Source organism: Bacillus sp. S14(2024) (assembly GCF_050473785.1).
Classification (GTDB): domain Bacteria; phylum Bacillota; class Bacilli; order Bacillales; family Bacillaceae_G; genus Bacillus_A; species Bacillus_A yunxiaonensis.
This window is the reverse complement of the sequence record NZ_JBFLUP010000006.1, coordinates 4,540,001-4,597,671: the sequence shown is the minus strand read 5'-3', so window position 1 is coordinate 4,597,671 and position 57,671 is coordinate 4,540,001. Positions and strand designations below refer to the sequence as shown.

Here is a 57,671-nt window from a genome sequence, read left to right as displayed (position 1 = left end):
TCGACCACCGCCAGCTGATTTATACGATGCCAGGTAAAACTGTAGGTATGAGTGCCTGTGATAATACTGAAGCAAAGGGTATGTTCGTGTTCAAATCAGAGGCACTGAAGTACGATCGCTATGATGTGGAAGCCCAAAAGAAACTTGTAGACAAAGCTTTCCAAGATGATACGGGTTGGGAAACTCCGCATCTACTCAAAGCTATGAAAGAGGCGACAGATTTTTACTTTGATGAGATTTGCCAGATTCATATGCCGACATGGTCAAAGGGGCGGATTACATTGGTAGGTGATGCGGCGTATGGCCCATCACCACTTTCGGGTCAAGGCTCTAGTCTCGCACTTGTCGGAGCTTATGTACTAGCTGGCGAACTGAAAGCTGCGCATGGCAATTATGACTGCGCCTTTGTTGCCTATGAAAAAGAGATGAGAAATTTTGTTGAGAAAAATCAAAAAATAGGGCTAACAGCTGCTGGAGGCATGATCGAAAGCTCAAAATCCAAAATCTTGCTTCGTAATTTAATGTTACGTATACCCATCCTTATGAGTGCAATGTTTAAGCTGATTACGAAAATGATAGTGAAAGCTTCCAATGAGATTGAACTGAAAGATTATTAATATAGATATTTAAGAGGGAAGTTTCAGAGCACCTTTAATAATATTGTTGCTTTCCACAATCGAGCGTTTTAATGGGGGGAAGGATTACAAAAATAATCAAACTTTTTTATAAAAGAACGTATTTTGAACAAACTTTATTTTAAGGTAACATTTACATAAAGTCGCGATGTTTATAAAAAAGTGGTATCGTTTGCCCCTTTGGATATGGTTTATCTAAAGGGGGCTTTTTACATTGAAAAGAACATCTGAATTAAAAGATGAGTTAAGGAATTGTTGATTGATGATAGAATTGTTCCGTTAAAGGGCTAGTCTCTGGAATAAGAGATTGTGCAGCGCATTAAAACTTGAAATACTTTGAAAGTAATTCTAATTGAAATTGCATTAGAACATACGTTCTTGTATAATTATTTTGTAAAACAAAAGGAGGTATGAAAATGAGTAAAGTTTTAAGGTTTGAATTTCAAGTTCCCAACCCTGAAGAAGCAATAGAATTTTATACAAATAGTTTTGGTTGGAAGTTTGAAAAGATGCCTGGACCACAAGACTATTGGTTTATTATTACGGGTGAGAGCGGTAAACCTGGTATCGATGGTGGATTGATGAAGTCCCCTGACGGTGTTCCCAGAACTACTAATTCTATTGAAGTACCTTCAGTTGATGAATACATAAAAAAAGTTACTGAAAATGGTGGACAAGTAGTTGTACCTAAAACAGCTATTCCTAATATGGGTTACTTTGCTTATTGTTTAGATAATCAAGGACTTCTTTTTGGAGTGTCTGAAGCTAATACTGAAGCATAAAAAGTTAGGTATTTTTGATTAAACATTATTTTAAATTTACTCTAACAGGGCGGATTTCTAAAACAAACAATTGTAGTGACTTAACTTTATTCGTTCATTTTCAAGTAATGTTATAAATGGAACCATGAAAAATTGTTTAGGCTTTATATTTGATATCATCATTAGGCGATTATATGATATGAATACCAAAGTATAATGGAATGCTTAAACGAAAAAAGTTAATATTAACTAAACGAGAAGAAAGGGAGGGAAGTAAATGATTAATAAAGTCGGTCAAATTATGTTATATGTAAGTAACCAAGATGAGGCAGTGCAATTTTGGACAGAAAAAGTAGGGTTTAGTGTCGTTTCTGAAGAAGATAACGGCCAAGGATTTAGATGGATTGAAGTTTCTCCAACAAAGGAAGCGGGGACGAGTATCGTTCTTCATGATAAAGAATTAATTGCTAAAATGCAGCCTGAATTAAATCTTGGTACACCTTCGATGATGTTTTTTACGGAAGATCTTGATAAGTTATATAAAGACTTTTCGGATAAAAAAATTACAGTCGGAGAAATGGTAAGTATGCCTTCTGGTAGAGTATTTAATTTTGCTGATAATGAAAACAATTATTTTGCAGTCATGGAAAAGAAGTAAATCACAAAATTATAGGAGAAACAAATATGAAAACGAATTTTAGTCGTTTTCATGTTGAGTGACAATAAAGTTATTTAATATAAAATGAAGTCATTTAAAACACACCCAAAGAGATCTCATAATGATATCTCTTTGGGTGTGTTTTTTTGTAAAGGGTAATAAGAAAAATTTCAGCTCCAATTAGACTGAACTGCAATTTAATTTATTAAACTGACGGACAGATTATGAAGAGGGGAATGAGGGGAATTGATGGAATCAAGGAAAGTATTTTTGAACTTTGGGAGAGTCAATAGTGTTGATGAAAGTAAGTTAACAATTAAGGATGGAAATTCAAAAAGTGAAGATGTAACATCCCATGCCGAGGTAGGATCATTTGTGAATGATACCATCTGTACAGCCATCGTTACTAAACTGCGCGCCGCTGGTTGTGTTTTCGCAGAAGATGAAGCCCGGTTGCTCATTTCTGCAGCCAGGACGCCGGAGGATCTCGCTGCCATGGTAGACCGGCGAGTAGCTGGTTTTCCCCTCGAACACGTCATCGGCTGGACGGAGTTTTGCGGTCTGCGGATAGCGGTGGACCCGGGCGTTTTCGTACCTCGCCGCCGCACAGAGTTTCTTGTCCGGCAGGCTGCCGCCCTCACACGGCCAGGAGCTGTCGTGGTTGACTTGTGCTGCGGCTCGGGCGCGTTGGGCGCCGCGCTGGCGGCAGCGCAGGAACGGATTGAGTTATATGCCTCAGACATCGACCCAGCCGCGGTGCGATGCGCCTTACGAAACGTCGCTGCCACCGGAGGTCAGGTGTATGAAGGTGACCTCTATGAGCCGTTGCCTGCCACACTGCGGGGCCGCGTCGATGTTCTGGTCGCCAACGTACCTTACGTACCTACTGAGGTGATTAGGATGCTCCCCTCAGAGGCTCGCATACATGAGGCGCGTGTGGCACTGGACGGAGGTGTGGACGGGCTTGATGTCCAGCGACGGGTGGCGGCTGCGGCGCCAGATTGGCTGGCACCTGGCGGCCATTTGCTGGTCGAGACTAGTGAACGGCAGACAAAGCAAACTGTCGAGATCTTCGCTCGTAATGGGCTGATACCGCAGGTGGCCTGTTCTAATGAACTAGATGCCACCGTTGTCATCGGAACTAGGCCTGCCTGTTTATCCCGCTATTTGTGAGCAGTAAGACCCCCACCTCAAGATTTAGAGAAAAACAAAGAAGATAGGTGGGGGTAGTTCAATGCAAAAAAAACGACGCTACTAAATACCTACCGATGTCTTACTTGCATACTAATTGAGCCAGCTGCTTATAGATCTTCACAATTTCTTCAAGCCTCATTCTTACTAATCCACTTGAGGAGGGGGCAACAAAATCGATTGTTCCAGGTATGACTGGCTCAGGCTGTTGTCCCCATGGTGCTACCTTTCGACCGCTATATTCTTGATAAACGCCTTTCCCAACAAAACAGACTACTTCAGGCTTTAACTGTGTAATTTTCTGTTTTAAAATTTCTTTTCCTTCTTTATACTCTTCCTTGGTAATCTCATCTGCTGCCTTAGTTGGTCTTGCTACTATGTTTGTAATACCCATATCCAAATCCAATAATTTATAGTCTTCCGAAGCATCATATTTTCTCGGTGTTAGTCCCGCTTCATGGAGAATTCTCCAAAAACGATTATTAGGATTGGCGAAGTGATACCCTGTTTCACTTGAACGAATACTTGGATTAAAGCCGACAAACAAAATTTTTAAACCTTTTTTAATATGATCATTAACTGGGTTCAAGATTAAATTGCCTCCTTATTTGGAATACAAACTGATAAAGTTTTTTTATTTTACCACAACCTTTTTAGTTTCTTCTTAATGTGTTGGATTAAATTTCCTATAGGAAGATGTAAGGGGGAAGTTTAAGTGAATTAAAAATGGACAGAGTTCATGATACTTCTGGCTGTTAAAAAAGTTATAGGCTGAAAAAGTGTTTTTATCATTCTTGTTCTTAGAGATAGATTCAAGCTAGACATATCAGACGTGAATTCTTAAATTTAAACAAAGACATTGAAATATTTTTAAAAAGGCTGAGCATAAACCAGATTTTTCTTTGATTTATGTCCCAGCCTCTTTTTGCATCTACCCTTGAATGTGTATGTGTTTTGCTATTATGGAACTTGTGTGTCGTATTTCCGTTGTAATTCTTTCAATTCTTTCACCAAATTCTCTCCAATCGCAGGAGCAAGTTTGTCGTATATAGGTGATAGTGTCTTTTCCCACTCTTTTCGTTGTTCGTCGTTTAATTCATGAATTTGAATTGATGAGTTTTGTTTAATGAGTTCAAGCTGTTCTTTGTTCATTTGAATGGATTGTTGATTATTCCAAGCAGTTGTTTCTTCCATTGCTTCCATTAATATTTGCTTTGTTTTTTTCGTTTGTTTGTCCCAGGTTTTTTGATCCATCATGACAACATATCCTAAATACCCATGGTTAGTAATTGTCAAATAGTTTTGAACGTTATAGAATTTTTTAGAGTAGATATTTGAAATAGTATTTTCTTCACCGTCAACTTTTCCTGATTCAATTAATTGATATGTAGAGTTAAATGAATCAGGATATGTGTGGACTTTTAATAAATCAAATTGGGATTTGATTACATCACTTTGCATAATGCGAAAAGATTGTCCTTTTATATCTTCGGGTGTATAAATGGGTCCTTTATTTGAAGTGATTTGTTTAAAGCCGTTGGACCAGTGGGCAAGCCCTTTTATTCCATCTTTTTGTAAGGATTGAAGTAATTGATCCCCAATTTTTCCGTTTAAGCCTTCCTGTAAGGCTTCATAACTTGAAAAAGCAAATGGCAAATCAAGTACGCCCCATTCAGGGGAGAATGCTCCAAGTTTTGATGTAGAGGGGGCAATAATTTGTACTTGCCCAGATTGTAAAGCATGAAATTCTTCTATATCAGAATATAAGCTTCCGTTAGGGAAGACCTCTATTTTTATTTTACCATTTGATTTTTCATCAACGAGTTCAGCAAATTTGTTGGCAGCACGTCCTTTTGGTGTGTTTTCTGCTACAACATGGCTAAATTTAAAGACGATTTGGTCTTTTAGTCCTTCTTGGTCATCATCATATGAGAGTTTATTTTGAAAAAAATAACCTTGATATTTAATAAATAAAGCGCTTGCAATTAAAGTGATGAAAAGGAGTATAAAAGTAGCTGCTTTTTTCATCTTAATCCTCCTCTTGAGGTCGTTATTGTAAGCATACCGAGAAGATTTCTATTCGTAAAGATGCTTTTAGAGGGAAGGAGGACCAAAAGTGAGAAAATTACCGATCCGTTGGAAAATTACGATTCTTTCTTATGCAGTAGTTATATTTTCGCTTATGATTAGCGGAGGAATTATAATCGCAAATATTCAACAAAAAGAAGAAAAAGAATTAAGAATTAGATCTATGAATACAGCGCGAACGGTAGCAGAAATGTCAGATGTAAAGAGAGCTCTTCAAGAAGCAAATGGATGGATTACATTAAATGCTGTTATTGAAAAGATCAGGATAATTAATGAAACAGATTATATTGTAGTTATGAATATGGATCGAATTCGATATTCGCATCCCGTGAAAGAAATGATCGGGAAACCTTCAAGAGGAGCGGATGAAGAACCAGCATTTGCAGAGCATATTTATTTTTCAAAAGCAAAGGGAGATATAGGTACTGTAATTCGTGCATTTATGCCTATTAAAGATCAAAACTTAAACCAAATTGGTGTTGTTGTTGTGGGAAATAAAATACCAAGCTTTTGGGGGATTATGGTTGAATTACGAGGAGAAATTCTTTTTATAGTCATACTAACTTTAATATTTGGATTGATAGGTTCGTTAATGCTTGCCAACCATATAAAAAAGCAAATGTTTCAGTTAGAGCCATATGAAATTAAACGGATACTTGAAGAAAGGACAGCAACCTTCCATTCAATGAATGAGGGTGTGATTGCAATTGATAATCAAGAAATTATTACGGTTTTCAACGAGAAAGCAAAGCAGGTTTTTCATGTAGATGGAGATGTTGTAGGAAAGCCTATTCGTAAAGTGTTACAGGATACAAGGCTTCCAGAAATCGTGGAGAAAAATCAGGCAGTGTACAATGAAGAGATAAAAGTCAGCGGACAGGTTATTTTAAGCAATCGTATCCCTATTAAGAAGGGTAATGAATTAATTGGAGCTGTAGCAATTTTCCAAGATCGTACTGAAGTAACAAAGCTTGCGGAGGAATTAACTGGTGTGAAGAACTTTGTAGAGGCATTGCGTGTGCAAAGCCATGAGCATATGAATAAACTTCATACAATAGCAGGGTTAATTCAGCTTGGTAAATCGGATAAGGCATTACAACTTGCATATAACACTTCAGAAGAACAGGAAAGTGTAACAAATTTTTTAAATGAGACAATTAAAAATGATGCCGTTGCAGGTCTTCTTTTAAGTAAAATTAGTAGAGGAAAAGAGCTCGGAATTCAGGTCCTTATTGATCAAAATAGTTATTTGGAAGCTTTTCCGTACCAATTAGATCAACACGATTTTGTTGTGTTATTAGGTAACTTAATAGAAAATGCATTTGGATCATTTGAACAAATTGAGATTGAGAATAAAAGAATTGATATTAGTATTGAGCAGTCAGAGGACGTATGTGCAATATTAGTTGAAGATAATGGCTGCGGAATAAAAGAAGAGTATTTACCAAGAGTATATGAAAAAGGGTTTACGGTGAATAAGCGTAGCGGGACAGGTTATGGTCTTTTTCTAGTAAAACAAATTGTTGAAAAGGGAAGAGGAGAAATTAGGATTTCATCTTTTCAAGATGAAGGAACTTCTTTTATCATTACTTTTCCAATGGAGATGGAGGCGGAATTGTATGGCATGTAAAGAGGAATTTAAAGTAGTGTTGATAGAAGATGATCCAATGGTTCAGGAAGTGAATAAAGAGTTTATAAGAAGCGTAGAAGGGTTTCAAGTAATAGCTGTTGCAAACGATGGTGAGGAGGGGATTCGTTTTGTCAAAAAAATGAATCCAGATCTTGTTATTTTGGATATCTTTATGCCTAAAAAGGATGGTATTAAAGTACTGCAGGAATTTCGAAAGCAAGAATTAGAAACGGATGTAATTGTTGTGTCTGCTGCTAAAGATAGGGAAACAATTAAACTCATGCTTCAAAATGGAGCATTAGACTATATTATTAAGCCTTTTAAGTTGTATCGGATTCAGCAAGCGTTAGAGAAATACCGTCAATATAGAACAAGTTTAAGAGATTCTGGAGTTATTTCGCAGGAGCAACTAGATTTATTACTATATTCTGGGCGTTCTGAGAAAACAGTGAGCAGTTTGCCAAAAGGTTTGAACGAATTTACATTAAATGAAATTGTAACGTATGTAAAAAAGCAAGAAGAACCTCGTTCTGCTGAAGAAGTGGCTCGTGCGATTGGTATAGCTAGAGTGACGGCTCGACGCTACTTAGATTACTTAGAAAAAAGGGGCGTAATTCATTTGGCAGTTCAATATGGTGGAGTTGGAAGACCAATTAACCGTTATGTGTTTCACGAAACGAAAAACTAAGACCAAAATGAACAAAATATTCGTTATGACCATAAGCTTCTCTCTTTCTCATGTAAACGCTATCATTATGTTAGAAACAAAGGGGTAGAAAAGTTTATAAAATTAGAGGAGGGGGAAGAAAGGTGAAACGACTCTTTAAAAATTTAACTTTTCAAGTATTAACGGCTATTGTGCTTGGTGTGTTAGTTGGATTACTTTGGCCGAGTGTCGGTAAACAAATGAAGCCATTAGGTGATACATTTATCAACGCTGTAAAAATGGTAATTGCACCGATTATTTTCTTAACAATTGTACTCGGTATCGCCAAAATGGGAGATATGAAAAAGGTTGGTAAGGTCGGTGGAAAAGCTCTTATTTATTTTGAGGTTGTGACTACATTTGCACTTATTGTTGGTTTAATTGTTGTAAATATTATGAAGCCAGGGGAAGGCCTTAATTTCAATGAGCTTGCAAAAGGAGACGTATCAAAATATACACAAGGCGGGGGACATGGCATTAACTGGATTGATTTTGTAACCCATATCGTTCCTTCTAATATGGTTGATGCGTTTGCAAAAGGTGATATTTTACAAGTATTATTCTTTTCGATTTTATTTGGTATAGGGCTAGCGGCTCTTGGAGAAAAAGGAAACTCAGTGATTGATTTCTTAGACAAACTTTCACACGTATTCTTTAAAATTATTGGCTATGTAATGAAAGCTGCACCGATCGGAGCATTTGGTGCTATGGCATATACAATCGGTTACTTTGGACTTGCTTCGCTTATGCCACTTGGGAAACTAATGATGTCGGTATACATAACGATGTTCCTATTCGTTTTTGTTGTTTTAAATATTATTTGTAAGATATATGGGTTTAGTTTATGGAATTATTTAAAGTTTATTCGGGATGAAATATTAATCGTATTAGGAACAAGTTCTTCTGAATCTGTACTGCCAAGAATGATGAATAAGATGGAGCAATATGGATGTTCAAAATCTGTTGTTGGTCTTGTTATTCCAACAGGTTATTCTTTCAATCTTGATGGTACGTCTATTTATTTATCCATGGCAGTTGTCTTTTTAGCACAAGTATTTGGTGTCGATTTAACAATTGGACAGCAAGTTACAATTATTTTAGTGCTTATGTTAACGTCTAAAGGGGCTGCAGGTGTGACAGGAAGTGGATTTATTGTATTAGCATCTACGTTAGCAGCATTAAAGGTTATTCCTTTAGAAGGATTAGCATTACTTCTTGGAGTCGATCGCTTCATGAGTGAAGGAAGGGCCATTGTAAATTTAATTGGAAATGGGATTGCTACAATAATTGTCGCAAAGAGTGAAAACGAATTTGACGAAGCGAAATATGCAGAAGCAGTTTCTGGGATGAAAGTATTGAAAGAGACGAAGGAAATTAGTGCATAAGAGTTGGAGGCGTTTGGTTTAAAGGTAATGAAGCAAATGGTAACAAGTAAATAACCAAAGGCCATGAAGGAACTACCCACTATAATTGGTGGGTAGTTTTTTGTAAAGTTTCCCAAGCCTTCTCTCTAGAATTACATATACTGATTAATAAAATGAAAGGAGAAATGCAGATGGAAGAAAATACGACGAACAGTCCTTATATAAATACTGACGAAGGTGTATATACTTCTGCAAAATTACAACAAGCGATGGATCAAGCTTTTCGAATTCCTGTATTTTTAAGTACAGTAAATACTCTGAATCAATTGCAACAGCAATTTTTAGATCGACTTGTTTTAGAAGTTGATTCAAAAAAAGAATGTTTTATCCTGTTGTATGGTAGTAGTCGTATAGGTTTTTAGTATAAGTAGTGTAGATAAAGTGACAATATTGTGAAATAGAAACTGTCATAGATACAAAAGATACTGGAAACATGTAATTTTTTACTTATTGTCATATAATATATAGAAGAAATACAGCGGATAAAAGGAGTAGTTTGAAATGAAACAAAAAGCTTGGGGTGCGATTCTGCTTAGTAGTGCATTACTATTAACAGGATGTACTAGTAATAAAGAAGCAAAAAAAGAAACGAAAGAAAAAGTAGAACAAATAGATCATAAAGAAGACAATCCAGAAGATGTGAAAGTGTATAATTCTGTACATAGTCAATATGAGAAAAAAATTAATGACGAAGTAAATCAGGCTATGGATATTTGGAAAGAAGCTAAAGATGGATCTCAAGGGACATTAAAATCTCCGAAGTTTAAAGAAGACGTACAAAAGGTAACAGAAAGTACGTTAGCAGATATTGAGAGTGTGCGTAAAGAAATTCGGGTTCCAAAATCAAAAGAAAGAGAAAACGACGAGTATGTAGGTTTTTTAAATGAAACAGAACAGGCGATGAAAAAATTAGCACAATTAGCGAAAGAAGAAAATTCTTCGTTAATTCGTGATGTTGAAGTACATTTTTCTACAGCAGTTAATTATTATGATCGTTATAAAAAAGAAGAGCAGGGAGCGAAATAACTTTGTTTACAAGCCAAGTTATTTTGCCTTGCATGTAACGGAAGTAAAACCCTTACCTTGAGATTTGAAGAAATCAAGGTAAGGGTTTTTGCGTTCTTTTGTAAAAAAATTGATATGGGATAATAGAATGTTTGACATTCTCTGCATATATTATTATCATTATTGATAATAATGATATTTTTTGAAGGAGTTGAACGAAATGATTGTTGTAACAACGGAAAGTGTGCCAGGTTATGAAGTAAAAAAGACGTTAGGAACTGTGTTCGGGTTAACAGTACGGGCAAGAGGTTTAGGAAAAGATATTATGGCTGCATTCAAAGGTTTATTTGGCGGAGAGATTTCACAGTATACAGAAATGCTTGAGGATGCAAGAAAATATGCGTTAGATCGTATGATTGAAAATGCTGCAGCAATGGGGGCAAATGCAATTATTATGGTTCGTTTTGATTCAGGCAGTCTTAGTCATAATATGAGTGAAATTGTAGCATATGGTACAGCTGTTATTGTAGAAATGGCTGAATAGTATGTGGAAAGGCATTTTCATATATTTTTCTGTACAGATAATTATTTTTTTAGTTATTTTAATGATTGCTAAAAGAAAAGATAAAAGATTACAAGATAATCATGGCACAGAAGTACCAAGTGGGTATTTGTTTACAGGTGAAATATATTTTGATCCAATTACGAGAGAGAAATATGAAGTATACTATAATGAAATGAATGGAAAAAGGTTTCATAAAAAATGTTAGTTTATTGTTATAAGAAATTAATAGAAATAACTGTGACTGCATAAAAACAGCTCTTTTAGACGAAAGCTAAAAGAGCTGTTTTTGTTTACATATTTAATCCAGTTTTTAATGCCCAATATTTCTCTCCCGTCATTGTAAGAGAGAATTCAATCCATCCGTTTGGATCTTCACGATAAACAAATACAGGTGTGCCCGCTGCTAATGTACCTTGATAGTTTTCTGTCACAGGTTGACTTTTGATTACCCCATCAAATGGATATGGTACAACGTAATAGAAAGCAGGTAGTTTGGCAGTTGCTGTTGTTCCTTGTGGATATGTTTTGTATGGAATATCACTAGATAATGCGTCCACGTTTAAGGTACTTGGGTTCTTTGGTAATTTTTTTGCATATAAATAATCTTGCTTTTTGAAAGGTTTAATACGTTCCATAATTTTTGCGATTTTAGGAGACCATTCTGGGTCTGTTGCATACATTACATTCATACCTTGTAATGTTGGACCGTTGAAGTACGGTCCGCTTGCTTCTAAATATTTTTCTCTTACATAATTGGCATTATAAGAAATACTATCACCGAAAGTTGGTAAATATTTCGCATATTTAAATGGATCAGAATCGTAAGCTCGTAACCCAAATAGGTTATGCTTGCGATATGAAATTTCAGATTGACCATATCCCGACTCTAAGATAGCGTGTGCAGCTAAATAAAGAGCATTAACACCATGCTTAGCTTGAGCTGCAACAAAGTCATTTCCATGCCCAATTAATGGACTATCTGGATGATATTTTTTAATATCTGCATCAATTTCTGCTCCAGTAACATTTGAAGCGTATGTTAAATCAAGATTTATGTATGATGTAGCAGAAATGTCATTTTCAGGAATCCAAACACCGCTGTTGTCAAAGTAGTACGTCGTTCCGTTGATCGAAGCAAATCCAGTTTGCATCACACCATTTGACTGTAAATAGTACCATGTATTTCCTTCTTGTAGCCATCCTGTCTTCATTGCACCGTTGCTTTGCAGGTAATACCAGCTTCCATTTATGGATGACCATCCAGTTTGCAGCGCTCCACTAGAATTTAAATAATACCAAGCGCTACCATCTGAAAACCATCCAGTTTGCATAACACCGTCATTTTGTAAATAGTACCATGTATTTTCTATTTGCAGCCAACCAGTTTGCATTATTCCTTTAGAATTGAGGTAATACCAATTGTTATTATCAAGAAGCCAACCTGTTTTCATTGCCCCGTCATTTTGGAAGTAATATCGGTTATTTCCTTGTTGTAACCAACCCGTTTTCATTACGCCGTTATTATCGAAATAATAAGTTTTTCCGTCCACTGTTACAAATCCAGTTTGAAGGACACCTGAATTGTCAAAATGATACCATTTATTATCTATTTGTAGCCAACCGTTCTTTAGAACACCGCTTTGGTCAAGATAATATTTCTTATCTCCGTCTAATAACCAACCCGTTTTCATTGTTCCATTTAAATTTAGATAGTACCAATTATTATTATCAAGAAGCCAACCTGTTTTCATTGCTCCATTAGAATTTAGAAAATACCAATTTTGCCCGTCGAGAAGCCAACCGGTTTGCATAGCACCATTAGAATTGAAAAAATACCAAGCGCTACCATCAAATGACCAGCCAGTTTGCATTACTCCGCTTGAATTGAAGTAATACCAGTTATTATTATTTTGTAACCAACCTTTTTTTACAGTGCCATCTGGATTGAAGTAATACCATTTTCCATCTTGTTGAACCCATCCAGTCTGTGTTTTAGAAGTCGCATTTTCATTTGTTGTAGTTGCCTTATTGTAAGTTGTTGCGGTTTCAGCTAAACCTGTTATAGGAATAGAAATTATACTAGATGCTAGAATAATTGCTGTAGCTTTTTTAAACATATTTTACTAATACTCCTTTTAGTAGTTTTTTAGTTTCATATTAACCTAACTACTATTGTAACAAGGAAGGAGGAAAAAACAAATGCAATATTGTGGATATTTAATAGAATAATATTAAAATAATTTTATATTATGATAATGTCAAAATAAATATCTAGGAAAATGTAGATATAAAAGTGAGGTAGTTAAGTGAGGAATATGAAAAATAAAAAGCTGACTTGGAACGTCAACTTTTTATCCCGTAAAAGCTTGATTGGTTCAACTAACCTTCTGGGAAAAAACGATCCCAGAAGGAAGTTTCACTTTATTTTGGCATTTTATATTCTTTTTTCGTTCCATCTGTAAAGACAACTTTTAAGTCGAATTTTTGATAATCTTTATCGAGTTGGAATACATCTACTATTTGATTAACGACATCTTGGTCTTTTGTGTCCTTATCAAATTTAAGCTGTTGTAAGAGCGGAGCCAATTTATTCATTGCTTCATCTCCAGCCAACCTTTCATTTGTTTTACTATCGTCTACTTTTGCTTCTGGTTTGTCAGTTGCTTTTTTCTGTTTAAAGTCTGCTTCGTAGTCTTTCTTTGTATCTTGATAATTTGCCTTTAAATCGAATTCATTAAAACTTAATTTTAAATCTTGATTTACTGCATCTTTTGTTCCTTCTGTCGTTTTCTTATTAGTAGTTGTATCCTGCTTTTTTGGTGTACATCCTGTCATTGCAGGTACTAGCATGAATGCTAAAAGAATTGAAAATAAGATTTTCATTTTGTATGCCTCCTTAGTAGTTTTCAATAAAAGGTTTTCCAATTTTTATCTTTTTATGTAAGAAAAAGTAATGTTTTTTGCAATACGGAAATGAAGTGTAAAGAAAGGTATCCGTTTTTGTTAAAGCATCATAGATACAATGAGTAAACAAGTAAGTTGTATTCAGTTTTTTAAAGAGAAGAAAGCCACTGTGCATATACAGTGGCTTTCTTTCTAAAAGTTAAAATTATCTGGATCCGGACCAACACGGTGATTCTCATTTAGAGATTGAATTGCTTTCATATCTTCAGTAGTTAATTCAAAATCAAAGATGTCTGCATTTTCAATAATGCGATTCTCTTTTACGGATTTTGGAATTGTCACAACTTCATTTTGCAGATCCCAGCGTAAAATGATTTGTGCAGTTGATTTGTTATACTTTGCCGCGATTTCCTGTAATGTCGGATGGTCAAGTAATTGACCTTGCATTAATGGTGACCATGCTTCTAATTGAATATCATGTTCTTTACAAAACGTATGCAATTCTTCTTGTGTTAAGCGCGGGTGATATTCTACTTGGTTAATCATCGGTTTAATCTCTGCATCTTCTAATATGTCTTGTAAATGATGAACTTGGAAGTTACTCACTCCAATAGCACGAACACGACCATCTTTATAAAGTTTTTCTAACGCTTTCCACGTTTCTTTATATTTACCTTTTACAGGCCAATGCACTAAGTATAAATCTAAGTACTCTAAGCCAAGCTTTTGTAGACTTGTTTCGAAAGCTTGTAGTGTAGATTCATAACCTTGATCACTATTCCATACTTTTGAAGTAATAAATAGGTCTTCGCGAGGTACGTTGCTTTCACGAATGGCTTGCCCGACACCTTCTTCATTTTTGTATACAGCAGCTGTATCGATGCTGCGGTAGCCATTTTTAATCGCTGTTTTTACAGAATGAATAACTTCTGAGCCGTCTTCTACTTTAAAGACACCTAAACCAAACCATGGCATTTTCACACCATTATGTAAAGTTGTGTAATCTTGTAAGCTCGTTAATTTCACTTTAATTCCCCCTAGCTTTTTTATTTGTTGCTTCAATTGCTTGGTGAATGATCTTTGAGAAATTATGCTCATATAAAACTTTTAAACCTTCTGCAGTTGAGCCACCTGGCGTTGTCACTTGTTCACGCAGCATAGCTGGATCTTGTTCTTGTTCGAGCATAGCGGCAGAACCAGCAATCATTTGAATGACAAGATGTTTTGCTGTTGCTTCATTAATTCCATAACTTTTTGTTGCTTCAATTAGACCTTCAGCAAAGTGGTAAAGGAAGGCTGGTGCACTGCCAGTAACCGCAGTTAGTTGATGAATTTCTTCTTCTGTGCAAAGTTGTGATGTACCAATGCCTTTTAAAAGCAGTTGCAGTGTTTCTTGCTGTTCTTCATTTACGGAATGTCCCATCGTATATAAGGAGATAGACTGTCCAATCGTCGCAGCTGTATTTGGCATAATCCAGGCAACTGGTGTACCTTGAGGAAGTTTTTCTTCTAAGTAAGATGGGCCAATTCCAGCAGCAACAGTCACTACAAACTGATGAGTTAGAAGAGGAGATAATTCCGCTAATAACTGTTCATGTGCAGCTGGTGGCATTGCTAAAACGATGGTATCCACAACCTTGATGTACTGTTTCCAATCATTTGTAGTTGATACGCCATATTGTTGTTCTAATTGCTTGAGTTTTTCTGTATCGCTTCGATTGGATACAATAATTTCTTCGATATATTCTTTACTCGTCTTAAGTAGACCAGTAAATATTGCTTCTGCCATACGGCCTGCACCAATAAATAAAATTCGTTGTTTCTTTTGCATATCCTTTAATCCTTCCTATAGGAAATGTAGTAACAAAACGATAACATTGATGAAAGATAATTGTAAAAAGAAAAGACTTACGCATAAAAAAATCCTAGTCTCAGAAAGTATCATTTCCGAAACTAGGATATATAATTAAGATTTTGTCATACCAAGAAGAACTGCACCGCCAATAATTAATGCACTACCAAGTGCGATAAATACCATTTGGCGTTTTGTTTTCTTTTCACCTAAGAAGAGGATTGCACCAAATGTTGAGATAATGATTCCAGTTTGGGATAACGAGAAACTTGTTGCAACACCAACTTTTGGTTGAGAAAGGAATAAGAATAAGTTACCTGTACCCCATAATAAACCAGATAAAATATTACGAACTGCATATTTGTTAAATGGTTTATGTTTAGCTGTTAGTATAACAGCTCCAACGAACATACCAACCGCTTGAGGTAAAATAGCAGACCAACCATCAACGTTGTACCAGCGAATAATGACTACATATACAAGGTAACCAAAAGTAGAAGTAATTAGAGTAACGATTCCTTTTTTTAGTTGTCCAGGTGGCTGTGCATTTTCTTTATCATCTAAAGAAGTAAAAACAACACCAATCACAATTAACAGGATTGCAATCGTTCCCAGAATGATTGTAGTAGTTGTTGTCCATTCATGAAATGCGATAACCCCAAAGATAGTAGTAGCTACAAGCTGCATACCTGTTGAAATTGTAACAGTCGTTGAAACGCCTATTGTTTGAACTGTTTTTAATTGATTGACTTGCCCCAAAGCCCAAAATAAACCTGAAATAAAGCCAACAATTAATATAGTTAAGGATAATGCAGGTGTTGTAAATGCATACATGATTGTTGCGAAGACTAGAGCGCCAATTGTCATACCTACTGTTTGGCTATATGCACCGCCGCCCATTTTTACACTTATTAATAAAATATTTCCCCATGCCAATGCAGGAAGAAGTGCTAATAAAATGTCCATTACAAGGCTCCCTTCTTGTTATATCAATAAAATGTATTCCGTTCTAACAATCGGTAATTTCCTACTTGAGAAGTAGAGGATTACCGATTGTTAAAACATGACTCCACATCTATGAAGTAGTGCTGTGAATAGAAAGAGCACCATCATTATATAAATGCGTTTTCATTTATTCCCTTTTTCGCACCCTCATATAATAACAGGAAAGTATCTCGTTTAGAAAGTAAATTCAAATAGAATGTATATTTCTATGAATGTGAAAAATTTTAATATTTTATAAAGGTATGAAAAGGTAGAGGGATTCATAGGGGACTAGAGTTTTGGAAAGTGATGGAATATTCTGTATAATTAATTTAGAGACTTAATTTAAAAGGGGTGGAAGATTTGGAATTTCATGCAATGCAAGAGAAGGAAACAAGTAAAATTCAAGTTGTAAGAGCAAACGAAAGTCATGTTGAAGGGATTGCGAAGGTTTGTACAGATGGATGGTTAGCGGTAAAAAGGTACAATCCGTCGAAATTTGTACGGTCATTTGTCCATGATAATGTTCCTTTATAGGTGACTTCTTTCTCCGTTAAATGTAGTCCTGTCTCTTCCTCAATTTCACGTAGAATGCATGCCATTGGCGTTTCTGTTTCTATCATTTTACCACCAACACCATTCCACAATCCTTGCAGCGGTGCTTTTTCCCGATTTAGCATTAATACTTCATCATCTTTTCTTATAAAGCAAAGTGTTTGATTAAACATGAAATCCCTCCTTTTCTTCTATAATTCTACAAGGAAATCGTCTTTTCATCTCATTTCGCGGGAAATAATCAAAAAAGAGCAGCTTTGTCGAAAGCTGCTGTTAGGAAGATGCTATTCTTTTATTTATAAGCTGAATGAGCAACAAAAAGATGAGTGACATACCAACAGTTGTGAGAACGAGTGCCCACGCAAGTGACATGTTACTCGCATCAATTGCCATGTAGATTGCAGTTGGAATTGTTTGTGTTTTACCGGGAATGTTTCCGGCGAACATAAGCGTTGCACCAAATTCTCCTAGGGCACGTACGAAACTTAAAATCATTCCGCCAAGTAGAGAAGGGAAAGCAAGTGGTAATGTTACATATAAGAACACTTGTATTTCAGTTGCTCCGAGGTCTCTAGCACCATCTTCAATTTGTTCATTAGCTATGATAAACCCTGTTTTTGCTGATTGGTACATAAGTGGAAATGCAACCACAGTTGAAGCGATAACAGCGGCCCAAGATGTGAACATAATAGATTGTTGAAACAAGGTTTCTATCCACTGGCCAATGGGACTGTTTTTTCCAAAGATAATAATAAGAAAAAATCCAATTACAGTAGGCGGGAGTACCATTGGCAATAAGAAAAATGTTTCTAATAAAACTTTATAGCGTTTTGACGAACGAGCTAGAACACGTCCAATAATTGTTCCACACACCATCACGATTATAGTAGCAAGTGCAGCAATTTTTAGTGAAAGAATGATAGGCGACCAAAATGCATCAAATATCATAATGATTACTACAGTACTGTAAAACCATATTTTTTAAAGATAGTTATAGCGTCTTTAGACTGTAAATATTCGTAAAAAGCGGTTGCCTCTTTTTTATGTTTCGTTGCTTTTATAATACCTAGTGGATAGTGGATTGGTTCGTGCGAATTTGTTGGTGCTGTGTTAGCCATTTTTACTTTCTTAGAAATAAGTGCATCTGTTTTATAAACAATCCCTGCATTAACGCTTCCTGTTTCCACATACGTTAATACTTGGCGTACGTCTTTTGTGTATACCATTTTATTTTGGAGATCATTCCAAAGGTTTAAATGAGTAAGAGCCTCTTTTGCGTATTTACCTGCCGGAACAGATTCAGGTGTACCTAATGCAATTTTTGTCACTTGATCTTCTTTTAATGCTTGAAAATCTTTTATGTTACTATCTTTTGGAACAATTAATACTAACTCATTGCCGAGCAGATTTTTTCCTTCTTTTTGATCAATGATTCCTTTATTTACAAGTGTTTCGAATTTGTCCTCTGCGGCCGAGAAAAATAGATCGACAGGAGCTCCTTGTTCAATTTGTTGTTGAAGAGCACCGGAACTTCCAAAGTTAAATGAAAGCTTTACATTTGGTTCTTTCTTTTCATATTGTGTTTGAATGTCTTTTAGAGCGTCTTGTAAACTAGCTGCAGCAGAAATGGTAAGTTCAATGTTTTCTTTTTTAGCAGTTGTTTTTTCTTGTTTACTTGTGTTTGTACATCCTGTACTTATTACGAGAAATAGCGCGAATAAAATACTGCAAATAAAACGAAATATGTACTTGTTCATCTTCATTTCTCCTTTCTTTCATCCCTTTTTAATTATAACTAATTATATCTAATTATAAATAGTTATAATTAGATATGTTGTGATTTTTCTCACAATAGTAAAAATAAATAGAAGAAAAACTGTTGTTTTTGTTACAATGAAGGCAGAAAGCGAGGAATCGGCTTATGGATCATCATTCCTACACAACAGAAGAAGTAGCGAAACGATTAAAAGTATCGAAATTAACAGTGTATGATTTGATTAAAAAAGGTGATTTGCCCTCTTATCGAGTTGGTAGGCAAATGCGTATTGATGCAAGTGATTTAGAGCGATATATTACAAAGATGAAAACAGGGAAGATACAAGCTGATTCATCATCTATACAGGTAATAAATCAAACAAATAAATCCCATTCTTGTATTATTAGCGGACAAGATTTGTCTCTAGATATGTTAACCAAACATTTAGAAAATCATTTGAAAGCTCCTAATATACTAAGGGCATATCAAGGGAGCTTAGCAAGTTTGATTCAAATGTATCAAGGAAAAGGAGATATTGTTAGTCTCCATTTGTTCGATGGAGATACAGGAGAATACAACATTCCGTATGTGAAACGAATTTTAGTTGGACAACCTTGTATTGTTATTAACTTATTATCAAGAACATCCGGTTTTTATGTGCAAAAAGGAAATCCGAAACGCATAAAGACATTACATGATTTATGTGATGCATCCATTCAATTTGTAAATAGGGAAAGAGGATCTGGTATTCGTGTCCTTGTTGATGAACAATTGCGCATAAATGGAATATCTAAAAAGAGTATTGTCGGGTATGACTGGGAAGAGTCAAACCATATTGGCGTTGCTTCTCAAGTAGCAAATGGAAAAGCGGATGTAGGGGTAGGGACAGAAAAGGTAGCGCAAATTGTAAATATAGATTTTGTTCCAGTTATAAAAGAACGTTATGATTTAGTGATTTTAAAAACAGAAGAAAATACTGCGTTGATTGAGACAGTAAAAGAAGTATTACAGTCTTCTGAATTTCAAAATGAACTGCGTGCTATCGGTGGTTATGATATAAGTAAAACAGGTGAAATTATGTATGAAACAAATTAAAAAGAGCTGCTTGTCATCCTACAAGCAGCACTTTTTATATGTATATTAAGGAATACTTTTTTGTTCTAGCATAAGAATCGGGGGATAAGATTTCATTGTTCGTAAGGAATTATGGATAACATTTTAAAATTTGTCACTTATTTTTATTACTAACTATTAATACTTAGTGTTATAATTAAAAGTAAATACAGTTATAAAAAATTGAATTGTAGAAAGGAACAGATCGAATGTATACATTCATTACAAGGTCGTTGAAATATATATTTAAAACTTTCGGAAAAGTAGAAGTGTATGGAAAAGAAAAATTACCGCAAGACGGAGCGTATGTTGTAGCTTGTACGCATACAAGCTGGATGGATGTTGTAATGTTAGCAACGGGAATATTACCAACGAAAATTCATTACATGGCGAAAAAAGAATTGTTTCAAAGTAAATTTGGGAATTGGTTTTTTAAGAATGTAAATGCCTTCCCGGTTGATCGTGAAAATCCAGGACCAAGTACACTGAAAATTCCATCTAGATTATTAAAAGAAGGAAAAGTTGTTGGGATTTTTCCGAGCGGAACGAGATCTGCAGAAGCAACTTCACTGAAAGCTGGCGCTGTTACGATTGCCCTTCGCTCTAATGTTCCGTTAGTTCCAGCTGCATACATTGGGCCTAATAATTTAAAAGACTTGTTTCGTGGAAAAAGGGCGCAGTTAATTTTTGGTGATCCGATTAAAGTGGAGCAAGCAGCACAGATGGATCGTAAAGAAGTGATGCAACTAATGACAGAAAAATTAAATGAGACGTTTACACAGTTAAAAGAAGCGTTGCAAGAGGGTAAAATAGCATAAGGGAAATGGGAAAAGACGACCTGGCATAGAAGGTCGTCTTTTCGGTTTTATCTATATAAGGGGAAAGGGGAACACAAAATTATATAAGACTCATTGCGGTAGTATAAATTCATGCTGTAAGAAGAGCCGCACTGTTAGCGAGTCCATTAGAATCTCTCCTTACTTGTTTAATATAGTAAAAACAGTTTTTTAGATGCCCTGTTTCTGACTTAATTGTACGAAATAGGAGGAGTTATAGCTATCGAATTAGCTTACAGTAGCATTACATTTTTGTAAGGTACGTGTAATGTAATTCGATGGTTGTACTTGGTAGTATTATTTACAATAAAGGCAGAAAGAATGAAATATGTCTTTCTGTCTGAAGCAATGATGTGATGAAAAGGATTAACAACCAACTAACTGTAAGCCTCATCTCAAGAGAGATGAGGCTATTTTTTTAAAACCTTACAAAAATGTAAGGTTAACGTAAGTAAATTCGATGGCTCTTTTGTCATATTTCGCTCATAATGAAAACAAAAATAGAAGTTAGGGAGATTATAGAAGGGAGACGAGAGGGATGCAAAAAGAAGAAGTAGTTAAGTTTTCATTTGTAGAGTGTTTTAGCTACTTTGGCGTTGCGATTGCATGTATTGGGATTTTTGATGTGATTACCAATTTCATTGTTTAATAGATAGATGAACAAGAAGGATGGCCTTCTTGTTTTTTTATTATACATACCTTTTAGAACTATAGAAAATTATATTAAAATAAAAGAAAGAGGTGATGGAAATGAGATGGATTGATAGCCATATACACTTGGATCAATATAAAAAAGAAGAGCAATTACAGTTAATTAAAGATATACAAAAGGCGAAGGAAATCACAGGAATGATTGCTGTTTCCATGAATTATCATTCTTGTCAACAAACGTTGGAGTTAGCAAGGAACTATTCGTTTATATATCCAGCTCTTGGATATCATCCCGAGCAAGACATTGATTTCAAACAATGTGAAAAGATTTATCAACTGATTGAAAAGGAAGCACATAACATTGTAGCGATTGGAGAAGTTGGTTTACCCTACTATTTACGACAAGAAAATCCAAATTTGTTATTGAAACCATATATTGAAATACTAGAAAGGTTCATATACTTGGCCCAAAAATATGATTTGCCAATTGTATTACACGCTGTGTATTCCGACGCAGAGGTTGTTTGTGATTTACTTGAATCTTATCAAATACGCCGAGCTCACTTTCATTGGTTTAAGGGGAGTCAACAAACGATGGAGAGAATGATAGAGAATGGATATTATATCTCTATTACCCCTGACATTGTATATAAAGAAAAAATTAAGGATATTGTTGCTTTTTATCCATTATCGCATCTTATGGTAGAAACGGATGGGCCGTGGAAATTTAATGATGAAATGACGCATCCGCATATGATTTTGCAAGTGTTAAAGAGTGTGAGTGAAGTAAAAGGATTAGCACTTGAAGATGCAGCGGAAACTATTTATAAAAATACAGTTCAATTTTATAAAATATAATAGGAATATTACTTTTTTATGTATGTTTCGTATCTTCTGCATCACAAAATCAGACCTCAGAAGGATGGCGGTATTGAATATTCTTGGTATGATAGATAATGAAGCAATTGTATATATGTAAGGCTGAAAGGGGACAAATTTCAGCGAAAGAAGAGGTAAGATACGTGAAGAAGTTCTTTATAGGGTTCTTAGCAGTTGTGGGAGTATATATGTTTTTTCGGGGCGAATCAAAAGGAATAGAAAGAGCTATAAATCAACCAAGCTATGCTGATTCAGAAGAAGCAAAACAGATGAAACAAATTATTAGCGAAGAGGCTAAGAAATATAATCTCCCAGAATGGATACCTCTTACAATTGCCGAGCATGAGAGCCGTCTAAATCCAAGAGCCGTTGGCGATCATGGAACATCATTTGGGCTATTTCAATTGCATCGTGGTGGTGGAATTGCTCCTGAGAATGTAACGGATGAGCAATTAAAAGATCCGCGAACAAATGCTCAAATTGCCATGCCCCATTTGGCAAAGGGGTATAAAAGAGGTGTACAGAAGGGTTTAACAGAATTTGAGTTACTAAAATATATAGCGAACACATCCGGCTGGCCTGGTAATCTTGGAACGGAGTGGACGGATAAAAATATGAATTACAACATCGGGTTAGAGGATGTGTATTATAAAAATAAAGGTGTTATGAAAGAGTAGGTTGTATGATGACCTACTCTATTTTTCTATAAAATATGTTCTTAACTGTTCTTTTACTCCCTGTAATTGTGTAGAGACTTGAGGAATGTTGTAGCCAACGTATAATGGTGAAACAACGAAACGAGGAACAATTTTGCATATAATTTGTCTATCTAGTTTGTAAAAAAACATGTTATAGCTATTACACCTCTTATGAAAATCGTGTAATACGTAGCGTACAGTTTTTTGAATGTAGTCAGCTATCAGATCAATTTGATTCATATTTTCTATTATAATGTTAAACTCTGTAAAACCGATAATTGGATGAGTAGAAATATTTAGTTCAATTCCGTATTCTTTGCTTACAAGGATTCCTTGGAAATGTTCTGCTCTTACATTTTGTCGATAGTCGACTTGCTCCATACCAATAATTTGCATATGTGCATGGTGGATTGTTCCTCCTGATAGCGGTCCATGGTTTTTATATAAAATGGCAGATTGGAATTTTCCGCTTTCTTCTAATGATAACCAGTGCTTAACTGAAAATCGTATAAGCTTTCGCATATGCTTTTGTGTATAGGTTGCAATATGATCGTGACAATTATTAGTTTCGATAATGACTGTTTGTAATGTATTTTGTAATGTCGGATATTTATTTTTTAGCCAAATAATTGTTTCATCCGTTTCTAAAATATTGCTTAGTTGTGTTTGATCGCAAAATGGGCAAGCTGTTTCTTTATTTTGCATGCTGTTTGGCTTTTGTTGTCCAATCTGATTTAAAAAGAATAGCTGTTGTTGTGTCTCCATTATTCTCCCCCTGTAACCGTATGTATATGAATTATCCTATATTTGGCGTATCATTAATGAATATTCGAAAAGGGTCTGCGTATTTTGTTGGTGTAAATTCAATAATTTCATAACGAGCAATGTTATGAATATAAAAAGGATCTTCCGTAATAATTGTTTCTACCTCTTGTTCAGATGCAGCATTCATTAAAATGATTCCACCAACGCGAGGGTTACGGCGCCCTGAAAATATAAACTTGTTTAGATCATAGTATTTATCTAAAAATTGAATATGCTCCTCCAGATAATGCTCCACAACCTCAAGTGGTTGGATATAATTTACCATTGTTAAAAACATATTTCTCCCCCTATTTGCCATATTCCAACTAGTACATATTCGTGAAAAGTCATTTTAAATCCTTTATAGTGGGATTAGGGAAAAATTAGAAAATGGAATTATCATATGAAAGAAGAAAGAAATGTGTCGTTTCCAATAAAGTGATGTTTGTCATCGCATATCGCTTATCGACAATACTACAAGCGGATCAAATTCTTGTAGTAGAGGATGGGCATATTACAGGTGAAGGTACGTATGAGGAACTGATGGAGAAGCACGCATATTATAAAAAAATTGTATAACAGCAATTTGTGGTAGAAAAAAACAAAGACGAGATACCCTGCCTAATTTAGGATATCTCGTCTTTACTTTTTTCGTCGTCTTTTCATGAATTGTTAATTTCATCAACAATTGGTTTTGCATCAACTAAAATTTGAATAACAGTTTTTACAATATCTATCATGTGCTATGCCTCCTTTTATTTTTGAACCACAGCTGTCTTTTATGTATGAATGTGTCTATTTACATTATTTTCAGAAAAATGACTATCCAAACGTATTTTAGGAGAGTATAATAAAATGGTAAGTATAAAATTCCGTACGAAAGAGGTGAAAGAGATGAATCGTTCTATAGTTGTACGCACGCAATTTTTAGATTTTATCTACATTTGTCGTGCAATTTTTCATCGTGTAGTTGCTAACGGGATACGTATGCCCTTTTTTAGCAATTTCATAACAACTATTGAACGATAGAGGTCTCTTCACCCATTTTATAGAAACGTGTGAAAAGGGAACTATGGTGGTTCCCTTTTCTATTTTGAAATAAAAGCCGTGGGTAAGGTTCTTTACCCATGGCTTTTTTACGTTGAAAGGAGTACGGAAAAGATGATGATTTGTAGTGTAAACAATATAGCGAAGACGTTTGGTGGAAATATCATATTTGAAAATATATCGTTTGAGATAAGGGAAGGCGACCGCATTGGTTTAGTTGGTCGTAACGGCAGTGGTAAAACAACAATTTTTCAACTGTTAACGGGAATGGAACAAGTGGATGGCGGTGTGATCCATATGAAGAAAGGTACGCGTATTGGTCATGTTGCTCAAATTCCAAAGTTTACTGAAGGAATGAATGTATATGATGTATTACGTTCTGCATTTGAGAAAGAGCAAGTATTAGAAAGGAGAATGCGGGAGCTCGAGCAGAAAATGGCAGAAGAACATGAAGCGAGTGTTACGGAAAAAATGATGACGGAGTACGGAGAAATACAGGAGCAGTTTTCCTTTTTAGGTGGTTATGAAATCGAAGCGAATATCATGAAAGTCGCTAATGGATTGCAAATAACAGAATTATTTCCGCGAAGTTTTATAGAACTAAGCGGTGGTGAACAGACGAAAGTGAGCTTGGCTTATATGCTCCTTAAGAAGCCAGACTTACTATTTCTCGATGAACCGACAAATCATTTAGATTTATTCGCGGTGGAATGGCTTGAGCAATTTTTAAAGGAATACGGTGGGACAGTCGTTGTGATTTCACATGATCGTTATTTCTTGGATGAAGTCGGAACGAAGATTTTTGATTTAGAAGATGGGGAATTGCATGTATATCATACGAACTATTCACAGTTTGTAAAGGAGAAAGAAGAAAGATTACTGCAAGAGTTCCAAGCGTATCAAGAGCAGCAAAAGAAAATAAAGAAAATGAAAGAGGCAATCAAAAGACTTAGGGAGTGGGCTAACCAGGCGAATCCGCCTAATGAAGGATTGCATAAACGCGCCCGTAATATGGAACGTGCTTTAGAGCGTATGGAAAAATTGAAGAAGCCTGTCTTAGAGCATAAGCAAATGGGGCTTCAGTTTGAAGGACAAGAACGCAGCGGGAAAGATGTTGTGATCATGAAAGAAGTCGGAAAGAATTTTGGTGAACGTGTTTTATTCCAAAATGTAGAATTACATGTTCGTTTTCAAGAGCGCGTTGCGATTGTTGGACGTAATGGTACAGGAAAGACAACATTATTGAATTTATTACTACAAGAAATGAATCCAGATGTGGGTGAAATTCGTATTGGGAGTGGAGTAAAGCTAGGCTATTTGTCTCAACATATGACCGTTAACAGTAAACAAACGGTGTTAGAAATGTTCCGAGAACAGGTAGCAGTAACAGAAGGAGAAGCCCGCCATATACTTGCTCGCTTTTTATTCTACGGACCAGCTGTATTTAAAAAGGTGAATCAATTAAGCGGGGGCGAGCGAATGCGTTTACGATTGGCACAGCTCATGCATCAAGATATTAATTTTCTTGTACTCGATGAACCGACAAACCACCTTGATATTGAATCGAGAGAAGTATTAGAAGAAGCGCTTGAACAGTATAATGGAACGATTCTGGCTGTATCCCATGACCGTTATTTCTTAAATAAATTGTTTGCGAAAACGTATTGGATTGATAATCAAACAGTGTATGGATTTGCTGGGAATTATGCTTGGGCACGCGAGAAGTGGCAAGAGAGCAGAGAAAAAGAACAACAAACTGTTACTGTTGTACAAAAGGAAAAAATAGTAGCTGTGTCAAAACAAATACCTATAGATAAAGGCATTATAAATTTGGAAGAGCAGCTTATAAGTGTGGAGCAAAGTATATACGAGTTAGAATGCAAAATGTCTGAAACGACAAATGTTGTAGAGTTGGAGAGCCTATATAATGAAAAAGAGCAAAAAGAATTATTAAGAACAAAATTATATGAGGATTTAGAGAATAGTATGGATATGAAGAATTAAAAAGCTGGTGTATGCCAGCTTTTTTAGCTCGTGTGTATTCATGGTAAGACCCCTACTAATGAAAGCTTCACTGTATTTTACATTCATTGTTAAAAATTACCTTTTAGTATATTATTAAGATGTTTTGATAATTGGGTTTTTATATTTCTAAAAAGGAGGTTCATAAAGAGGAGAAGAATATGAAGTTTGTATATTTTGTTTGAATACGAGGTGAAACTATATGCTAGGATATGCTCGGCTACTTACGATTGTTCTTATTTGTGTTGTGTATGCTCTGCAGGTTCCACATGGAGTACTAGGACTACAAATATTTGTTGGTACTGCCTGTTTGATTTATGTTATGAATCATTTTTTACTCATGATGTCACATAACAGGGAGCGACGGATATTTTTTATATTATTGTCTAATGGAATTGTAACAGTTATATTTGGATTTTTATTTCCAAAGGTAGATCTGTATTTAATCTTATTTGGTGTAGATGCGGTAACTTTATTTATTAATATTCATTCGAAAGTGACAGCACGGTTTTTTATAGGCTTTTTCTTTATAGGTTGGTTTGCTATTTTAATATATTCATATCAATATTTTGGGGAGCTTGAAATTTGGGGAAATATGATTTCGTTTATGTTCGTTGTATTTAGTGCTCTTGCTGGAGGATTAATTAAAAAATTAATGTTAGCTCGGCAAACGGTAGATGAACAGTACGAAAAGTTAAATTCATCACACGAAGCACTTCAAGAAGCACATGAGCAATTGCGGCTATATGCAAAAGAAGTAGAAGAATTAACGGCAGTTAAAGAACGAAATGATATTGCGCGTGAAATTCATGATACAGTTGGTCATAATATGACGGCATTACTTGTTCAATTACAGCTTGCTGAGGAGTTATTGAAACAGAAATCAGATCAGACTGGAGTGGTTTTGCAAACGTGTCATGAGTTAGCAAGGAAATCTTTACAAGAAGTAAGAGCATCGGTTCGAACTTTGAAAGAAGAAGAGAATGCAGGGGATTTAGTTGGTAATATTAGGCGGATGTTAGGCGAATTTTCGAAGGTAACAAATGTAAGGACGACATTTAAATTGCAAGGTGATCCAGCCATCATTCCATTGTCACTGCATCCAACAATATTGCGTATTATGCAGGAGTCATTAACAAACGCAAAGCGTCATGGTAAGGCGGCCACATGCGAAATCATGCTTTCTTGTTTGGATGGAAAGGTGCATTTATCTATTTCTGATGATGGAACGGGTGTAAATGAAGTGAATCCAGGTTTTGGACTTATTAATATGAAAGAGCGTGTAGAAGAACGCGGGGGCATGATTCGGTTTGAAAGTGAAAAAGAGAAAGGGTTTCAATTAAAAGTGGAGTTCCCACTTCGAGAAAAGACGTGGGTAATAGGGGGAACGGTATGATTCGAATTATGATTGTTGACGATCAGTCGTTAGTTCGTGATGGATTAGCGATGTTATTAAATTTACGCCCAGAGCTTGAAGTGGTTGGAACTGCAAATAACGGGATGGAAGCTGTGCAAAAAGCTGAAGAATTTCAGCCTGAAATTATCTTAATGGATATTCGTATGCCTCATACAAATGGTGTAGAGGGAACACGTTTAATAAAGGAACAGTTTCCTAACATAAAAGTACTGATGTTGACCACCTTTAATGATAGTGAACTTATTTTTGAAGCACTTGAACAAGGAGCAAGCGGCTATTTATTAAAAGATATGGCGACAGATACAATTGTGCAGGCAATATTGACTGCACATGCAGGCGGAGTTGTACTTCCGCAAGATATAACCGCTCAAATTGTGAAAGAATTGAAGAGAACGAAAGTGGATAGTATTGCTGAGCAGCGTGTTCCAGAACAAATAGGACAGTTAACAGAGAGAGAAATAGAAGTGTTGCGGGAACTAGGCTATGGATTAAATAATAAAGAAATCGCGGAGAAATTATTTATTACAGAAGGAACAGTAAAAAATCATGTTTCCAATATTATTAGTAAATTGGAGCTTCGTGACCGAACGCAAGCAGCTATTTTTGCTGTGCGATACGGTGTGACAGCTTACATATGACTTTTGGCATAGATAAGTATGAAAAAGCAGCAGATAATGCTGCTTTTTTATTATGTATTTTCTATCTAAAGAGAGATGGAAAGATGATGGAATTCTTTTACAATCAGAATGAGATTACATTAAAGGGGTTGAATCGACATGTTAGTCGTAGATCATATTACAAAATCCTTTGGGAAAAAAGAGGTTGTGAAAGGTGTATCATTTTCGATTGAGAAAGGGGAAACTTTTGGATTACTTGGTCCAAATGGTGCAGGAAAATCAACAACAATCTCCATGATTTGCGGGCTCTTTCCATATGATAGCGGGGATATACGCGTTGGAGGGAAATCTGTGAAGGAGTATCCGATGGAAGCGAAACAAAAAATTGGTGTTGTTCCACAAGATATTGCTTTATATCCTACACTTTCAGCTAAAGAGAATTTAATTTTCTGGGGGAAAATGTATGGACTGAGCGGTGCAGAGGCAAAGAAACGTGCAGATGAGGTACTAACATATGTTGGTCTAGAAGACCGGGCTAAAGATAAAATCGAAACATTTTCAGGCGGTATGAAACGCCGCATAAATATTGGTGCAGCACTTATGCATGAACCTGAACTATTAATTATGGATGAACCGACAGTTGGGATTGATCCGCAATCACGGAATCATATTTTAGAAACAGTGAAAAAGTTAAATGAAAAGGGAATGACAGTTATTTATACGAGTCATTACATGGAGGAAGTTGAATATTTATGTGAACGCATTGCAATTGTAAATCATGGCAAGGTAATTGCGATTGGAACGAAAAGTGAACTATGTAATCGCCTTACAGATGGTTTCATGGTGAAGCTACAGGTCAATCGTTACGATCAAGAATTATTGCAGAAATTACAAGCACTTCCTGTTGTAGAGCGTATTGTAGCTGATGAGGATTCTAATACCATTGATATTGCTCTCGTTAATGGTGATGCAGTTGGTATGGTCGTTTCAGAGGTTGTTGGCAATCGTGTGCAAATTGTGAAGCTTGAAGTACAAGAACCGAATCTAGAAGCACTCTTTTTACAACTAACAGGTCGTTCACTTCGTGATTAGGGGGGAGAAAGTATGAAAAGTTTTATTATCGCATGGAAAGATTTTAAGATACGGTTTACTGATCGGCGCGGCTTTATGATGATGCTGCTTATGCCGCTTTTATTAACAGCTATTTTAGGATCAGCCTTAAGTGGTTTCATGGATGAGGGTGGATTACCAAAAACGGTAATTGGATATTATCAAGAGGATGAGGATACGTTTGCTAATATGTTTCGAACAGATGTATTAGAGGCAAAAGGAATAAAAGATGATGTGAAGGTTAAGAAAGTTTCCTCGCGAACCGATTTAGAAGATATGTTGAAGAAGAAAACAATTGATGTTGGGATTATTATCCCGAAGCAGTGGAGTGAGCATATACAAGATGGAAAACTAAAAGAAGTTACACTGCTTACTGATCCTGCAAAAGACATACAAGCAAAAATTGCAGATTCATTAATTCTTTCTTTTTCTGAGCGTGCGCAAACAATAGCTTTTGCTACAAAGAGTGTGGCAACTGACTTAGCGCAATCTCAGCAAGGCAATGTGCAAGAAGTAGTAAAGAGTGTCGGAACTGATTTACAAGCTATTGCAACTTCAAATAAAAGTGGAATTGAAACAGGTACAATTGGCAAGAAGACAGTTGTTGCTATGCAATATTATGCTGCAGCGATGTTAGTTATGTTTCTACTATATAACGTAACAGTTGGCGCAAAATCAATTGTAGGGGAACAAAGAACAGAAACGTTAGCGAGGTTATTAGTTACACCGACGAGTTCCTATTCTGTTTTGTTAGGTAAATTTTTTGGAACATTGTTATTTGCGTGTATTCAATTTGGAGTTTTTGTTATTGCAACTCATTATGCATTTAGTGTGAATTGGGGAGATGACATTGTCCAGCTTACTGCAGTAGGAATTTCCTATGCAATTTGTGTATCGGGCTTATCAATGCTGATTGCTGCATTTATTCGAGATGAAAAAACAGCAGATGTTATGGGGGGCATTGGTATTCAACTGTTAGCAATATTAGGAGGCTCTATGTTACCGATTTATGTATTTCCAGATACATTACAAAAGGTTGCTAATATTGCGCCGAATAAATGGGCACTTACGAGTTTCCTAGATATTATGTCAGGAACGTCTTGGAATACGTTACTACCAATTATTTTAAGTTTATCTAGTGCTGGCATACTTTCCGTTATCATTGGAACATTACGGTTACGTACTAGATAGGAGGAGAGAGCAGTGAAAAAAATTTGGGCGATTTGTTCACTAGAGTTAAAACAAATATTGATGAAGCCGCAAAATTATTTTCTTATGTTAGGTATGCCAATTATTTTTACGCTAATTTTTGGCGGACTTCTAGGTGGAAGCGGTAATGATAAGGTGAAAATCATTTTAGTTGATGAGGATCAATCCAAATTATCGGCTTCCTATTACGAATCCTTAACGCATAGCGATCTTGTAAGTGTGGAAAAAGGATCATATGAAGAGGCAACGAAGAAAATTGAAAATAAAAAAGCCTCTGGTATTGTAACGATTGCGAGGGGCTTTCAAAAGCATATACTAGATGGAGAAAATGAAAAAGTTCGGTTTGAATCTAGCGCTGATTTTACAGGAGGTGCTTCTGTAGAACAAGCGTTGCAAAACACATTGAAAAAAATGGAGGTGGAGGTAAAAGGGGCAAATGAATGGAGCCAAAATAGCGGAAAGCCTTGGGAGATAATGTATGACAACATTCATACAAAAGCGGAACCTGTTCATATTCAAAAAGAATCTATTGTAACGGGACAGAAAGCGATCAGCGGTGTATCAGCTAGAGCAGCAGGATTTTCAATTTTATTTGTAATGATTGTTATGCTGAGTAGCACAGGAACGATTTTAAAAGCAAAACAAATGGGTGTGTGGCATCGATTGTTAGAAACACCTGTTACAAGAGCTCAAGTACTAGCTGGATATATTCTTTCATTCTTCCTAATTGGTTGGTTTCAATTTGGAGCACTTATGATATTAACGAATCTGTTATTTGATGTGCAGTGGGGAGATACGTTAGGGCTTATCGTTCTTGTCTCGGTGCTGCTGCTTGCAGTAATCGGTTTAGCTTTATTGTTAGCAAGTGTTGTAAAAACGACAGAGCAACAATCGGCATTAGGAAATATCGTCATTGTTTCAACTTGTATGATTAGTGGGTTGTATTGGCCAATTGAGATAGAGCCGGAGTTTATGCAAAAGATTGCTAACTTTGTTCCACAAACATGGGCAATGCGTGGTTTTACAGAATTAATTGCTAGAGGAGGAGCGCTGGCAGATATAACAGGATATGTTGGAGTGTTACTTCTTTTTGCTGGTATATTCTTTGTTGTCGGTTTAACAAGAATACGTTATGATTGAAAAAAGAAAGCAGAATTTACAGCTTTGCACGCTGAATTCTGCTTTCTTTTTGTTGTTCTTCCGATGACCCAAGTGAAATGATAATAGCAATCCCGAACATGAAGAGAAACACTAAAAAGAGGACGAACGTCGGGAAGAACGGGAATAAGAGTAATGCTCCTAAAATAACGAGCATTAAACAAATATAGTTCAAAACATATAGGAATAACTTGTCCATGTTTTCTCCCCTTTATTAAGAATCTGTTATTATCGTATGCTCGCTCTATCAATAATAGAATAATTTTTTAAGTGGGATTTTTTATATGTTGTTAAAAAACATACATTTTGGAAGACATGTACTAGGGCCATTGTTTATCAGTAAAGTGGGAGTTTATTATTTTTAAAGGTAATATTTTAAGCTAGCAAATCTACCTGTAGGTTGTTGTTTTCATAAAAATATAGTCTATCTGTGAAATGAAAAGATAAAATGTTTTTTGAATTTTTATATAAATCCGATGAATGTTGTATTTTTTTGTCACCTTGTTACAATAAATATTGTAACTATTAGATTACATTTCTATGAAAAGGGAGTAAGGTGAAAAGTATATGTTAAAAAAAGCCATGGCTGTGGCTTTGACGTTAAGTTATGTTATAAGTCCAATACATAGTTTAGCAGAAACACAGCAAGCACAACCGTCAGCTGGACAACAAGTGGTAGAGAATAAGACAGCATCAGGAAATGTGACTACAAATGAGACGTCAATAAGTCAAACGCAGAGTAGTGTACTGCAAACACCACAGCAAAATATTGGCTGGGTAAAAAAAGACGGTAACTGGTACTATGTCAACAAAGATGGTAAGTTTTACACTGGCTGGTTACAAGATGGTGGTGCATGGTACTACCTGCAAAGTAATGGCGTAATGAAAACAGGCTGGTTGCAATTAGGAAGTACATGGTACTACCTACAGGATAGCGGTGCGATGCAAACAGGCTGGTTGCAACTAGGAACTGCATGGTACTACCTACAGGATAGCGGTGCGATGAAAACAGGTTGGTTGCAATTAGGAGATACATGGTACTACCTACAAGATAGCGGAGCAATGAAAACAGGCTGGCTGCAACTAGGAGATACATGGTACTACCTACAAGGTAGCGGTGCGATGCAAACAGGCTGGTTTGTAGATGGTGATAAAAAGTACTATCTACAAAATAATGGTGCCATGAAAACAGGTTGGCTAACTGAAGGAGACAAAAGATATTACTTTCAACCAGATGGAACAATGAAAACAGGTTTGATTACAGATGGTGATAAGAAATATTATCTTAATCCAGATGGAACGTTAAAAACAGGTTGGGTAGTAGACGGTGATAAAAACTATTACTTACTAGAAAATGGTCAAGTGAAAACAGGTTGGTTCCAACAAGATAATAAATGGTATTACTTTGATTCAAATGGTGTGATGCAAACAGGCTTTGTAAAGGTTAACGGTGTAACATACTATTTGGACAATACAGGTGTTAGGCAGACAGGTTGGATTGTAGATGGTAATAAGAAGTATTATTTCCAAGCAGACGGCACAATGCAAACAGGTTGGTTGCAGCTAGGAGATACATGGTATTATCTACAAGCAGACGGAGCAATGAAAACAGGTTGGCTGCAACTAGGGAATATATGGTACTATCTGCAAGCAGATGGAGCAATGAAAACAGGTTGGTTACAACTAGGGGATACATGGTACTATTTACAAGGTAACGGTGCGATGCAAACAGGTTGGCTTCAATCCGGGAATACATGGTACTATCTGCAAAGTAACGGAGCAATGAAAACAGGTTGGTTGCAGTACGGAAGTACATGGTATTATTTCCAAAATGATGGAACAATGAAAACAGGTTGGATTGAAGTAGATGGAAAATGGTATTACTTTGATACGAATGGTGAATGGATTGAAAATCCAATTTTATTTGGAAAAACAATTGTTGTAGACGCTGGCCATGGTGGATATGACTCTGGAACATTATATGGAAGTACATATGAAAAGAATATTGCATTGTCAGTAAGTTTAAAGTTACAAAAAGTATTGGCGCATAGCGGTGTAAATGTGGTTATGACACGTGCGACAGATGTCTTCATTCCATTGGCAGATCGCGTTCGTATTTCAAACGATAATAAAGCGGATATTTTCGTAAGTATTCATGTGAATTCTGCAGACGCTACAACTGCAAAAGGGATTGAAACATTATATAATCCTAACCATCCAAAAAGTACCCAAGCATATGCATTAGCAAATGCTGTGCAGAAGTCTTTAATTGCAAATACAAATGCTACTGATAGAAAAGTGGTAGAGCGTCCAGAACTTCGCGTATTACAATCGGATAATCAAGCACCACCTATTTTAGTAGAAACAGGATTCCTATCTAATACAGAAGAGAGATTAAAATTAACTTCTGATAGTTATCAAAATACACTTTCACAATCTATTTTTGAAGGAATTCAAAATTATTTTTCTAAATAAATCATATATATTATGAGAAAGGGAGAAACCAGTTTAATGGTTTCTCCTTTTCTATTATCTTTGTTTTGTTTTTTGTAAAATGTGGTGCTTAATTGCATAAGCTACGCCATTTTCATCATTTGTCGCTGTTACAATGTCACATAGCTGTTTGACATCGTGTTCTGCATTCCCCATCGCTATTGATAAACCTGCCACCTCTAACATTGGGACATCATTAAAGTTATCTCCAATAGCAACAGTATCTTGTAAAGGAATATGAAAATGTTTTGCCATTTCTTGCAATCCATTGCCTTTATGGCCATGTTTGTCCATAATCTCTAAGTTTGTTGGAGCGGAAGCTGTCACCATAATTGCCGCATCTTTCTCTAAAGATTGTAGCAATTGTGTACGCTCCTCTTTATGGAATGTAAGGATGAAAAATTTTGAAATTTCAATGGTTGAGTCAAGTACTACATCTTCAATACTTTGAAAAGTTGTAATTAAATTAGCTTTTAGTTGCTTCTCGCTAATTCGTTCAATTTCTTCAATTGTAACATCAAGGGAATCTTTGTTTAGTTGAAAAGATTTTGTTACTTGTTCTTTCCAATTATACGGCGCGTATACACCTTTATTTGTATAGAGTTTATACGGAAATCCCTCAACTTCGAGCTTTTTCGCAATCTCATATACTTTTTCTTTTTGTAAAGTGCGCGAATGAATTACTTTTCCATCAGCATATACCACTGCTCCATTACTAGCTCCTAGAGGAAGAGATAAGCGGTATTGCTCGAGCAGTTTTAAAATATCCTCTTTTGCTCTACCAGAACAAATCATAACGATATGTCCTGCTTCTTCAGCATTGCGTATTGCCTCTAAATTTTCCTGGGAGATTTCTAGATTGGATGATAAGAGCGTACCATCCATATCAAGTGCGATTAATTTCAAGCTGATCACCTCTTTGTTTCAATCATACTAAATTAAATGTTATATCGAAACTGTTACATTGTTGTTACATAAATATACTCATTTATTTTGACCATTTAATATGTTTGAGATGGTCAAAATATGAGAGGTATCGTCTACCTGCACCCTATATTTGTTGAAAAAACATAAATAATTTTATACGAACTATTGCTTAAACAAAAAAGTTATGTTACATTAATGTTACAAACGTTACATTATATGATTCAATATGACATTAAGTTAAAAACTATAAATAAATTATTTCTTGGGAATTTAATATAAAGATCTATAAAAAAGGAGAATGAGGGTAATGGAAAATAAAGAAGTATTACAATTAACAAAAATGGATTTACTAGGATCAGCAGGAATGGCAACAGCATTAACGGCGCTTATCGTATTTTTTGCAAGCGTGTTAGTATAATTCATAGTAATTTTTGTACATAGTAGAACGGAAAACTATTACAAAGTGCAAGTTATATATAAGTCTATTAAAAGGAGAATGAGAATGATGGAAAATAAAGAAGTGTTAGGATTAACAAAAATGGATTTATTAGGATCAGCAGGAGTAGCAACAGCATTAACAGCACTTATCATGTTTCTTTCAAATGCTTTAGTATAATGTAAACTCTATGTGAATTTGAACGTGAATAGAAAGAGGGACTTCGAAAAAAACGAAGTCCCTCTTTGTGTTTTCGTTGAGTTATCAGTAAAGAGGAACTGATGGACGTTTCAATTTATATAATATAGAGAGAAAAAATAGAAAAAAGTCGAATTTTCTATGTAAGAAAAAGGGAGGTATTTGGCGGAAAAAATAGAAAATTTAAAATTGACAAAAAATAATTGCGGGTGCAATTTATTTTTTTACTTATGTTTGGAAGCGTTTTCGATTTTGGGAGAAAGAATTGGAAAATTATATTACAGGGAGATGAGGAATTTATGGAACAAAAATCTATGGATACTTTAGCGGCACAAATGGAGGATTTTTTCCCAGTACGTGATGTTGATCATTTAGAATTCTATGTTGGTAATGCAAAACAAACAAGCTATTATCTTGCAAGAGCATTTGGTTTCCGTATAGCCGCATATTCCGGTTTAGAAACAGGAAACCGAGATAAAGTATCTTATGTGCTTGTACAAAAAAATATGCGTTTTGTTGTGTCAGGTGCTTTAAACACGAATAGCCGCATTGCTGAGTTCGTGAAACTGCACGGCGATGGTGTAAAAGATGTGGCACTTCTTGTAGAAGATGTAGAGAAAGCATATGCAGAAGCTGTAAAACGCGGTGCAGTTGCGATTGCTCCGCCGGAAGTGCTATCTGATGAACACGGAACAATTAAAAAGGCAGTTATTGGCACATATGGTGATGCAATTCACACGCTTGTAGAACGTAAAAATTATAAAGGTACGTTTATGCCAGGATATGAACCACTAGAATCTACTATTCCTTTTGAAGAAACAGGACTAATTGCTGTTGACCATGTTGTGGGTAATGTTGAAAAAATGGAAGAATGGGTAAGTTATTATGAAAATGTAATGGGCTTTAAACAAATGATTCATTTTGATGATGATGATATTAGTACGGAATATTCTGCTTTAATGTCGAAAGTAATGACAAACGGAAGTCGTATTAAGTTTCCAATCAATGAACCAGCAGAAGGAAAAAGAAAGTCACAAATCCAAGAGTATTTAGAGTTCTATAACGGGGCGGGTGTACAGCATCTTGCATTATTAACAAATGATATTGTAAAAACTGTTTCTGCACTTCGTGCAAACGGTGTGGAATTTTTAGATACGCCAGATACGTATTATGAAGAATTAACAGCACGTGTTGGTCAAATTGATGAGGAAATTGAAAAATTAAAAGAGCTGAAAGTCCTTGTGGATCGTGATGAGGAAGGTTACTTATTACAAATTTTCACAAAACCAATTGTGGATCGTCCAACCTTATTTATTGAGATTATTCAACGTAAAGGATCAAGGGGATTTGGTGAAGGAAACTTTAAAGCATTATTTGAATCAATTGAAAGAGAACAGGCGCGTCGAGGAAATCTATAAAGTGAAACTTAGTGATTTCAAGTTGATGGCTAGTTGAATCAAACGGACTCGTACTGAGATCTATCTTCTTTGACTTGTCAGGAAATAGATAGGTATTATGCTGTCCGTTAGAGCGGGATAAAGTGAAACTTCCTTCTGGGAGCATTTTTTCCCAGAAGGTTAGTTGAACCAATCGGGCTCTTACAGGCGGTTTTTCTTCATGACATATCTCCCACATACTGCCTGTTAGAGCGGGATAACGGTTAGGAGAGATACTCCTTCCGCCCGCGGTTTTACTTTCAAAGCGAGGAGAGAAAACGATGAAGTTTATTACATTTCGTCTTCCTTCACAAGAAATGAGAGCCGGTTGGCTTGAAGGTGACAAGGTTATTGATATGCATATAGCAAGTGGAGGGATACTTCCCTCTACAATGATTTCTTTTTTAGAGAAATCAGATGAATATATGGAAATAATTCGTAAGATGGGCACACCAACGAGTGGTGTTTATCATATTACGGATGTACAGCTTTGTGCGCCTTTACCAAATCCAGGGAGTATTCGTGATTTTTATGCTTTTGAGCAACATGTAAAAACAGCGCGTGGCCGCCGCGGTTTAGATGTTGTTCCAGAATGGTATGATATTCCGGTTTTTTATTTTACAAATCATCGTGCTGTTATTGGGCCGGAAGAAGCTATTTTGTGCCCGAGCGCAACAAAGAAACTTGACTATGAGTTAGAGATTGCATGTGTCATTGGTAAAGAGGGTAAAAATATCTCGCGTGAACAAGCTCATGAATATATTTTTGGCTACTGTATTATGAATGATTGGAGCGCTAGAGATTTACAAGCGCATGAAATGAAGGTTGGACTTGGACCAGCAAAAGGAAAAGACTTTGCTACTTCACTTGGGCCGTATATTGTGACGAAAGATGAATTAGACGTATATCAAAGCGATGATCGTTACAATTTAGAAATGACAGCTCATGTTAATGGAGAACAATGGTCAAAAGGTAATTTTCAAGATATCTATTATACGTTTGCTGAAATGATTGAAAGAGCATCTCAAGATGTTACGTTGTACCCAGGGGATATACTTGGTTCTGGTACGGTTGGAAGCGGCTGTATTTTAGAGCTGGGAACAGAGAAATGGCTTAAAGCTGGTGATGTGGTAGAGTTAAAGATTACTAGCTTAGGAACATTGCGTAATACGGTAAAAGCAGAAAAGAAAGCGGGGGATGAGCATGTATTATCGTCGCATGGGGGAACTTCCTCGTAAACGACATGTACAATTTCGTAAACAAGACGGGTCGCTTTATCGTGAGCAAGTAATGGGGACGAAAGGTTTTTCTGGTACGCAATCTATTTTGTATCATCATTACATGCCAACTGAAGTCGGTCATGCTTCTTTAGCTGAATCTTGTCATTTGCAGTATGAAGAAGACGTGGCGTTAGCGCATCGTCATTTTCGTACGAAAGAATATAGAAAAACAGGAGATGCCGTGAACGGAAGGAATTTTCTATTAGGAAATGAAGATCTACTAATCGGGGTTGTCAATCCGACGGAGAAAATGGACTATTTTTATCGCAATGGCGATGGAGATGAAATGCTATTTGTTCATTATGGATCTGGGAAAATTGAGACGATGTTCGGTACGATTCATTATCGAAAAGGAGATTATATTATCATTCCAATCGGTACGATTTACCGTGTAATTCCTGAAGCTGGAGAATCGAAATTCCTCGTTGTTGAAGCAAATAGCCAAATTACTACACCGCGTAATTATCGTAATGAGTATGGACAATTATTAGAACATAGTCCATTTTGTGAGCGTGATATTCGTGGACCAGAAATGTTAGAAACGCATGATGAAAAAGGTGACTTTGTTGTGATGACAAAGTCTAGAGGCTATATGCATAAGCATGTTTTGCAGCATCATCCGTTAGATGTTGTTGGCTGGGATGGTCATTTATATCCATGGGTATTTAATATTGAGGATTTTGAACCTATTACAGGGCGTATTCATCAGCCACCGCCAGTACACCAAACATTTGAGGGACATAACTTTGTCGTTTGTTCATTCGTTCCGCGTCTATATGATTATCATCCAGAAGCAATTCCGGCACCGTATTATCATAGTAATGTAAATAGTGATGAGGTCCTTTATTATGTAGAAGGCAATTTTATGAGCAGAAAAGGTGTGGAGGAAGGTTCTATTACGCTTCATCCAAGCGGTATTCCACATGGACCGCATCCTGGGAAAACAGAAGCTAGTCTTGGTAAAAAAGAAACAATTGAACTAGCGGTTATGATTGACACATTCCGTCCGCTGCGTGTGATAAAACATGCACATGAGATGGAAGATGGACAGTATATGTATAGTTGGCTAGAACGAGGCTCATATACTGTATAAACAAAACAAGCACGCCCATTTATGAGCGTGCTTGTTCTAATAAAAGAATCGACATTATATAAAATACCAAAAATATTTATAAAATGATATAAAAATATAACTATAGGATCCTCTTACTTCTATTTTACTATAACGATTAGTATGGTAACTTACCGCAATCTGTTTCGTGCAAAATTTTTATTTTATGTAAAAATATGATTTTTCCATTAAATTCGACAGAAGTTATTGACGAAAAAAGATGTAATAAGTACAATAAAAATAAATATTAAAATTTTCAGAAAATTATAAAATGTTGAGGTGCAGAGAATGAAGCAAATCTTTCAAAAAAAGCCACTGACACAACTGTTAAAAGAAGGAAGTGAGAAAAAGTTAAATAGAACATTAGGGGCATTAGACTTAACTCTGTTAGGAGTAGGGGCAATTGTCGGAACAGGGATCTTCGTGCTGACAGGGGTAGTTGCTGCGAAACATTCTGGGCCTGCCGTTATTTTATCATTTGCATTAGCTGCACTAGCTTGTGCCTTTGCTGCCTTTTGTTATGCTGAATTTGCTTCCAGTGTACCGGTATCTGGTAGTGTGTATACGTATACATATGCAACGATGGGAGAAGTATTTGCCTTTTTAATTGGATGGGATTTAATGCTTGAATACTTATTAGCGACATCAGCTGTTGCTAATGGATGGTCAGCTTATTTTCAATCTTTATTAAATGGATTTGGAATTCATATTCCAACGATTTTAGCTTCTGCTCCGGGGGCAGGAAAAGGTGGGATTATTGATTTACCAGCTGTTCTTATTATTTTAATTATGACTATTCTTTTATCACGAGGTGTTCGTGAAAGTGCCCGCGTAAATAACATTATGGTATTCATTAAATTAGCCGTTGTACTATTATTCATCTTCGCTGGGTTTAAATACGTAAAACCAGAAAACTGGACACCGTTTATGCCGTTTGGTTTTAATGGTGTAATGGTAGGCGCAGCGACAGTATTCTTTGCTTTTATTGGTTTTGATGCTGTTTCAACAGCAGCGGAGGAAGTGAAACGCCCGCAGCGTGATTTACCGATCGGTATTATCGCATCGCTATTAATTTGTACGGTTTTATATATTGCTGTTTCTCTTGTTTTGACAGGTATTGTACCGTTTGGGCAATTGGATAGATCAGATCCAGTAGCATTTGCGCTTCAATTTATTGGACAAGATGGTTTGGCTGGTGTTATTTCGGTAGGTGCTATTACAGGGATTACAACCGTTATGTTAGTTATGATGTATGGTCAAGTGCGTGTATCGTATGCAATGAGCCGTGATGGTCTATTACCGAAACGTTTTTCGAAAGTACATCCGACGTTTAAAACGCCATTTTTAAATACGTGGATAACAGGTATTGTAGCAGCTCTTATTTCAGGACTTGTTGATCTAAGCGTGTTGGCTCATCTTGTAAATATCGGAACTCTATCTGCATTCGTACTTGTTGCAATAGCAGTTATTGTAATGCGAAAAACGCATCCGGATTTACCGCGTGCATTTAAAGCACCGCTTGTACCGTTTTTGCCAGCGTTAGCAGTGATTTTTTGTCTATACTTAATGCTTCAATTACCAGCGATTACATGGGAATGTTTTGGTATTTGGTTGGTGATTGGATTTATAGTCTATTTCTTATATAGCAAAAAGCATAGTGCATTAAATAAAGAAAAGGATGATACAAAAACTGTGAATTTATAAGTTAAAAAGCCGTTCTTACAAAAAGAACGGCTTTTTAATTTTGAAAATTTACATTTTTCTAAAATTGACATAAAATGAAAGGTGGGCGATAAAAGGGGTGGAAATGTGAAGAAGACATGGCAAGAGTTAAAGGAAATGGATCGTAATGTTTGGATTCGATTTATTGGAGAAACATTAAACGGAATTGCAATGATGATGTTAATGCCGTTTTTTGCATTATATTTAAAGGATAAAGTGGATTCACTACTAGAAGTGGGAATTATTATGGCGCTGTCCCCTATTGCAGCTAGTTTTGGCTCCCTTATAGGTGGACGAATTGCAGATACTTATGGACGAAAGCCAATTATGATATTTTCAATGGCCAGCAATGCGGTTTTAATGCTTGGTTTTTTATTTATAGATGGCTTTATACCGTATGCCATCCTATCTATTTGTTTAGGGCTTAGTAATTCGTTGTTCCACCCAGCAGCTTCCGCGATGGTAGCGGATGTAACGGAACCTGAAAAGCGAACGGAAGCATATGGTTTACTGCGAATGGGACATAATATTGGAGCAGCAATTGGGCCGATTCTAGGTGCTTCGGTTGCGCTTCTTTCTAAAACTGTTATTTTTATTATCGCATCATCCTCTATGTTATTTTATGCAATGTTAGTTTTGCTACTTATTAAAGAAACGATGCCAAAGGGTGCGGCAAAACAAATGAGTGAGGAAGAAGGAACGAGACAATCTGTATGGAAAGTTGTGCTTCAAGATAAAATTTTGCTAATCTACATATTAACCGGAATTGTTATTTCGATGGGATTTTCGCAAACAGAAGGTATGCTTCCGCTTCATTTTGATAATGAAATGAAAGGGATATTTGGAATGAATAATCCGTTTCCTTATTTAATGGCAGTAAATGGACTTTTGGTGGTTTTGTTTCAATTTCAAATTTCGAAATGGGCGACGGATAAGCCGGTAGGGAAAACGATGCTGTATGGTGCTTGGTTGTTTGGGATAGGTCTTCTTGCCATTGGTTGGCTTCCGAAGTGGTTTGGAGGGGCAGGGACGAATGCTACTGTAATTCTTGTTACATTATTAATTGTATATGCAATTTATACATTAGGAGAAATGGTCATGTCTCCTGTGCAAATGACGTTTGTAGCAAATTTGGCCCCAGAACATTTACGAGGCACATATATGGGAGCGGCCAGCTTACAATGGATTACAGGGAATGCGTTTGGACCTTTACTTGGTGGTATTTTACTTGATCGTTTGTTGGGGCACGTTTTATTTACGATTTTAGGGATTGGATGTGTGGTAGCGGGTCTTGTTTATGTATCATTAGACCGGCTTGTAGAGCAAAGACAAAAAGGTGACGTGGTGAAGCAAACGTCATAGGGTTTTCATCATACACGAATAGGTTCCTTTTTTCATATTATTAGGTATATAACTAGAAAAAATGTTTCGTCAGCCTGGTTATTTTAAATAGGAACTACCTATTTTCGTAAAAAGTGCTACAATAGAAAAATGAAAACAAACGATTAGGGTGATTTCATTATGAAAATTAAATTAGGTTTATTATATGGTGGAAAATCAGCAGAGCATCAAGTTTCTTTACAAACGGCTCTTGCTGTTAGTAAAGCGTTAGATCAAGAAAAATTTGAGGTTCATCCAATTTATATTACCGAGCAAGGACAATGGGTGCGCGGTGAGCGTATTGAAGGTGAAGTAAAAAGCGTTCAAGCGCTGCAATTGAATGGAGAAGAGAATGCAATTTCTCCTGTATCATTAAGTTCAGAAATTATCCCTATGTCAGCTTCTGATAAAAAGAATGCAATCGATGTAATCTTCCCGTTATTACATGGACCGAATGGTGAAGATGGGACAGTGCAAGGCTTGTTAGAACTTATGAATATTCCATATGTAGGGAATGGTGTGTTAGCATCGGCTGCAGGTATGGATAAAGTCATTATGAAAAATATTTTCGCAGAAGCGGGATTGCCACAAGCAAAATATGTTTCGTTTATTCGCAGTGTATGGGAAAAAGATCGCACAACAGCGTATGAAAAAGTTGAAGAAACATTAGGTTATCCGTGTTTTGTAAAACCGGCAAATCTTGGCTCAAGCGTTGGAATTAATAAATGTAAAAATCGTGATGAGTTAGAGAATGCATTTGAAGAAGCGTTCCAATTTGATCGTAAAATTATCGTAGAAGAGAATATTATCGGTCGTGAAGTGGAAATTGGTGTATTAGGAAACGATGAACCGAAATGTTCTGTTGTAGGCGAAATTGTGGCGAAAAAAGAATTCTATGACTATAAATCAAAATACATTGATGGTGATACGGCAATGAATATTCCTGCTGAAATTACGGAAGCGGAATATGAGAAGATTAAAGAGTATGCGATTTGTGCATTTCAATCTTTAGATGGTGCGGGATTAACGCGTGCGGATTTCTTCTTAACGAAAGATGGAGACGTATTTATTAATGAAGTAAATACAATGCCGGGATTCACGCCGTTTAGTATGTTCCCTCTGTTATGGGAAAATACGGGAGTGCCGTATCCAGAGCTTATTCAAGAGCTAGTACGTCTAGCGATTGAGCGTCACGAAGAAAAACAAAAAATCAAATATACAATCTAACAAGAAAGGAGAAGCACTATTCAAATGAATAGTGTTTCTTCCGTATAAGGAGTGTTTTTATGATACAAAGAACATTAAAGCAAATTGAGCAAATGGTATGTGGAACTGGTTTAGCAGAGCAGTGGAATGATGTAGCTATAAAAGGTGTTTCCATTGATACAAGGAAGGTTGAAAAAGGAAACTTATATATTCCAATTCAAGGAGAACGTTTCGATGGTCATGCTTTTGTGGAGAAAGCAAGAGAAGGTGGTGCAGTTGCAACACTTTGGAAGAAAGGTGTAGCGAACCCACCGGCAAATTTACCGGTTATTTTTGTAGAAGATACATTACAAGCGCTGCAAACATTGGCGAAGAGCTATCGCGATCAGTTAAACGTGAAAGTGGTTGGTGTAACAGGAAGTAATGGAAAAACGTCCACGAAAGATATTGTGACAAGCTTACTTGGAGCGAAATTTAAAGTGCAAAAAACAGAAGGGAATTTTAATAACCATATTGGACTTCCTTTGACGATTTTAAGTTTAGAAGAAGATACAGAAATGGCTGTATTAGAGATGGGTATGTCAAGCCGCGGGGAAATTGAATTTTTGTCAAAGCTGGCTCGTCCTGATGCAGCGATTATTACAAATATTGGAGAAGCGCATTTAATGGATTTGGGCTCTCGTGATGGAATTGCAGAGGCGAAGCTAGAAATTGTCACAGGTTTACAGGATACTGGTGTATTTGTTTATAACGGGGATGAACCGTTGTTAACTACACGTGTACCGAGTATGAATTTACAAGCAAAGACAATCACATTTGGTGATGCAAGAGCGAACGATTATCACCCGGTATCTGTAAAAGTAGAAGCGACAGGTACACAATTTACGATGAATCAAGCACAAAATGTAGTATTTTATTTACCCGTTCTTGGGAAGCATAATGTATATAATGCATTAGCATCAATGGCGGTTGCTGAATTTTTCGGCGTAACATGGGAAGAAATGAAACAAGGCTTAATGAATTTGAAAATGACAGGCATGCGTATGGAAGTTTTAAAAACAGATGCAGGATTAACGATTATTAATGATGCATATAACGCAAGCCCGACAGCGATGGAAGCAGCGTTCCATTTAATGAATGAACTAAATGGATTTTCTAAAAAAATTCTTGTACTTGGCGATATGCTAGAACTTGGTGACCAAGAAGTACAATTTCATTATGAAGTTGGAAAATTAATTGATCCAGCTCGTATTGCATATGTATTTACGTACGGTACGCTTGGGGCACAAATGGCAGAAGGTGCAAGAATTAATTTTTCTAGTGAACGCGTAAAAGCTTATGACAATAAAGAAGAACTTGTTAAAGATTTAAAAGAAGTCGTTGATGTGAAAGATGTTGTATTAGTAAAAGCATCTCGTGGAATGAAATTAGAAGAAGTTATTGCGATGATAAAGTGAAGCTTTAATCAGTGGGAGGTTCTTCACCCCCCGCTGATTATCAGCCCTCACCAATCGGGGTTTTACGGGCACACCTAACTTCTTTGCTTTCACCAAATTTTGAGGTGGGAGTATTACTGCCCGTTAATGCGGGATAAAATATAGAAGCGCTTACAAAAAGGGAATGAAAAGTTAGAACAAGGATAGAAAAGTCTATATGCAAAATAAGGGAAGAGTTGGGTTTGCTTTTTGCACATACAAAACTTATAATTGATAGGGTGTAATAACGTTGTAGAGTATTTTTGTGATAAATGTAGGCCCGTTTATATACGTGAACATAAGGGAAAGGGCATTTTCCGCAAACACGGAAAATGTCTTTTTTGAATGGATAGTTAGGATAAATACTCCCGCCACTTAAAGTTATAATTGTTTGAAGTGGGGGTTTCTAGCGTGCGCTCGGCGCTTGGCGTTAGTGGAGTTGGGATTGACTTCCGCCTAACCCCTCTGTCCTGTCGATAAAATTTTTGGGGACTACTTTTGTCTAGCTTTACGTTTGAATGTTTGGAGCGCTGCATATTGTTGTTGCGACTTTCTACATTCAGTTTTCAAAAGCTAGTTTTTATTATAATTGTCAGGCAATTTTTCGTTAATGACGTATTTTGTCTGAAGAAGACTTAGCCCAACCTTACTTGTATATCCTGTGAATATTAAAAGAAGGAATAATCTGGGCTATTTTAGATAGAAAAGGAGAAGTAACATTGACAACATTTCGAGAATTAGGATTAAGCAGTTCTTTGCTAAAGTCTGTTGAAAGCATGGGATTTGAAGAGGCAACACCAATTCAGGCAGAAACAATTCCAGTAGCCTTACAAGGTGACGACATCATTGGTCAAGCTCAAACAGGTACAGGAAAAACAGCTGCATTTGGATTACCATTATTAGAAAAAGTAAATACAAATCAAGATACTGTTCAAGGTATCGTTATCGCGCCAACTCGTGAGTTAGCAATTCAAGTAGGTGAAGAGCTATACAAAATTGGTCAGCATAAGCGCGTTCGCATTTTACCAATCTATGGCGGTCAAGATATTAACCGTCAAATCCGTGCGTTGAAAAAAGGTCCACACATTATCGTGGGTACGCCAGGACGTATTTTAGATCATATTAAACGTAAAACACTTCGTCTGCAAAACGTAGAGACAGTTGTTCTTGACGAAGCAGATGAAATGTTAAACATGGGCTTCATTGAAGATATTGAAGCAATTTTAACGGATGTGCCTGAAACACACCAAACATTATTATTCTCAGCAACAATGCCAGACCCAATCCGTCGCATTGCTGAACGCTTCATGAGCGAGCCTAAACATATTAAGGTTAAAGCTAAAGAAGTAACAATGCCAAACATTCAGCAGTTCTATGTAGAAGTGCAAGAGAAAAAGAAATTTGACGTGTTAACACGCTTATTAGATATTCAATCTCCAGAGCTTGCAATCGTGTTCGGTCGTACAAAACGTCGCGTTGACGAATTATCAGAAGCATTAAACTTACGTGGTTATGCAGCAGAAGGCATTCATGGTGATTTAACTCAAGCGAAGCGTCTGTCTGTATTACGTAAATTTAAAGAAGGTTCAATCGAAGTTCTTGTTGCAACAGATGTAGCAGCGCGTGGTCTTGATATTTCAGGTGTAACGCATGTATATAACTTCGATATTCCACAAGATCCAGAATCATACGTACACCGCATTGGTCGTACGGGCCGTGCAGGTAAAACAGGTCTTGCGATGCTGTTTGTAACACCGCGTGAAACGGGTCAATTAAAAAATATTGAACGTACAACAAAACGTAAAATGGACCGTATGAATCCACCAACGTTAGATGAAGCTTTAGAAGGACAACAACGTTTAATCGCTGAAAAACTTCAAAGCACGATCGAAAGTGAAAACTTATCATACTACAAACGTATTGCAGAAGAGCTGTTAGAAGAGCATGATTCTGTAGCGGTTGTAGCAGCTGCTTTAAAAATGATGACAAAAGAGCCGGATGCAACGCCAGTTTCTTTAACATCAGAACCACCTGTAGTTTCCAAAGATCGTTCTAGAAAGAGAAATGGTAACGGAAGTGGAAGTGGAAGAGGTGGATACCGCGATGGTAACCGTAATCGTGAAGGCGGTCGTAATCGCGATGGTAACCGCAATCGTGGAGGTCGTAAAGGAGAAGGTCAAGGACGTGAAGGTCGTGAAGGTCGTTCTGGAGCTCCTAGAGGACGCAGTGGCGAAAGAAAGCACACAAGCCGTAAGCCACAAGCTTAATTAAATTCATAGAAGAGAGACAGTCTTTTTCATAAAGGCTGTCTTTTTTGTTTTTTTAGTTGGGTATACTACATAGAAACTTGTATTGGAAAAGAGGAAATGGAATGCTTGTAAAGCTTGGATATGTTGCGATGAGTGTCCATTTAAAGAATGCGTCTCCTTCGCAAACAATGACGTATGCACAGTTTCAACGAATACAGGACCGGGACGCGGCAATTAAAAAATTAGAAAGGATTTCTAATTCTAATTTAGAGAATTGTCTTCGGTTGTTAAAACATAATTATGGACATGATATCTCGTTTTTTCGTTTAAGTTCGAAGTTAATTCCTTTGGCGAATCATGAGGCGTTGTTAGAATGGGATTATATAAAGCCGTTAAGAGAAAATTTAAAACGGCTTGGAGAGTATGTGAAACGCCAAGAAATGCGAATTGACTTTCATCCTGATCATTTTGTTGTGTTAAATTCATTACATCCTCCGATTTTAAAGCAATCCATTAAAACATTGCAGATGCATGGAAAGTTGCTCAAAGGAATGGGGATTGATAGAACGCATCGTTGTGTTTTGCATGTTGGGGGAGCTTATGAGAATAAAGAGAAAGCGTTAGAACAATTTATTGAAAATTGGTCTCTTGTTCCAGTGGGGATTCAAAAGATGGTTATGTTAGAAAATGATGATACAACATTTTCTTTAAAAGAAGTGCTGTATTTAGGTGAAAAACTTGGAATCCCAGTAGTTTTTGATTTGCATCATCATATGGTGAATCACGACTTGGAAGAGTGGGTGACGGATTGGGAACGTGTTGTGCGAACGTGGGAGCAATCTCCATTGCCGATTAAAATGCATATTTCTAGTCCAAGGGAAGGAAATAATCCAAGAGCACATGCGGATTTTATTAATCCCGATCAATTTTTTTCTTTTTTGCACCATATAAAAGATAGTGTCTCAGAAGTACATTGTATGATAGAGGCAAAACAAAAAGACGAGGCACTCTTTCAGTTGATGAGAGATATGAAAGATAAGGCTGAGATAGAGATAGTAGATGGTGCAAGCTTTTTTGTAAAGTAAGCTATGCACCATCTATTTTTTTATGAGTAATGGTCCTAAACAGGCGCCTGTGAGCAATCCAACGAGATGGCTAATTAAGTTTGTTGTTTTATCGAGAAATGTAAACGCTAGGAGAATGGATAAAATAACAACAAAGAGAAGAGCTTCTTTTTTTCTAGTAGGGTAATATTGCATATAGAATATATAAAGCTGTAGACCTAATAATCCAAAAATAGCACCTGAAGCTCCTGTATGATTATACTGGAGTGGAAGTATAAAGTAAGAGATGATATTTCCGGTGACTCCGGATATAAGAAATGCAAGTGAAAATCGAATACTACGCAGTTGGTTTTCTAATGAAATCCCGAGTGCTAAGCAGCAAATACTATTGGATAGAAAATGAGAAAATGTTGTATGGATAAATAATGAAGAAATAATTCGCCACCATTCCCCTGCAGCGATACACTCATTACAAGCGATTCCAATCGATAGTACCTTATTCCCTGATAATAGTAAAACAAGTTGTATGAAAAGTAATGCAGTAGTAATCGGAGGAAAAGAAGTTAATGAGTATTTTAATGGAGTATTCATATTCCCACTCCTTTTGCTGTTAACGGATTGTCTGTTATTCTTACAATATGAAAATGAGAAAGAAAATAGAAGGAAGGAATCTAAGGATATGATTGTAGGGATTGGAATCGATATTATTGAAATTGAAAGAATTGAGAAGATGATAGAAGGGCAACCAAAATTTATAGAGCGTATTTTAACAGAAAAAGAGCGCCAAGTAGCATGTTCGTTAAAAGGAAAGAGACGTAGTGAATTTGTTGCAGGACGCTTTGCGGCAAAAGAAGCATATTCGAAAGCGCTTGGTACTGGAATAGGAAAAGAGGTTAGTTTTTTACATATTGAAATCACAAATGATGAAAGAGGAAAACCTGTTTTACTTGCAAATACAAATTATACTATCCATCTTTCGATTAGCCATAGCCGAGAGTTTGCGGTGGCGCAAGTCATTTTAGAAAGCCCGTCAAGCTAGTCTGCATATTTCCTATATTTGTCTCATATATTTGAGTAGCGTTAAGGAAGAGGTTTTCTTCCACTTACTTATCGAGGCAAAGGGGCTGAACATATGAAAAGGCGGCTAGTTTTGTTTATTGTCGGTTTGTTAACCGTTTTTCTGTTAGCGGGCTGTATGGAGAAGAAGAAGGAAGATGTTGTACAAGATTTAAATGAAAGAGTAAAAGATATGAAAAGCTATCAAGCAGAAGCGAAGCTATCGATTAAAACAGGAAATGAACCGCAAGTATATGATGTTGAAGTTTGGTTTAATAAACCCTCGTATTATCGTGTGAATTTGAAAAATGCAAAAAAAGATCAAAGCCAGATTATTTTACGAAATGATGAAGGTGTATTCGTTCTTACCCCGTCTTTAAATAAAAGTTTTCGTTTTCAAAGTGATTGGCCGCAAAATAGCAGCCAAGCATATTTATATGAATCGCTTGTAAAGGATATTTTGAACGATAAGGATCGTTCATTTAAGAAAACAGACAAATATTATGTGTTTGAAACGAAAACAAACTATCATCATCAAAATATGTTGCCAAGGCAACAAATTACATTTAATAAAAAAGATTTAGCACCTGTTTCGGTGAAATTGATGGACAATGATCAAAACGTTCTTGTGCAAGTAGATTTTTCTAAAGTAAAGTTTGATGCAAAATTTGATAAAGGTGCGTTTGATACGAAGCAAAATATGTCTAGAGCGCAAGTGGATGTACAAACGACAGCAAAAGAAGAGAAGCCGTTTGCTGTGTTATATCCAAGTGACACGCCACAAGGTATGACTTTAAAAGAAGAGAAAGAATTTAAGACAGACAGTGGTAAGCGTGATATTCTTACGTACACTGGCAATAAAAAGAGTTTTACATTAATACAAGAAAAAGCGAAGGTAGCGCCAACTATTGCACTACAAAATATGAGCGGGGAACCTGTTGATCTAGGTTTCGCAATTGGTGCATTAACAAAAGATTCTGTTACATGGTCACATAATGGAGTCGAGTATATGCTTGTATCAAAAGGTTTGAAACAAGATGAGTTGTTAATGGTAGCGCGTTCTGTGACTCAAAAACAAGTGAAGTAAACGACTAAGACGTGGTGGCTACAGTGTACACCACGTTTTTTATCCCGCTATTTGCGGGCAGTAATACTTCCACCGCAAAGTTCGATGAAGCATTGTCTAGCTCCAGTGTCTAGAATGTTCGGTGGCTTCGCTTCTTCCTACGAGGTAAAAAACACCTCTACGTCAGAAGCTCCATCCCCCTCACATTCTGAACGAGCCACTTCCGCTTTTCTGCAGAAGACGGGTGGAAGATAACTGCGGGCATGCACCCGATTGGTGAGAGCTTTCCACCAGTGGGGGATGAAGAAAATCCTCGCTGATGGAAGTTTCACATTGTCACGATTTAATAAATGGTATTTTGATGTGTAAAATTTGTTGATGAGGGTGACGTGTAATCTGATGGAATAATGGGAAGAAAAAAAGTGAATATAAAAGAATAAGCTTTGCATATCGTATAAAGGAAGTGTTTTTTCTAGATGGAAAAATCGCCATTTTATCGTGATACGTGGGTAGAGATAAACTTAGATGCGATTTATGATAATTTGACTCGTATTAAATCCATTATTCCAAAAAATGTGGAAATTTTTGCTGTTGTGAAAGCAAATGCATATGGCCATGGATCAGTGCAAGTTGCAAATGCAGCGTTAGCAGCAGGGGCCACAAGACTAGCTGTTGCATTCTTGGATGAAGCTCTTGTTTTAAGAAGAGCTGGAATTAAATCGCCTATTTTAGTATTAGGTCCTTCACGCCCAGCAGACGTTAATGAGGCAGCGGAGAATGACGTTACATTAACTGTGTTTCAAAAAGAGTGGCTAGAAAAAGCGAAAAAGGTTTGGAATTCTTCTTGTTTATTTCATTTTCACCTTAGTTTCGATAGCGGAATGGGTAGAATTGGAATTCGTGAAAAAGATGAATTGAAAGAGTTTCTAAAGAGTTTACAAGATGCCCCTTTTTTTAAGCTAGAAGGAGTTTACACTCATTTTTCAACAGCCGATAAAGTGGAGACGGCCTACTTTGATAAACAGTATAATATGTTTTTAGAACAAATAAGTTGGCTAAAAGAATTTGGATTGACCCCAAAACTTATTCATACAGCTAATAGTGCGGCAACTTTACGTTTTCAAAGTGTTACTTTTAACGCTGTCAGAATAGGGATTGCAATGTATGGATTGACCCCATCTATACAAATCCACCCTTTTTTATCGATTAAGCTTACTCCTGCGTTATCTTGGCATACAACTGTTGTGCATATGAAACAGGTAACAAAAGGTGCTGGAATTAGTTATAGCGTTACTTATCAAACGAAAACAGAAGAATGGATCGCCACATTGCCTGTTGGATATGCTGACGGTTGGTTACGTAGGTTACAGGATTTCAAAGTACTTGTAAATGGTATAAGGGTGCCGATTGTAGGCAGGATTACAATGGATATGCTAATGATTCGTGTGCCATATGAAGTGCCGCTTGGAACAAGAGTCACTCTAATTGGAAGACAAAATGATGAGCATATTAGTGCTACTGAGGTTGCGGAGTATTTAGAGACAATTAACTATGAGATTATTGCAACAATCAGTTTTCGTGTTCCGCGTGTATATGTGAAAAATGGAAAAATTGTAGAGGTTGTAAATTATTTAAATGACATATAAGATGAGACTTTCGTAGTTCAAGTGTACCCTTATAATAGGGTGGGTATGTTCCTTTATGACAAGCTGAGAAACTCAATTTGGAAGAAGAACATAGAAAAGTCCAAGGAAATGAATGTTTTATTTCCAAATTGGAAAACATAAAACAAGAAATCAGGAAGTCTTTGCAACAGGCTTCATACAATGTTATTATTACAATAGGTGTCATATATATATGTGTGTGTAGTTGACGGTGGAGGTGTATTTTTGTGTCCGAATCAAGTGTAACTACTGAAATCGTTGTTCGGTTGCCAAAACAAGTGGTAACAGAATTAGACGGACTTGGAAAACAAGAGAATAAGAATCGCCATGAGCTTATTTGTCAGGCAACACAATTGCTATTGCGCCAACATAAAACAAAGAAGCGCTACCAGCATGAATCAATGCGACGTGGGTACATTGAAATGGGAAAAATTAATCTTGGTATTGCATCTGAAGCTTTCTTAGCGGAGTATGAAGCAGCTCATACAGTAGAACGCTTAGTTAGCGGGGGGTAATCCTTTGATTGTAAAACGCGGCGACGTGTATTTTGCAGACCTTTCCCCAGTTGTTGGTTCTGAGCAAGGAGGCGTTCGTCCGGTTTTGGTCATTCAAAATGACATTGGGAATCGTTTTAGTCCTACTGTGATTGTGGCGGCCATTACTGCGCAGATCCAGAAAGCAAAATTGCCTACTCATGTGGAGATTGATGCAAAAAAGTATGGATTTGAGAGAGATTCTGTTATCTTGCTCGAGCAGATTCGAACAATCGATAAGCAGCGCTTAACGGACAAAATCACTCAGTTAGACGATTTGATGATGAATCGTGTAGATGAAGCTCTGCAAATTAGTTTAGGACTGATAGATTTTTAGTTCAACATTGAAGTTGCTCTCTTTTAAGAGCAACTTTTTTTATTATTAAGGAGGTTTTGTTGCAAATGGAAATGGTAGATGACCGCCAAGGATTAATGAAAATGTTAGCGAAAGAATTGAATTTTTCAGAGAAGCAAGTACGTCATGTTATTCAGCTAACGGAGGAAGGTAATACAGTTCCATTTATTGCTCGTTATCGGAAAGAATGGACAAACTCATTAGATGAAGTACAAATTCGTTCGATTTTAGAAAGATGGCAGTATATCACTCAGCTTGAAAATCGTAAAGAAGAAGTATTGCGTTTGATTCAAGAAAAGGGAAAACTTACAGAAGAGTTGCGTCGTAACATTGTATCTGCAACAAAACTACAAGAAGTAGAAGATCTATATCGTCCGTATAAAGAAAAACGAAGAACAAAAGCAACAATTGCAAAAGAGAAAGGGTTAGAACCTTTAGCAGATTGGTTATTAACGTTTGCGAAGGATGATGCGTTGGAAAGAGCAAAAGTATTCGTAAATGAAGAAAAAGAGGTTCATTCACCAGAAGAAGCGTTACAAGGTGCAAAAGATATTATCGCAGAATACGTGTCTGACGAAGCATCTTATCGCAGTTGGATTCGGAATACTACTTTTAGAAAAGGAACCATTTCAGCAGTTGTAAAAGATGAAGAAAAAGATGAAAAGAATGTATACGAAATGTATTACAGCTATGAAGAGCCGGTACAAAAAGTTGTACCTCATCGTGTATTAGCTATGAATCGCGGTGAAAAAGAAGAAATTTTAAAAGTAGCAATCGTTCCCCCTGTTGAAGAAATTCTTCAGTTTTTACATAAAAAAGTAATTCATAAATCATACGCGCCAAGTACTTCTTATGTACAAGAAGCCATTGAAGATGGTTATAAGCGTTTAATTCAACCGTCTATTGAAAGAGAAATTCGTAAAGAGTTAACAGAGGTAGCGGAAGAACAAGCCATTCATATTTTTTCAGAGAACTTAAGGAATCTATTATTACAACCGCCGATGAAAGGGAAGATTGTATTAGCTGTAGATCCGGCATATCGTACGGGATGTAAACTTGCTGTTGTAGATGATACGGGCAAAGTGCTTCATATCGACGTTATTTATCCGCATCCGCCTGCTCAGAAATATGAAGAAGCGAAAAAGAAATGTATTTCAATTTTAGAAAAGTATGAAGTAGAAGTAATTGCCATCGGAAATGGTACAGCTTCTCGTGAAACGGAAGAATTTGTAGTGGATGTACTACAAGCAGTTACACGTGATGTATTTTACATTATTGTCAATGAAGCTGGTGCGAGTGTATATTCAGCATCAGATTTAGCAAGGGAAGAGTTTCCTGATTTGCAAGTTGAAGAAAGAAGTGCGGTTTCTATTGGAAGACGTTTGCAAGATCCGCTTGCAGAATTAGTAAAGATTGATCCAAAGTCTGTTGGTGTAGGACAATATCAACACGATGTATCACAAAAACAGTTGAATGAATCATTAACATTTGTTGTTGAAACGGCTGTAAACCAAGTTGGGGTAAACGTAAATACTGCTTCTATTTCACTATTACAATATGTTTCCGGCCTATCGAAAACAGTTGCGAAAAACATTGTAAAAAAACGTGAAGAGAGCGGGAAATTTACAAAACGTGCTGAACTGAAAGATATACCACGATTAGGTGCGAAGACATATGAACAATGTATCGGTTTTTTACGTGTTCTAGAAGGTGAGAATCCACTTGATCGAACAAGTATTCATCCGGAGCAATATAAGAATGTAGAACTGTTATTGAAAAGCTTAGGGTTATCTATTACAGATGTTGGACAACCTCATTTGCAGAAGCGTTTAGAAGAAGTAGAAATTCCTTCGTTATCAGAGCAAACAAACATTGGTGAACCGACATTGCGAGATATTATTGATGCGCTTATTCGTCCGGAGCGAGATTTACGTGATGAATTACCGAAGCCGCTTCTTAAAAAAGGTATTTTAAAGCTAGAAGATTTAAAACGAGGCATGGAATTGGAAGGTACGGTTCGTAATGTGGTCGACTTTGGTGCTTTTGTTGATATTGGTGTGAAGCAAGATGGACTAGTTCATATTTCGAAAATGAGTAAGCAGTTTGTAAAGCATCCATTAGATATCGTGTCTGTGGGGCAAATTGTAAAAGTGTGGGTTGATGAAGTTGATATGAAAAAAGGACGCGTCGCTTTATCCATGTTACCAATAGAGTGATGAAGTAAAAGGAATCATTGTGTGGCTCTTTCGATCTACGCTGAGAGTTAACATGAAAAGGGAGTGGAGGGTGTTCCGCTCCCTTTATTTACTAAGGGTATTGCTTTTTTTATAAAAAAACCAACATTCGTTAAGTAGTTTGATTTGATAGCGGTTTTTTTCATAATAAGCACGCCGCATTTGTTTACGAAGCCATGCTGGCATATGAATCCCTCCTTTTACAGAAATGAGGATGGGTATATGTACTATTTAATGTATGCATGAGACAAACAAGACGTGTAGATTTATTTTTATAGGTAGGAGAGATAAGGATGCATGAGATAGATATTCAGAGATTAGTGGAGGAAGTATCGATAAAATATTTCGCGAGACCTTTTTTGCATAAAGCGATATTTAATAAACGTTTACGTACGACAGGTGGACGATATATATTAAGTACTCATAATATAGAACTAAATTATCATTATTATATAGCGTATGGAGAAAAGGAATTAATAGCAGTAATTAAACATGAGCTTTGTCATTATCATTTGCATCTTATGAGGAAAGGGTATCAACATAGGGACAGGGATTTTCGTGAGTTGTTGAATAAGGTAGATGCGCCGCGTTTTTGTAAAAGGATTCCTGATGAGAGGAAAGAGAAAAAACAATACATATATATTTGTTTATCGTGTGGCTTCCAATACATAAGAAGGAGAAGAATAAATACAAATCGCTACGTTTGCGGAAAGTGTAAAGGACGTTTGAAACAGATGAAAAAACACCTTGACAGTTAAAAATCAATCCAGTATATTATAAACATGTCAGCTCACTACAAGATATTGTAAGAAGTGCTTGACTTATAAAATGATTTTTTATAAGATAAAAATTGTCTTTCTTATTCCGCAGTAGCTCAGTGGTAGAGCTATCGGCTGTTAACCGATCGGTCGTAGGTTCGAGTCCTACCTGCGGAGCCATATAATATAGAGAAGTACCCAAGTGGCTCAAGGGGCTCCCCTGCTAAGGGAGTAGATCGCTTACGCGGTGCGAGGGTTCGAATCCCTTCTTCTCTGCCATAATTTTGGCCCGTTGGTCAAGTGGTTAAGACACCGCCCTTTCACGGCGGTAACACGGGTTCGAATCCCGTACGGGTCACCACTTCGGAGGATTAGCTCAGCTGGGAGAGCACCTGCCTTACAAGCAGGGGGTCGGCGGTTCGATCCCGTCATCCTCCACCATATAATTTAAAAAATAAAGGTCCCGTGGTGTAGTGGTTAACATGCCTGCCTGTCACGCAGGAGATCGCCGGTTCGACCCCGGTCGGGACCGCCATTTAAACTTCTAATAGATGGAAGTTGTTTTTTTATTAGAGGGTATGATAAAGTATATTTCTTCACTAAAAAATCTTGTGAAGCGAATTTAAGTGACATCCTCAAAAATGTTAACTTATTCGATTAAATCGATGGGCTATAGCCAAGCGGTAAGGCAACGGACTTTGACTCCGTCATGCGCTGGTTCGAATCCAGCTAGCCCAGCCATTTACGAGCCAT

General features: G+C 36.5%; 57 protein-coding genes, 7 tRNA genes and 1 pseudogene (2 of these 65 running past the window's edge). 49 read left to right on the top strand and 16 right to left on the bottom strand.

Annotated elements, in window-relative coordinates; all coding sequences use genetic code 11:
- From AB1279_RS23175 to AB1279_RS23160, 4 genes are all read left to right on the top strand, one after another.
- A protein-coding gene (locus tag AB1279_RS23175; RefSeq protein WP_429761166.1) for an FAD-dependent monooxygenase crosses the window boundary here: on the top strand, positions 1–617 show its 3' portion. 565 nt of this gene lie to the left of the window's left edge; the window shows 617 of its 1,182 coding nt (coding positions 566–1,182); the start codon falls outside the window, past its left edge; it ends in the stop codon at positions 615–617.
- Between the two features lie 434 nt (positions 618–1,051).
- Positions 1,052–1,417, top strand: coding sequence for a VOC family protein (locus AB1279_RS23170; RefSeq protein WP_429761165.1), 366 nt, complete (start codon positions 1,052–1,054; stop codon positions 1,415–1,417).
- Between the two features lie 256 nt (positions 1,418–1,673).
- On the top strand, positions 1,674–2,054 hold the full coding sequence (locus tag AB1279_RS23165; protein WP_429761163.1) for a VOC family protein: 381 nt from the start codon (positions 1,674–1,676) through the stop codon (positions 2,052–2,054).
- Positions 2,055–2,303: 249 nt separating this feature from the next.
- Positions 2,304–3,227 (top strand): putative protein N(5)-glutamine methyltransferase, encoded by a 924-nt coding sequence (locus AB1279_RS23160; RefSeq protein WP_429761161.1) that lies wholly within the window; start codon positions 2,304–2,306, stop codon positions 3,225–3,227.
- Positions 3,228–3,327: 100 nt separating this feature from the next.
- On the opposite strand, the gene mug is transcribed toward AB1279_RS23160, so the two are convergent.
- Both mug and AB1279_RS23150 read right to left on the bottom strand, forming a co-directional pair.
- On the bottom strand, positions 3,328–3,834 hold the full coding sequence (mug, locus tag AB1279_RS23155) for a G/U mismatch-specific DNA glycosylase (RefSeq protein ID WP_429761159.1): 507 nt from the start codon (positions 3,832–3,834) through the stop codon (positions 3,328–3,330).
- A 371-nt stretch (positions 3,835–4,205) separates the two neighbouring features.
- Positions 4,206–5,273 carry a TRAP transporter substrate-binding protein gene (locus AB1279_RS23150; RefSeq protein ID WP_429761157.1) on the bottom strand — a complete coding sequence of 356 codons (1,068 nt, stop codon included), beginning with the start codon at positions 5,271–5,273 and terminating at the stop codon, positions 4,206–4,208.
- 88 nt (positions 5,274–5,361) lie between these two features.
- On the opposite strand from AB1279_RS23150, the gene AB1279_RS23145 reads away from it, so the two are divergent.
- The 7 genes from AB1279_RS23145 (at position 5,362) to AB1279_RS23115 (ending at position 10,868) form a co-directional block, all read left to right on the top strand.
- Positions 5,362–6,963, top strand: a complete 1,602-nt coding sequence (locus AB1279_RS23145) for an ATP-binding protein (protein WP_429761156.1) — start codon at positions 5,362–5,364, stop codon at positions 6,961–6,963.
- A complete protein-coding gene (locus tag AB1279_RS23140) occupies positions 6,953–7,651 on the top strand; it encodes a response regulator (RefSeq protein ID WP_429761154.1) in 699 nt (232 codons plus the stop codon). The genes AB1279_RS23145 and AB1279_RS23140 overlap by 11 nt, the downstream gene beginning before the upstream one ends.
- Before the next feature lie 122 nt (positions 7,652–7,773).
- On the top strand, positions 7,774–9,054 hold the full coding sequence (dctP, locus tag AB1279_RS23135; protein ID WP_429752792.1) for a C4-dicarboxylate transporter DctP: 1,281 nt from the start codon (positions 7,774–7,776) through the stop codon (positions 9,052–9,054).
- 170 nt (positions 9,055–9,224) lie between these two features.
- The gene (locus tag AB1279_RS23130) at positions 9,225–9,455 is read left to right on the top strand and encodes a hypothetical protein (RefSeq protein WP_429761153.1); all 231 of its coding nucleotides are present in this window, start codon (positions 9,225–9,227) and stop codon (positions 9,453–9,455) included.
- A gap of 139 nt (positions 9,456–9,594) precedes the next feature.
- Positions 9,595–10,119 carry a hypothetical protein gene (locus AB1279_RS23125; protein ID WP_429761151.1) on the top strand — a complete coding sequence of 175 codons (525 nt, stop codon included), beginning with the start codon at positions 9,595–9,597 and terminating at the stop codon, positions 10,117–10,119.
- A gap of 199 nt (positions 10,120–10,318) precedes the next feature.
- Positions 10,319–10,642, top strand: a complete 324-nt coding sequence (locus tag AB1279_RS23120) for a YbjQ family protein (RefSeq protein WP_429752789.1) — start codon at positions 10,319–10,321, stop codon at positions 10,640–10,642.
- 1 nt (position 10,643) lies between these two features.
- Entirely contained in the window at positions 10,644–10,868 is a 225-nt protein-coding gene (locus AB1279_RS23115; protein WP_429752788.1) for a hypothetical protein, read from the top strand.
- Between the two features lie 85 nt (positions 10,869–10,953).
- Here the strand turns inward: AB1279_RS23115 and AB1279_RS23110 are convergent, their stop codons facing one another.
- The 8 genes from AB1279_RS23110 to modA form a co-directional block, all read right to left on the bottom strand.
- Positions 10,954–12,780, bottom strand: coding sequence for a glucosaminidase domain-containing protein (locus AB1279_RS23110; protein WP_429761150.1), 1,827 nt, complete (start codon positions 12,778–12,780; stop codon positions 10,954–10,956).
- Between the two features lie 304 nt (positions 12,781–13,084).
- Positions 13,085–13,546, bottom strand: coding sequence for a YusW family protein (locus tag AB1279_RS23105; RefSeq protein ID WP_429752786.1), 462 nt, complete (start codon positions 13,544–13,546; stop codon positions 13,085–13,087).
- Between the two features lie 213 nt (positions 13,547–13,759).
- The gene (locus AB1279_RS23100; protein WP_429761148.1) at positions 13,760–14,593 is read right to left on the bottom strand and encodes an aldo/keto reductase; all 834 of its coding nucleotides are present in this window, start codon (positions 14,591–14,593) and stop codon (positions 13,760–13,762) included.
- A gap of 1 nt (position 14,594) precedes the next feature.
- Positions 14,595–15,398 (bottom strand): pyrroline-5-carboxylate reductase, encoded by an 804-nt coding sequence (proC, locus tag AB1279_RS23095; protein WP_429761147.1) that lies wholly within the window; start codon positions 15,396–15,398, stop codon positions 14,595–14,597.
- Between the two features lie 135 nt (positions 15,399–15,533).
- Positions 15,534–16,385 carry a GRP family sugar transporter gene (locus AB1279_RS23090; protein WP_429752779.1) on the bottom strand — a complete coding sequence of 284 codons (852 nt, stop codon included), beginning with the start codon at positions 16,383–16,385 and terminating at the stop codon, positions 15,534–15,536.
- Positions 16,386–16,831: 446 nt separating this feature from the next.
- Positions 16,832–17,131 (bottom strand): NUDIX hydrolase, encoded by a 300-nt coding sequence (locus AB1279_RS23085; protein ID WP_429761146.1) that lies wholly within the window; start codon positions 17,129–17,131, stop codon positions 16,832–16,834.
- A 100-nt stretch (positions 17,132–17,231) separates the two neighbouring features.
- Positions 17,232–17,906 carry a molybdate ABC transporter permease subunit gene (gene modB, locus AB1279_RS23080; RefSeq protein ID WP_429761145.1) on the bottom strand — a complete coding sequence of 225 codons (675 nt, stop codon included), beginning with the start codon at positions 17,904–17,906 and terminating at the stop codon, positions 17,232–17,234.
- Positions 17,907–17,914: 8 nt separating this feature from the next.
- A complete protein-coding gene (gene modA / locus AB1279_RS23075) occupies positions 17,915–18,715 on the bottom strand; it encodes a molybdate ABC transporter substrate-binding protein (protein WP_429761144.1) in 801 nt (266 codons plus the stop codon).
- Between the two features lie 136 nt (positions 18,716–18,851).
- Here modA and AB1279_RS23070 point away from each other — a divergent pair.
- The 4 genes and pseudogenes from AB1279_RS23070 to AB1279_RS23055 all read left to right on the top strand — a co-directional run bounded on the left by AB1279_RS23070 (position 18,852) and on the right by AB1279_RS23055 (position 22,870).
- Positions 18,852–19,809 (top strand): annotated as a pseudogene (locus tag AB1279_RS23070) (substrate-binding domain-containing protein).
- Between the two features lie 227 nt (positions 19,810–20,036).
- Positions 20,037–20,645 carry a lysophospholipid acyltransferase family protein gene (locus AB1279_RS23065; RefSeq protein WP_429752773.1) on the top strand — a complete coding sequence of 203 codons (609 nt, stop codon included), beginning with the start codon at positions 20,037–20,039 and terminating at the stop codon, positions 20,643–20,645.
- 768 nt (positions 20,646–21,413) lie between these two features.
- On the top strand, positions 21,414–22,172 hold the full coding sequence (locus tag AB1279_RS23060) for a TatD family hydrolase (RefSeq protein WP_429761143.1): 759 nt from the start codon (positions 21,414–21,416) through the stop codon (positions 22,170–22,172).
- Between the two features lie 164 nt (positions 22,173–22,336).
- Entirely contained in the window at positions 22,337–22,870 is a 534-nt protein-coding gene (locus tag AB1279_RS23055) for a transglycosylase SLT domain-containing protein (protein ID WP_429761142.1), read from the top strand.
- A gap of 18 nt (positions 22,871–22,888) precedes the next feature.
- Here the strand turns inward: AB1279_RS23055 and AB1279_RS23050 are convergent, their stop codons facing one another.
- Positions 22,889–23,656 (bottom strand): DUF4931 domain-containing protein, encoded by a 768-nt coding sequence (locus tag AB1279_RS23050; RefSeq protein ID WP_429761140.1) that lies wholly within the window; start codon positions 23,654–23,656, stop codon positions 22,889–22,891.
- 31 nt (positions 23,657–23,687) lie between these two features.
- Positions 23,688–23,993 carry a YciI family protein gene (locus AB1279_RS23045; RefSeq protein WP_429752769.1) on the bottom strand — a complete coding sequence of 102 codons (306 nt, stop codon included), beginning with the start codon at positions 23,991–23,993 and terminating at the stop codon, positions 23,688–23,690.
- Between the two features lie 92 nt (positions 23,994–24,085).
- On the opposite strand from AB1279_RS23045, the gene AB1279_RS23040 reads away from it, so the two are divergent.
- From AB1279_RS23040 to AB1279_RS23005, 8 genes are all read left to right on the top strand, one after another.
- The gene (locus tag AB1279_RS23040; RefSeq protein WP_429761139.1) at positions 24,086–24,274 is read left to right on the top strand and encodes a hypothetical protein; all 189 of its coding nucleotides are present in this window, start codon (positions 24,086–24,088) and stop codon (positions 24,272–24,274) included.
- Between the two features lie 315 nt (positions 24,275–24,589).
- Positions 24,590–24,724, top strand: coding sequence for an RAxF-45 family protein (locus AB1279_RS23035; RefSeq protein ID WP_098309333.1), 135 nt, complete (start codon positions 24,590–24,592; stop codon positions 24,722–24,724).
- Positions 24,725–24,802: 78 nt separating this feature from the next.
- Entirely contained in the window at positions 24,803–26,746 is a 1,944-nt protein-coding gene (gene abc-f / locus AB1279_RS23030; protein WP_429761137.1) for a ribosomal protection-like ABC-F family protein, read from the top strand.
- A 220-nt stretch (positions 26,747–26,966) separates the two neighbouring features.
- Positions 26,967–28,160 carry a sensor histidine kinase gene (locus AB1279_RS23025; protein ID WP_429761135.1) on the top strand — a complete coding sequence of 398 codons (1,194 nt, stop codon included), beginning with the start codon at positions 26,967–26,969 and terminating at the stop codon, positions 28,158–28,160.
- A complete protein-coding gene (locus AB1279_RS23020; RefSeq protein WP_336484516.1) occupies positions 28,157–28,819 on the top strand; it encodes a response regulator transcription factor in 663 nt (220 codons plus the stop codon). The genes AB1279_RS23025 and AB1279_RS23020 overlap by 4 nt, the downstream gene beginning before the upstream one ends.
- A gap of 138 nt (positions 28,820–28,957) precedes the next feature.
- On the top strand, positions 28,958–29,890 hold the full coding sequence (locus AB1279_RS23015; RefSeq protein ID WP_429761133.1) for an ABC transporter ATP-binding protein: 933 nt from the start codon (positions 28,958–28,960) through the stop codon (positions 29,888–29,890).
- Between the two features lie 12 nt (positions 29,891–29,902).
- Positions 29,903–31,099, top strand: coding sequence for an ABC transporter permease (locus AB1279_RS23010; protein ID WP_429761131.1), 1,197 nt, complete (start codon positions 29,903–29,905; stop codon positions 31,097–31,099).
- A 12-nt stretch (positions 31,100–31,111) separates the two neighbouring features.
- On the top strand, positions 31,112–32,257 hold the full coding sequence (locus AB1279_RS23005; protein WP_429761130.1) for an ABC transporter permease: 1,146 nt from the start codon (positions 31,112–31,114) through the stop codon (positions 32,255–32,257).
- Positions 32,258–32,273: 16 nt separating this feature from the next.
- Here the strand turns inward: AB1279_RS23005 and AB1279_RS23000 are convergent, their stop codons facing one another.
- A complete protein-coding gene (locus AB1279_RS23000) occupies positions 32,274–32,474 on the bottom strand; it encodes a hypothetical protein (protein WP_336484520.1) in 201 nt (66 codons plus the stop codon).
- 368 nt (positions 32,475–32,842) lie between these two features.
- On the opposite strand from AB1279_RS23000, the gene AB1279_RS22995 reads away from it, so the two are divergent.
- Positions 32,843–34,750 (top strand): N-acetylmuramoyl-L-alanine amidase, encoded by a 1,908-nt coding sequence (locus tag AB1279_RS22995; protein ID WP_429761128.1) that lies wholly within the window; start codon positions 32,843–32,845, stop codon positions 34,748–34,750.
- Positions 34,751–34,804: 54 nt separating this feature from the next.
- On the opposite strand, the gene AB1279_RS22990 is transcribed toward AB1279_RS22995, so the two are convergent.
- The gene (locus tag AB1279_RS22990; RefSeq protein ID WP_429761127.1) at positions 34,805–35,674 is read right to left on the bottom strand and encodes a Cof-type HAD-IIB family hydrolase; all 870 of its coding nucleotides are present in this window, start codon (positions 35,672–35,674) and stop codon (positions 34,805–34,807) included.
- Between the two features lie 328 nt (positions 35,675–36,002).
- On the opposite strand from AB1279_RS22990, the gene AB1279_RS22985 reads away from it, so the two are divergent.
- The 11 genes from AB1279_RS22985 to uvsE all read left to right on the top strand — a co-directional run bounded on the left by AB1279_RS22985 (position 36,003) and on the right by uvsE (position 49,273).
- Positions 36,003–36,113, top strand: a complete 111-nt coding sequence (locus tag AB1279_RS22985; protein ID WP_336484529.1) for a DUF3948 family protein — start codon at positions 36,003–36,005, stop codon at positions 36,111–36,113.
- 84 nt (positions 36,114–36,197) lie between these two features.
- The gene (locus tag AB1279_RS22980) at positions 36,198–36,311 is read left to right on the top strand and encodes a DUF3948 family protein (RefSeq protein ID WP_413789236.1); all 114 of its coding nucleotides are present in this window, start codon (positions 36,198–36,200) and stop codon (positions 36,309–36,311) included.
- A gap of 317 nt (positions 36,312–36,628) precedes the next feature.
- Positions 36,629–37,747, top strand: coding sequence for a 4-hydroxyphenylpyruvate dioxygenase (gene hppD / locus AB1279_RS22975; protein ID WP_429752758.1), 1,119 nt, complete (start codon positions 36,629–36,631; stop codon positions 37,745–37,747).
- A 299-nt stretch (positions 37,748–38,046) separates the two neighbouring features.
- A complete protein-coding gene (locus AB1279_RS22970) occupies positions 38,047–39,003 on the top strand; it encodes a fumarylacetoacetate hydrolase family protein (RefSeq protein ID WP_429761125.1) in 957 nt (318 codons plus the stop codon).
- Entirely contained in the window at positions 38,963–40,138 is a 1,176-nt protein-coding gene (locus tag AB1279_RS22965; RefSeq protein ID WP_429752756.1) for a homogentisate 1,2-dioxygenase, read from the top strand. Before AB1279_RS22970 ends, AB1279_RS22965 begins: the two co-directional genes overlap by 41 nt.
- Positions 40,139–40,444: 306 nt before the next feature.
- On the top strand, positions 40,445–41,860 hold the full coding sequence (locus tag AB1279_RS22960) for an amino acid permease (protein WP_429752755.1): 1,416 nt from the start codon (positions 40,445–40,447) through the stop codon (positions 41,858–41,860).
- Positions 41,861–41,965: 105 nt separating this feature from the next.
- Positions 41,966–43,240 carry an MDR family MFS transporter gene (locus tag AB1279_RS22955; RefSeq protein ID WP_429761123.1) on the top strand — a complete coding sequence of 425 codons (1,275 nt, stop codon included), beginning with the start codon at positions 41,966–41,968 and terminating at the stop codon, positions 43,238–43,240.
- 156 nt (positions 43,241–43,396) lie between these two features.
- Positions 43,397–44,485, top strand: a complete 1,089-nt coding sequence (locus AB1279_RS22950) for a D-alanine--D-alanine ligase (RefSeq protein WP_429754391.1) — start codon at positions 43,397–43,399, stop codon at positions 44,483–44,485.
- Between the two features lie 59 nt (positions 44,486–44,544).
- Entirely contained in the window at positions 44,545–45,921 is a 1,377-nt protein-coding gene (locus AB1279_RS22945; RefSeq protein ID WP_429761121.1) for a UDP-N-acetylmuramoyl-tripeptide--D-alanyl-D-alanine ligase, read from the top strand.
- Between the two features lie 737 nt (positions 45,922–46,658).
- Positions 46,659–48,206, top strand: a complete 1,548-nt coding sequence (locus tag AB1279_RS22940) for a DEAD/DEAH box helicase (protein ID WP_429761120.1) — start codon at positions 46,659–46,661, stop codon at positions 48,204–48,206.
- 104 nt (positions 48,207–48,310) lie between these two features.
- On the top strand, positions 48,311–49,273 hold the full coding sequence (gene uvsE, locus AB1279_RS22935) for a UV DNA damage repair endonuclease UvsE (RefSeq protein WP_429761119.1): 963 nt from the start codon (positions 48,311–48,313) through the stop codon (positions 49,271–49,273).
- Between the two features lie 12 nt (positions 49,274–49,285).
- On the opposite strand, the gene AB1279_RS22930 is transcribed toward uvsE, so the two are convergent.
- On the bottom strand, positions 49,286–49,843 hold the full coding sequence (locus AB1279_RS22930) for a rhomboid family protein (RefSeq protein WP_429761118.1): 558 nt from the start codon (positions 49,841–49,843) through the stop codon (positions 49,286–49,288).
- Positions 49,844–49,931: 88 nt separating this feature from the next.
- On the opposite strand from AB1279_RS22930, the gene acpS reads away from it, so the two are divergent.
- From acpS to AB1279_RS22900, 6 genes are all read left to right on the top strand, one after another.
- Complete coding sequence (gene acpS, locus AB1279_RS22925) at positions 49,932–50,291, top strand: holo-ACP synthase (protein WP_429748335.1); 360 nt, start codon at positions 49,932–49,934, stop codon at positions 50,289–50,291.
- A gap of 156 nt (positions 50,292–50,447) precedes the next feature.
- Positions 50,448–51,395, top strand: a complete 948-nt coding sequence (locus tag AB1279_RS22920) for a LolA family protein (protein WP_429761549.1) — start codon at positions 50,448–50,450, stop codon at positions 51,393–51,395.
- A gap of 455 nt (positions 51,396–51,850) precedes the next feature.
- On the top strand, positions 51,851–53,020 hold the full coding sequence (gene alr, locus AB1279_RS22915; protein ID WP_429761117.1) for an alanine racemase: 1,170 nt from the start codon (positions 51,851–51,853) through the stop codon (positions 53,018–53,020).
- Between the two features lie 245 nt (positions 53,021–53,265).
- Positions 53,266–53,553, top strand: coding sequence for an antitoxin endoai (locus tag AB1279_RS22910; protein ID WP_272190952.1), 288 nt, complete (start codon positions 53,266–53,268; stop codon positions 53,551–53,553).
- A 4-nt stretch (positions 53,554–53,557) separates the two neighbouring features.
- A complete protein-coding gene (ndoA, locus tag AB1279_RS22905) occupies positions 53,558–53,908 on the top strand; it encodes a type II toxin-antitoxin system endoribonuclease NdoA (protein WP_020063273.1) in 351 nt (116 codons plus the stop codon).
- 65 nt (positions 53,909–53,973) lie between these two features.
- Positions 53,974–56,142, top strand: coding sequence for a Tex family protein (locus AB1279_RS22900; protein ID WP_429761115.1), 2,169 nt, complete (start codon positions 53,974–53,976; stop codon positions 56,140–56,142).
- Between the two features lie 84 nt (positions 56,143–56,226).
- Here AB1279_RS22900 and cmpA read toward each other — a convergent pair whose 3' ends face one another.
- Positions 56,227–56,346, bottom strand: coding sequence for a cortex morphogenetic protein CmpA (gene cmpA / locus AB1279_RS22895; protein ID WP_154709412.1), 120 nt, complete (start codon positions 56,344–56,346; stop codon positions 56,227–56,229).
- Between the two features lie 107 nt (positions 56,347–56,453).
- Here cmpA and AB1279_RS22890 point away from each other — a divergent pair, with 107 nt between their 5' ends.
- The 8 genes from AB1279_RS22890 to AB1279_RS22855 form a co-directional block, all read left to right on the top strand.
- The gene (locus AB1279_RS22890; RefSeq protein WP_429761114.1) at positions 56,454–56,918 is read left to right on the top strand and encodes a SprT family protein; all 465 of its coding nucleotides are present in this window, start codon (positions 56,454–56,456) and stop codon (positions 56,916–56,918) included.
- Positions 56,919–57,023: 105 nt separating this feature from the next.
- Positions 57,024–57,098 (top strand) — tRNA-Asn (locus tag AB1279_RS22885).
- A gap of 8 nt (positions 57,099–57,106) precedes the next feature.
- Positions 57,107–57,197 (top strand) — tRNA-Ser (locus tag AB1279_RS22880).
- Between the two features lie 7 nt (positions 57,198–57,204).
- Positions 57,205–57,279, top strand: a tRNA-Glu gene (locus AB1279_RS22875).
- 4 nt (positions 57,280–57,283) lie between these two features.
- Positions 57,284–57,359 (top strand) — tRNA-Val (locus AB1279_RS22870).
- 18 nt (positions 57,360–57,377) lie between these two features.
- Positions 57,378–57,453, top strand: a tRNA-Asp gene (locus AB1279_RS22865).
- Between the two features lie 131 nt (positions 57,454–57,584).
- Positions 57,585–57,659: transfer RNA gene (locus AB1279_RS22860), tRNA-Gln, on the top strand.
- A 5-nt stretch (positions 57,660–57,664) separates the two neighbouring features.
- Positions 57,665–57,671 (top strand) — tRNA-Lys (locus AB1279_RS22855); it runs 69 nt beyond the window's last position.

Bases quoted from the DNA above. Each gene is read 5' to 3' on its own strand.
- AB1279_RS23170 (WP_429761165.1), top strand. From the start codon at position 1,052: ATGAGTAAAGTTTTAAGGTTTGAATTTCAAGTTCCCAACCCTGAAGAA.
- AB1279_RS23165 (WP_429761163.1), top strand. From the start codon at position 1,674: ATGATTAATAAAGTCGGTCAAATTATGTTATATGTAAGTAACCAAGAT.
- AB1279_RS23160 (WP_429761161.1), top strand. From the start codon at position 2,304: ATGGAATCAAGGAAAGTATTTTTGAACTTTGGGAGAGTCAATAGTGTT.
- AB1279_RS23150 (WP_429761157.1), bottom strand. From the start codon at position 5,273: ATGAAAAAAGCAGCTACTTTTATACTCCTTTTCATCACTTTAATTGCA.
- AB1279_RS23140 (WP_429761154.1), top strand. From the start codon at position 6,953: ATGGCATGTAAAGAGGAATTTAAAGTAGTGTTGATAGAAGATGATCCA.
- AB1279_RS23130 (WP_429761153.1), top strand. From the start codon at position 9,225: ATGGAAGAAAATACGACGAACAGTCCTTATATAAATACTGACGAAGGT.
- AB1279_RS23125 (WP_429761151.1), top strand. From the start codon at position 9,595: ATGAAACAAAAAGCTTGGGGTGCGATTCTGCTTAGTAGTGCATTACTA.
- AB1279_RS23120 (WP_429752789.1), top strand. From the start codon at position 10,319: ATGATTGTTGTAACAACGGAAAGTGTGCCAGGTTATGAAGTAAAAAAG.
- AB1279_RS23115 (WP_429752788.1), top strand. From the start codon at position 10,644: ATGTGGAAAGGCATTTTCATATATTTTTCTGTACAGATAATTATTTTT.
- AB1279_RS23110 (WP_429761150.1), bottom strand. From the start codon at position 12,780: ATGTTTAAAAAAGCTACAGCAATTATTCTAGCATCTAGTATAATTTCT.
- AB1279_RS23105 (WP_429752786.1), bottom strand. From the start codon at position 13,546: ATGAAAATCTTATTTTCAATTCTTTTAGCATTCATGCTAGTACCTGCA.
- proC (WP_429761147.1), bottom strand. From the start codon at position 15,398: ATGCAAAAGAAACAACGAATTTTATTTATTGGTGCAGGCCGTATGGCA.
- AB1279_RS23090 (WP_429752779.1), bottom strand. From the start codon at position 16,385: ATGGACATTTTATTAGCACTTCTTCCTGCATTGGCATGGGGAAATATT.
- AB1279_RS23085 (WP_429761146.1), bottom strand. From the start codon at position 17,131: ATGTTTAATCAAACACTTTGCTTTATAAGAAAAGATGATGAAGTATTA.
- modB (WP_429761145.1), bottom strand. From the start codon at position 17,906: ATGATATTTGATGCATTTTGGTCGCCTATCATTCTTTCACTAAAAATT.
- modA (WP_429761144.1), bottom strand. From the start codon at position 18,715: ATGAACAAGTACATATTTCGTTTTATTTGCAGTATTTTATTCGCGCTA.
- AB1279_RS23065 (WP_429752773.1), top strand. From the start codon at position 20,037: ATGTATACATTCATTACAAGGTCGTTGAAATATATATTTAAAACTTTC.
- AB1279_RS23060 (WP_429761143.1), top strand. From the start codon at position 21,414: ATGAGATGGATTGATAGCCATATACACTTGGATCAATATAAAAAAGAA.
- AB1279_RS23050 (WP_429761140.1), bottom strand. From the start codon at position 23,656: ATGGAGACACAACAACAGCTATTCTTTTTAAATCAGATTGGACAACAA.
- AB1279_RS23045 (WP_429752769.1), bottom strand. From the start codon at position 23,993: ATGTTTTTAACAATGGTAAATTATATCCAACCACTTGAGGTTGTGGAG.
- AB1279_RS23040 (WP_429761139.1), top strand. From the start codon at position 24,086: ATGGAATTATCATATGAAAGAAGAAAGAAATGTGTCGTTTCCAATAAA.
- AB1279_RS23035 (WP_098309333.1), top strand. From the start codon at position 24,590: ATGAATCGTTCTATAGTTGTACGCACGCAATTTTTAGATTTTATCTAC.
- AB1279_RS23025 (WP_429761135.1), top strand. From the start codon at position 26,967: ATGCTAGGATATGCTCGGCTACTTACGATTGTTCTTATTTGTGTTGTG.
- AB1279_RS23020 (WP_336484516.1), top strand. From the start codon at position 28,157: ATGATTCGAATTATGATTGTTGACGATCAGTCGTTAGTTCGTGATGGA.
- AB1279_RS23015 (WP_429761133.1), top strand. From the start codon at position 28,958: ATGTTAGTCGTAGATCATATTACAAAATCCTTTGGGAAAAAAGAGGTT.
- AB1279_RS23010 (WP_429761131.1), top strand. From the start codon at position 29,903: ATGAAAAGTTTTATTATCGCATGGAAAGATTTTAAGATACGGTTTACT.
- AB1279_RS23000 (WP_336484520.1), bottom strand. From the start codon at position 32,474: ATGGACAAGTTATTCCTATATGTTTTGAACTATATTTGTTTAATGCTC.
- AB1279_RS22995 (WP_429761128.1), top strand. From the start codon at position 32,843: ATGTTAAAAAAAGCCATGGCTGTGGCTTTGACGTTAAGTTATGTTATA.
- AB1279_RS22985 (WP_336484529.1), top strand. From the start codon at position 36,003: ATGGAAAATAAAGAAGTATTACAATTAACAAAAATGGATTTACTAGGA.
- AB1279_RS22980 (WP_413789236.1), top strand. From the start codon at position 36,198: ATGATGGAAAATAAAGAAGTGTTAGGATTAACAAAAATGGATTTATTA.
- hppD (WP_429752758.1), top strand. From the start codon at position 36,629: ATGGAACAAAAATCTATGGATACTTTAGCGGCACAAATGGAGGATTTT.
- AB1279_RS22970 (WP_429761125.1), top strand. From the start codon at position 38,047: ATGAAGTTTATTACATTTCGTCTTCCTTCACAAGAAATGAGAGCCGGT.
- AB1279_RS22965 (WP_429752756.1), top strand. From the start codon at position 38,963: ATGAGCATGTATTATCGTCGCATGGGGGAACTTCCTCGTAAACGACAT.
- AB1279_RS22960 (WP_429752755.1), top strand. From the start codon at position 40,445: ATGAAGCAAATCTTTCAAAAAAAGCCACTGACACAACTGTTAAAAGAA.
- AB1279_RS22945 (WP_429761121.1), top strand. From the start codon at position 44,545: ATGATACAAAGAACATTAAAGCAAATTGAGCAAATGGTATGTGGAACT.
- uvsE (WP_429761119.1), top strand. From the start codon at position 48,311: ATGCTTGTAAAGCTTGGATATGTTGCGATGAGTGTCCATTTAAAGAAT.
- AB1279_RS22930 (WP_429761118.1), bottom strand. From the start codon at position 49,843: ATGAATACTCCATTAAAATACTCATTAACTTCTTTTCCTCCGATTACT.
- acpS (WP_429748335.1), top strand. From the start codon at position 49,932: ATGATTGTAGGGATTGGAATCGATATTATTGAAATTGAAAGAATTGAG.
- AB1279_RS22920 (WP_429761549.1), top strand. From the start codon at position 50,448: ATGGAGAAGAAGAAGGAAGATGTTGTACAAGATTTAAATGAAAGAGTA.
- alr (WP_429761117.1), top strand. From the start codon at position 51,851: ATGGAAAAATCGCCATTTTATCGTGATACGTGGGTAGAGATAAACTTA.
- AB1279_RS22900 (WP_429761115.1), top strand. From the start codon at position 53,974: ATGGAAATGGTAGATGACCGCCAAGGATTAATGAAAATGTTAGCGAAA.
- cmpA (WP_154709412.1), bottom strand. From the start codon at position 56,346: ATGCCAGCATGGCTTCGTAAACAAATGCGGCGTGCTTATTATGAAAAA.
- AB1279_RS22890 (WP_429761114.1), top strand. From the start codon at position 56,454: ATGCATGAGATAGATATTCAGAGATTAGTGGAGGAAGTATCGATAAAA.